The sequence below is a fragment of the Sinimarinibacterium flocculans genome, assembly GCF_003201205.1.
In the GTDB taxonomy this organism is placed as follows: Bacteria; Pseudomonadota; Gammaproteobacteria; order Nevskiales; family Nevskiaceae; genus Solimonas; species Solimonas flocculans.
Genome location: NZ_QICN01000009.1, coordinates 1 through 56,556, shown reverse-complemented (window position 1 = coordinate 56,556; position 56,556 = coordinate 1). Strand labels below are relative to the sequence as shown.

55 protein-coding genes and 2 pseudogenes (1 of these 57 only partly in view) are annotated in these 56,556 nt (G+C 67.7%); 30 read left to right on the top strand and 27 right to left on the bottom strand.

From position 1 onward, the window contains the following. The 27 genes and pseudogenes from C8D93_RS15195 to C8D93_RS15065 form a co-directional block, all read right to left on the bottom strand. Window positions 1-166 carry the 5' portion of a DUF4198 domain-containing protein gene (locus tag C8D93_RS15195; RefSeq protein ID WP_170124050.1) on the bottom strand. The gene continues 539 nt to the left of window position 1, outside the view, so 166 of the gene's 705 nt are visible here — the first part of the coding sequence; its start codon is at window positions 164-166; its stop codon lies beyond the left edge, outside the window. 14 nt (window positions 167-180) lie between these two features. Then, window positions 181-2,175: a TonB-dependent receptor gene (locus C8D93_RS15190; RefSeq protein ID WP_110266070.1), complete on the bottom strand. Its 1,995-nt coding sequence runs from the start codon at window positions 2,173-2,175 to the stop codon at window positions 181-183. Window positions 2,176-2,370: 195 nt separating this feature from the next. Continuing rightward, on the bottom strand, window positions 2,371-2,703 hold the full coding sequence (locus C8D93_RS15185; RefSeq protein WP_110266069.1) for a hypothetical protein: 333 nt from the start codon (window positions 2,701-2,703) through the stop codon (window positions 2,371-2,373). Then, window positions 2,690-3,163 carry a hydrogenase maturation protease gene (locus C8D93_RS15180; protein ID WP_110266068.1) on the bottom strand — a complete coding sequence of 158 codons (474 nt, stop codon included), beginning with the start codon at window positions 3,161-3,163 and terminating at the stop codon, window positions 2,690-2,692. Before C8D93_RS15180 ends, C8D93_RS15185 begins: the two co-directional genes overlap by 14 nt. Before the next feature lie 4 nt (window positions 3,164-3,167). After that, window positions 3,168-3,482 carry a hypothetical protein gene (locus tag C8D93_RS15175; RefSeq protein WP_110266214.1) on the bottom strand — a complete coding sequence of 105 codons (315 nt, stop codon included), beginning with the start codon at window positions 3,480-3,482 and terminating at the stop codon, window positions 3,168-3,170. Window positions 3,483-3,619: 137 nt separating this feature from the next. Beyond that, complete coding sequence (locus C8D93_RS15170; protein ID WP_110266067.1) at window positions 3,620-5,215, bottom strand: nickel-dependent hydrogenase large subunit; 1,596 nt, start codon at window positions 5,213-5,215, stop codon at window positions 3,620-3,622. Between the two features lie 31 nt (window positions 5,216-5,246). Next, a complete protein-coding gene (locus C8D93_RS15165; protein WP_110266066.1) occupies window positions 5,247-6,209 on the bottom strand; it encodes an NADH-quinone oxidoreductase subunit B family protein in 963 nt (320 codons plus the stop codon). A gap of 247 nt (window positions 6,210-6,456) precedes the next feature. Continuing rightward, window positions 6,457-6,702: a hypothetical protein gene (locus C8D93_RS15160; protein ID WP_110266065.1), complete on the bottom strand. Its 246-nt coding sequence runs from the start codon at window positions 6,700-6,702 to the stop codon at window positions 6,457-6,459. A gap of 5 nt (window positions 6,703-6,707) precedes the next feature. Beyond that, the gene (locus C8D93_RS15155) at window positions 6,708-8,291 is read right to left on the bottom strand and encodes a sigma-54-dependent transcriptional regulator (RefSeq protein ID WP_211307373.1); all 1,584 of its coding nucleotides are present in this window, start codon (window positions 8,289-8,291) and stop codon (window positions 6,708-6,710) included. Window positions 8,292-8,552: 261 nt separating this feature from the next. Beyond that, complete coding sequence (locus C8D93_RS15150; RefSeq protein WP_110266063.1) at window positions 8,553-10,004, bottom strand: nickel-dependent hydrogenase large subunit; 1,452 nt, start codon at window positions 10,002-10,004, stop codon at window positions 8,553-8,555. A 4-nt stretch (window positions 10,005-10,008) separates the two neighbouring features. Then, window positions 10,009-11,016, bottom strand: a complete 1,008-nt coding sequence (locus tag C8D93_RS15145) for an NADH-quinone oxidoreductase subunit B family protein (protein ID WP_110266062.1) — start codon at window positions 11,014-11,016, stop codon at window positions 10,009-10,011. Between the two features lie 105 nt (window positions 11,017-11,121). Beyond that, window positions 11,122-11,733, bottom strand: a complete 612-nt coding sequence (locus C8D93_RS15140; protein WP_170124049.1) for an OmpW/AlkL family protein — start codon at window positions 11,731-11,733, stop codon at window positions 11,122-11,124. Between the two features lie 207 nt (window positions 11,734-11,940). Next, window positions 11,941-13,422 (bottom strand): sigma-54-dependent transcriptional regulator, encoded by a 1,482-nt coding sequence (locus C8D93_RS15135; RefSeq protein WP_211307372.1) that lies wholly within the window; start codon window positions 13,420-13,422, stop codon window positions 11,941-11,943. Between the two features lie 103 nt (window positions 13,423-13,525). After that, window positions 13,526-14,455 carry a hydrogenase nickel incorporation protein HypB gene (gene hypB, locus C8D93_RS15130; RefSeq protein ID WP_110266059.1) on the bottom strand — a complete coding sequence of 310 codons (930 nt, stop codon included), beginning with the start codon at window positions 14,453-14,455 and terminating at the stop codon, window positions 13,526-13,528. A 3-nt stretch (window positions 14,456-14,458) separates the two neighbouring features. Continuing rightward, window positions 14,459-14,842 (bottom strand): annotated as a pseudogene (locus tag C8D93_RS21155) (hydrogenase maturation nickel metallochaperone HypA/HybF). After that, entirely contained in the window at window positions 14,830-15,906 is a 1,077-nt protein-coding gene (locus C8D93_RS20465) for a hypothetical protein (protein ID WP_146216625.1), read from the bottom strand. Before C8D93_RS20465 ends, C8D93_RS21155 begins: the two are co-directional and overlap by 13 nt. Beyond that, window positions 15,903-16,388, bottom strand: coding sequence for a [NiFe]-hydrogenase assembly chaperone HybE (gene hybE, locus C8D93_RS15115; protein ID WP_110266057.1), 486 nt, complete (start codon window positions 16,386-16,388; stop codon window positions 15,903-15,905). The genes C8D93_RS20465 and hybE overlap by 4 nt, the downstream gene beginning before the upstream one ends. Continuing rightward, window positions 16,385-16,642, bottom strand: coding sequence for a rubredoxin (locus C8D93_RS21390; RefSeq protein ID WP_339374060.1), 258 nt, complete (start codon window positions 16,640-16,642; stop codon window positions 16,385-16,387). The genes hybE and C8D93_RS21390 overlap by 4 nt, the downstream gene beginning before the upstream one ends. Window positions 16,643-16,658: 16 nt before the next feature. Next, the gene (locus C8D93_RS15105) at window positions 16,659-17,558 is read right to left on the bottom strand and encodes a hydrogenase expression/formation protein (protein WP_110266056.1); all 900 of its coding nucleotides are present in this window, start codon (window positions 17,556-17,558) and stop codon (window positions 16,659-16,661) included. Window positions 17,559-17,600: 42 nt separating this feature from the next. Next, window positions 17,601-18,068 (bottom strand): thioredoxin domain-containing protein, encoded by a 468-nt coding sequence (locus C8D93_RS15100; protein WP_110266055.1) that lies wholly within the window; start codon window positions 18,066-18,068, stop codon window positions 17,601-17,603. After that, window positions 18,065-18,394 (bottom strand): HypC/HybG/HupF family hydrogenase formation chaperone, encoded by a 330-nt coding sequence (locus tag C8D93_RS15095; protein WP_110266054.1) that lies wholly within the window; start codon window positions 18,392-18,394, stop codon window positions 18,065-18,067. Before C8D93_RS15095 ends, C8D93_RS15100 begins: the two co-directional genes overlap by 4 nt. Then, entirely contained in the window at window positions 18,394-19,074 is a 681-nt protein-coding gene (locus tag C8D93_RS15090) for a hydrogenase maturation protease HybD family protein (protein ID WP_110266053.1), read from the bottom strand. The genes C8D93_RS15095 and C8D93_RS15090 overlap by 1 nt, the downstream gene beginning before the upstream one ends. Before the next feature lie 26 nt (window positions 19,075-19,100). Further along, window positions 19,101-19,352: a HigA family addiction module antitoxin gene (locus C8D93_RS15085; protein ID WP_245903925.1), complete on the bottom strand. Its 252-nt coding sequence runs from the start codon at window positions 19,350-19,352 to the stop codon at window positions 19,101-19,103. 78 nt (window positions 19,353-19,430) lie between these two features. Further along, complete coding sequence (gene cybH / locus C8D93_RS15080) at window positions 19,431-20,162, bottom strand: Ni/Fe-hydrogenase, b-type cytochrome subunit (protein WP_110266051.1); 732 nt, start codon at window positions 20,160-20,162, stop codon at window positions 19,431-19,433. A 52-nt stretch (window positions 20,163-20,214) separates the two neighbouring features. Further along, complete coding sequence (locus C8D93_RS15075) at window positions 20,215-22,068, bottom strand: nickel-dependent hydrogenase large subunit (protein WP_110266050.1); 1,854 nt, start codon at window positions 22,066-22,068, stop codon at window positions 20,215-20,217. A gap of 26 nt (window positions 22,069-22,094) precedes the next feature. After that, window positions 22,095-23,177, bottom strand: a complete 1,083-nt coding sequence (locus tag C8D93_RS15070) for a hydrogenase small subunit (protein WP_110266049.1) — start codon at window positions 23,175-23,177, stop codon at window positions 22,095-22,097. A gap of 263 nt (window positions 23,178-23,440) precedes the next feature. Continuing rightward, on the bottom strand, window positions 23,441-24,370 hold the full coding sequence (locus tag C8D93_RS15065; RefSeq protein WP_110266048.1) for a LysR family transcriptional regulator: 930 nt from the start codon (window positions 24,368-24,370) through the stop codon (window positions 23,441-23,443). A 200-nt stretch (window positions 24,371-24,570) separates the two neighbouring features. Between C8D93_RS15065 and ndhC the strand changes: the two genes are divergently transcribed. The 30 genes and pseudogenes from ndhC to C8D93_RS14915 all read left to right on the top strand — a co-directional run bounded on the left by ndhC (window position 24,571) and on the right by C8D93_RS14915 (window position 56,483). Beyond that, a complete protein-coding gene (gene ndhC / locus C8D93_RS15060) occupies window positions 24,571-24,957 on the top strand; it encodes an NADH-quinone oxidoreductase subunit A (protein WP_110266047.1) in 387 nt (128 codons plus the stop codon). Beyond that, a complete protein-coding gene (locus tag C8D93_RS15055; RefSeq protein WP_110266212.1) occupies window positions 24,957-25,592 on the top strand; it encodes an NADH-quinone oxidoreductase subunit B in 636 nt (211 codons plus the stop codon). Before ndhC ends, C8D93_RS15055 begins: the two co-directional genes overlap by 1 nt. Then, window positions 25,589-27,352 carry an NADH-quinone oxidoreductase subunit C/D gene (gene nuoC / locus C8D93_RS15050; protein WP_110266046.1) on the top strand — a complete coding sequence of 588 codons (1,764 nt, stop codon included), beginning with the start codon at window positions 25,589-25,591 and terminating at the stop codon, window positions 27,350-27,352. The genes C8D93_RS15055 and nuoC overlap by 4 nt, the downstream gene beginning before the upstream one ends. Before the next feature lie 2 nt (window positions 27,353-27,354). Next, on the top strand, window positions 27,355-27,828 hold the full coding sequence (nuoE, locus tag C8D93_RS15045; protein WP_110266211.1) for an NADH-quinone oxidoreductase subunit NuoE: 474 nt from the start codon (window positions 27,355-27,357) through the stop codon (window positions 27,826-27,828). After that, window positions 27,825-29,105, top strand: a complete 1,281-nt coding sequence (gene nuoF, locus C8D93_RS15040) for an NADH-quinone oxidoreductase subunit NuoF (protein ID WP_211307368.1) — start codon at window positions 27,825-27,827, stop codon at window positions 29,103-29,105. The genes nuoE and nuoF overlap by 4 nt, the downstream gene beginning before the upstream one ends. After that, window positions 29,105-31,771, top strand: a complete 2,667-nt coding sequence (nuoG, locus tag C8D93_RS15035; protein WP_110266045.1) for an NADH-quinone oxidoreductase subunit NuoG — start codon at window positions 29,105-29,107, stop codon at window positions 31,769-31,771. The genes nuoF and nuoG overlap by 1 nt, the downstream gene beginning before the upstream one ends. Further along, window positions 31,768-32,727 (top strand): NADH-quinone oxidoreductase subunit NuoH, encoded by a 960-nt coding sequence (gene nuoH / locus C8D93_RS15030; RefSeq protein ID WP_110266044.1) that lies wholly within the window; start codon window positions 31,768-31,770, stop codon window positions 32,725-32,727. Before nuoG ends, nuoH begins: the two co-directional genes overlap by 4 nt. Beyond that, the gene (gene nuoI, locus C8D93_RS15025; protein ID WP_110266043.1) at window positions 32,727-33,284 is read left to right on the top strand and encodes an NADH-quinone oxidoreductase subunit NuoI; all 558 of its coding nucleotides are present in this window, start codon (window positions 32,727-32,729) and stop codon (window positions 33,282-33,284) included. Before nuoH ends, nuoI begins: the two co-directional genes overlap by 1 nt. 16 nt (window positions 33,285-33,300) lie before the next feature. Beyond that, window positions 33,301-33,801 carry an NADH-quinone oxidoreductase subunit J gene (gene nuoJ / locus C8D93_RS15020; protein ID WP_110266042.1) on the top strand — a complete coding sequence of 167 codons (501 nt, stop codon included), beginning with the start codon at window positions 33,301-33,303 and terminating at the stop codon, window positions 33,799-33,801. Further along, window positions 33,798-34,103: pseudogene (nuoK, locus tag C8D93_RS20750) on the top strand (NADH-quinone oxidoreductase subunit NuoK); the annotation flags it as partial. The gene nuoJ and the pseudogene nuoK, both read left to right, overlap by 4 nt. A 188-nt stretch (window positions 34,104-34,291) precedes the next feature. Then, window positions 34,292-36,115 (top strand): NADH-quinone oxidoreductase subunit L, encoded by a 1,824-nt coding sequence (gene nuoL / locus C8D93_RS15010; RefSeq protein ID WP_110266040.1) that lies wholly within the window; start codon window positions 34,292-34,294, stop codon window positions 36,113-36,115. A gap of 17 nt (window positions 36,116-36,132) precedes the next feature. Then, complete coding sequence (locus C8D93_RS15005) at window positions 36,133-37,626, top strand: complex I subunit 4 family protein (protein WP_110266209.1); 1,494 nt, start codon at window positions 36,133-36,135, stop codon at window positions 37,624-37,626. Beyond that, window positions 37,623-39,065, top strand: a complete 1,443-nt coding sequence (locus tag C8D93_RS15000; RefSeq protein ID WP_110266039.1) for an NADH-quinone oxidoreductase subunit N — start codon at window positions 37,623-37,625, stop codon at window positions 39,063-39,065. Before C8D93_RS15005 ends, C8D93_RS15000 begins: the two co-directional genes overlap by 4 nt. Before the next feature lie 154 nt (window positions 39,066-39,219). Beyond that, complete coding sequence (locus tag C8D93_RS14995) at window positions 39,220-40,260, top strand: class 1 fructose-bisphosphatase (RefSeq protein ID WP_110266038.1); 1,041 nt, start codon at window positions 39,220-39,222, stop codon at window positions 40,258-40,260. A gap of 17 nt (window positions 40,261-40,277) precedes the next feature. Beyond that, the gene (locus C8D93_RS14990; RefSeq protein ID WP_110266037.1) at window positions 40,278-41,153 is read left to right on the top strand and encodes a phosphoribulokinase; all 876 of its coding nucleotides are present in this window, start codon (window positions 40,278-40,280) and stop codon (window positions 41,151-41,153) included. A 47-nt stretch (window positions 41,154-41,200) separates the two neighbouring features. After that, window positions 41,201-43,186, top strand: coding sequence for a transketolase (gene tkt, locus C8D93_RS14985; protein WP_110266208.1), 1,986 nt, complete (start codon window positions 41,201-41,203; stop codon window positions 43,184-43,186). Between the two features lie 34 nt (window positions 43,187-43,220). Next, window positions 43,221-44,300: a class II fructose-bisphosphate aldolase gene (gene fba, locus C8D93_RS14980; RefSeq protein ID WP_110266036.1), complete on the top strand. Its 1,080-nt coding sequence runs from the start codon at window positions 43,221-43,223 to the stop codon at window positions 44,298-44,300. A gap of 37 nt (window positions 44,301-44,337) precedes the next feature. After that, a complete protein-coding gene (locus tag C8D93_RS14975) occupies window positions 44,338-45,816 on the top strand; it encodes a ribulose-bisphosphate carboxylase large subunit (RefSeq protein WP_110266207.1) in 1,479 nt (492 codons plus the stop codon). Window positions 45,817-45,827: 11 nt separating this feature from the next. Then, the gene (locus C8D93_RS14970; RefSeq protein ID WP_110266035.1) at window positions 45,828-46,265 is read left to right on the top strand and encodes a ribulose bisphosphate carboxylase small subunit; all 438 of its coding nucleotides are present in this window, start codon (window positions 45,828-45,830) and stop codon (window positions 46,263-46,265) included. Window positions 46,266-46,329: 64 nt separating this feature from the next. After that, window positions 46,330-47,226 (top strand): CbbX protein, encoded by an 897-nt coding sequence (gene cbbX / locus C8D93_RS14965; protein ID WP_110266034.1) that lies wholly within the window; start codon window positions 46,330-46,332, stop codon window positions 47,224-47,226. Next, the gene (gene rpe, locus C8D93_RS14960; protein WP_110266033.1) at window positions 47,223-47,882 is read left to right on the top strand and encodes a ribulose-phosphate 3-epimerase; all 660 of its coding nucleotides are present in this window, start codon (window positions 47,223-47,225) and stop codon (window positions 47,880-47,882) included. Before cbbX ends, rpe begins: the two co-directional genes overlap by 4 nt. Further along, complete coding sequence (gene gph, locus C8D93_RS14955; RefSeq protein WP_110266032.1) at window positions 47,879-48,577, top strand: phosphoglycolate phosphatase; 699 nt, start codon at window positions 47,879-47,881, stop codon at window positions 48,575-48,577. Before rpe ends, gph begins: the two co-directional genes overlap by 4 nt. Continuing rightward, complete coding sequence (locus C8D93_RS14950) at window positions 48,559-49,299, top strand: HAD-IA family hydrolase (RefSeq protein ID WP_211307366.1); 741 nt, start codon at window positions 48,559-48,561, stop codon at window positions 49,297-49,299. Before gph ends, C8D93_RS14950 begins: the two co-directional genes overlap by 19 nt. After that, window positions 49,296-50,297, top strand: a complete 1,002-nt coding sequence (gene gap / locus C8D93_RS14945) for a type I glyceraldehyde-3-phosphate dehydrogenase (protein WP_110266030.1) — start codon at window positions 49,296-49,298, stop codon at window positions 50,295-50,297. Before C8D93_RS14950 ends, gap begins: the two co-directional genes overlap by 4 nt. Before the next feature lie 131 nt (window positions 50,298-50,428). Then, window positions 50,429-51,607 (top strand): phosphoglycerate kinase, encoded by a 1,179-nt coding sequence (locus tag C8D93_RS14940; RefSeq protein WP_110266029.1) that lies wholly within the window; start codon window positions 50,429-50,431, stop codon window positions 51,605-51,607. Next, window positions 51,604-53,031 carry a pyruvate kinase gene (pyk, locus tag C8D93_RS14935; RefSeq protein WP_110266028.1) on the top strand — a complete coding sequence of 476 codons (1,428 nt, stop codon included), beginning with the start codon at window positions 51,604-51,606 and terminating at the stop codon, window positions 53,029-53,031. Before C8D93_RS14940 ends, pyk begins: the two co-directional genes overlap by 4 nt. A gap of 624 nt (window positions 53,032-53,655) precedes the next feature. Further along, window positions 53,656-53,868, top strand: coding sequence for an AlpA family transcriptional regulator (locus tag C8D93_RS14930; protein ID WP_110266206.1), 213 nt, complete (start codon window positions 53,656-53,658; stop codon window positions 53,866-53,868). A 30-nt stretch (window positions 53,869-53,898) separates the two neighbouring features. Further along, window positions 53,899-54,765, top strand: coding sequence for a ParA family protein (locus C8D93_RS14925; protein WP_110266027.1), 867 nt, complete (start codon window positions 53,899-53,901; stop codon window positions 54,763-54,765). After that, window positions 54,749-54,985, top strand: a complete 237-nt coding sequence (locus C8D93_RS14920; protein ID WP_110266026.1) for a type II toxin-antitoxin system HicA family toxin — start codon at window positions 54,749-54,751, stop codon at window positions 54,983-54,985. Before C8D93_RS14925 ends, C8D93_RS14920 begins: the two co-directional genes overlap by 17 nt. Continuing rightward, complete coding sequence (locus C8D93_RS14915; RefSeq protein WP_110266025.1) at window positions 54,978-56,483, top strand: ParB family protein; 1,506 nt, start codon at window positions 54,978-54,980, stop codon at window positions 56,481-56,483. Before C8D93_RS14920 ends, C8D93_RS14915 begins: the two co-directional genes overlap by 8 nt. Window positions 56,484-56,556 lie beyond the last annotated feature (73 nt).

The following is a 56,556-nucleotide window of genomic DNA, read 5'->3' as shown; positions in this document are numbered from 1 at the left end:
TCTTCGCCGGATCGTAAGGGTCGCCCGCCGCGGTATGGCCGTAGCGCACGGCATGCGCGGGGCCGTCGATCGCGATCCACGCGTCGTGTGCCCATGCCGATCCCGACGCCCCCCACAGCAGACACAGCGCCACGCCTGATTTCATGACATTCATGATGTTCATCATTCGGATTCCGCTCCTCATAGTCCCAGTTGCACGCCGACCTTGAACGTCCGCGGCGCGCCCGGCGCCACGCCCAGCGAAGATTGCGAGGTGGCGTACACCTCGTCCGTCAGGTTCTCCACCTGCAGGTAGAGCTTGAAGGGAATCCGCCCGGCGCTGCCCCAGGCGACGCCGGCGTCGAAGATGTCGTAGGGATCGGAATACGTCGCGTTGCTCGCGTCGATCGCGTATTCGCCGACCTTGCGCCAGATCAGGTCGAGCTTCCATGCCACGGCCGGCGACCAGCTGGCCGTCACCGTGACGGAATAGTCCGGCACGCCGCTGACCTTGTTGCCGATCAGCGCCGCGTCGGCATTGGCCTTCACTTCGGAATCGGCGCTGCCGTAGACCGCCGAGAATTCGAACCCCGCCTCGGGCAGCAGCCAGCGCAGGCTGGCCTCGACGCCCGTGCGCTCGGTCTCGCCGAAGTTCTCGTACTCACCCGGCGCGATCGTGCGGACTTCGTCGGTGGAAGTGAGGCGATAGGCCACCACGTCGAACTGCAGCGTGCGCAGGACATGGACATGCGCCCCCACCTCGCTCTGGCGGAAGATCACCGGATCGAGCGTATCCGCCGCCGCGGCGTACTTGATGAAGCCGTTGGGGAGCGCGAAGCCCTCCGACCAGCTCGCACGCAGGCGCACGTTTCGCGTCACATCGGCACTCAGGCCCAGTTTCGGACTGACGTTGTCCATGTCGGCGAGGTCAGCGCAGGGATCGCTGCCGGTCTCCGGCCCGTTGAGCGAGCAGCCGCCGCTGAAGCGGTCGTAGCGAAAGCCGACCGACGGCATGAACAGCGGATGCCATTCGGCCTGGATCTCGCCAAAGGCGGAGACGCTGTTCAGGCGCGCCTCGCGGTCGTTGATGGCCGGGGCGATGCGACGCCGATGGTCCAGTCCGTCGTAGTACACGAAGTCCGTGGATTCGCGGAAGGTTTCCAGGCCGGCCACCCAGTTCAGCGGCCTGCCCGCGAGTTCGCCGCGGCTGTTGAGGCTCAGGCCGGCGCCGAAGACGCTGCGGTCGTAGCTTTCCTCGCGCTGTCGCCATTCGCCGCCGACCGGGCGCGAGAACCAGCGCGTGAATTCCTGCTGCGTCGCATAGGCAAAGCCCAGGAGCTTCAGGTCCGCCGCCAGCGCGTATCCGAAATCGGCGCGCAGGTTGGCGAAGTCCTTTTCGGCGCCGTCGTTCTGCACGCCAGGGTCGATGCCGTAGGGGTCCTGCTCGAACAAGGCCTGCGGCAGGTAGGCGGCGGAATCACTGTCCGCCTTGTGCAATCGTGCCGACAGGGCGACTTCGGCCCGGGGGCTGAGCGAGATCCGCCAGCGGCCAGCGAAGCTGCCGCGATCGGACTGCGACTGCGGGCGGAAGCCGTCGGTATGGAAGAACTGCGCGGCGAGATTGAGCTGCTGGTGTTCGCCGATGGGCGTGCCCATCGCGGCCTGCAGATCCAGTGTTTTGTCGGAGCCCAGCGCGAGATCGAATTCGCGGTAGTCGCCGGTCTTGCGGGTGTCGATCCGGATCAAACCGCCGCGGTTGTAGTTGCCGTACAGCGCCGAAACCGGCCCGCGGAAGACATTCATCGTCGCGATTTCCAGCGGGATGACGACGTTGAGGTCCAGGTAACCGTCGGCGTGCGACATCGCTTCGTTCAGGGGTACGCCGTCGATCACCGCGCCCAGGTCGCCGCCATGCCCGCCTCCGCCGAAGCCGCGGATGACAATGCTGTCCGCCACCCCCGCGAGGCCGAAGTTGCGGATCGCCATGCCCGGCACGTAGCGGAACAGTTCCTGCGTCTGCCCCAGCCGGCGCTCCCGGATCTGTGCGCTTTCGAAATCCGTGCTGCTGTACGGCGATGCCCCGGATTCCAGGACCTGGCCCTTCACTTCGATGGGCCCGAGATCGACGGGACCCGCCTCGTCATCGTGATGGGGATGCGCACCGGCTCCCCCCGCGCCCAGCACCAGCGCCACCATCAGCGCGCCCCGAATGCCGCCGCGCCACGCTCCCCGGACATGCAAATCCGCCTTGCAACCCCCTGTCTCCACAGGCTGCTCTCCTCGCTGTGTCGCCGCTGGTTGCGGCGATCGTTATGGCTGGGTCGGCACTGCGAGCGGGAGCCTAGGAGGGCCTATATCATATTGTCAATATGAAAACTTAATTTACATCCTTCATACCCGTGTCCGGGCTGTAAGAAAAAGCGCCCCGACTTGAGGACGCCACTGCGCCAGCAGGCGCTGCTCGGTGAAGTCGTCGACGATGCCTTGCGCGCGCAGGAACTCGGCAGCGTGCACCACGCGATCTCCCTGCGCATTGCGATGCTTGAGCAGCAGGCCGCCGACCGAATCCGGCGCCAGCGGCAGGAGCAGGAGTTCGCCGTCCCGCGCGAGCAGCGCGACGGACCCCGCATGCGGAAAGCAGGCCTCGCAAAGCGCACGCGGCAGACGGATGCTGCCGCGCACGACGCTTAACTCGACGCCCGCCGCCAGTTCATCCGGTGACATGGGTGTCGATGTCCGCCGCGATCAGCTCGACCACGCGCAGCGCGGACGCCCGTACTGCGGGCGTCAGCTCCAGGCCCAGATCGAGGTTCGCCGCCTCGATCAGGTAGACCGTGACGTCGCCGGGGAAGTCGTCCCGGAAAATCCGCCGCCCCGCCGCGAGGGCGTGGTCCCAGCGGAAATCGTGCAGCGTCAGCGCCGGCGCGTGATCGACGGCGAGCTGTTCGCCGGGCACGCGATAGATGGCACCCGGCGCTTCACCGGGTTGCTGCGCATCAACGACGATGAGCCGGCTCGCACCGCGCGCCTGGAACATCACCTCCATGCCGCCGGTGCCGGCATCGAACACCCGCACATCCTCGCGCGGATGGTCGCGCAGCCGCCGCAGCAACGTCTGCGCGACGAAAACGCCGACGCCGTCGTCGCTGCGATTGGCGTTGCCGCAGCCGATAACCGTCAGCACGGCGTCAGATCCGCCAGAGACGGCACCACCAGTTCGACTCCACGGGCACGGCCAGTTCCGGCAGATCGCACCAGCGGCGATGCACGAGGTAATACATGCATTCCTGGCAGCGCATCTGGTCTTCGCCGTAGGGCTTGTCGGTGAAGCCGGACAACACGAGCTTGCCCTCGAGGTCGTCGGGCGCCAGCTCGCGCAACTCCACCAGCAGCCGGCTGAAGGCCGCGTCGTTCTCCGGGAACGGCTCGGTCTTCGTCTTCAAGCCCGAGCGCAGCATCTCGCCGATCTTCGTCCGCAGCTGATGTTCCTGTTCGCTTTGCATCGGTAGGTTCTCCGCCGTCCCGTTCTTCACGGGGGTGTTCACCTGCCTGAGCGATCCGGTGGCGCGACCGCGCCACCGGGCCGTTTGGCTTTGAGGAAACGCGACCCGGTGCAGACTGGCCGCACCGGGCGCCGCCATCATGCCGTACGGAAGCGCGCGAGCTCCTTGCCGGTTTTCTTGTCGTGGGCGTGCACGGTGCAGACCAGGCACGAGTCGAACGAGCGGGCCACGTGCCCGACCTCGACCGGATCGGTCGGGTCGGCGATGGGCGTGCCGACCAGTGCCTGCTCGATCGGCCCAAGCTTCTCGCCGCCGTCGCGCGGTCCGACGTTCCAGGTCGTCGGCGCGATGATCTGGTAGTTCTTGATCTTGCCGTCCTTGACCTCGATCCAGTGGCACAGCGCGCCGCGGATCGCCTCGGTCGCTCCCCAGCCGCGGCCGTCCTTCTCCTTCGGCTTGATGTACCAGGGATCGTTGAGGCGGAACTCGCGCAGGATGCGCTCGCACTCGCGGTAGAGCTTGATGGTCTCGTGCATGCGCGCGATCTGGCGCAGGTGCAGGCTCGGCCCGCCCATCTTCTTGTACATGTCGAGGATCAGGCCGTCATAGTGCTGCCAGGACTCGCCGTGACGACCGCCCGCGATCAGCTGCCGCGCGAACGGTCCCGCTTCGAGGCGGCCGGACTCGATGTGGCGGACGCTCGTGGCCCACGAGTACTTGCCGGCGTGGTCGAGGTCATTCTTCTGGATCGGCTTCGTCGTGCGATCGAACGGATGAATGTCCTGCCCGCCCTCGTCGTACCACGCGTGCGTGGTGTTCTCGCGCAGGAACTTCTGGTCCATCAGCATGTGCGTGTCGGATTCGCCGTCGTACACGCCGCTCTTCATGATCACCGCCGCGTTGCGGCCGTCGATCGTCGGCTTCTGGTACCTGTCCTCGTGCGGCAGATAGCCCCAGGACACGTACTTGCCGATGCCGCCGCCGTACTTGTCGAGGCCGATGTCGAGGCCCATGCGCCAGTAGAAGCCGAGGTCGGAGTTCGCGTGTTCCGGGCGCTCGTCCAGCCACGCCAGGAAGTCGTCGTGGGTCTTGATCTGTTCGTAGCGCTCCAGCGTGCAGCCGAGCCACAGCGATTCGAGCCAGTTCTTCTTGTAGTACTCGAGGATGGACCACGCGCGGGTGATGTCGGTCAGCGTCGGCGCACACATCACGCCGCCGGGCACCATGTACGAGGAGTGCGGCCACTGCCCGCCGAGCAGCGCGTAGATTTCCACCGGCTTGCCGGAGATCGTCACACCCTGCTCATAGGACGTGCCGGTGAACGGCGCGAAGCGCTTGACCGCCTCCTCGTAGAACGGGCTGTTGCGGTACTTCTTGTTGGTCATGTCGATCGCGTACAGGCCGTAGAAGTAGCGCGGCTGGCTCTGGATCGACTCGGTGAGCTGGCCGAGGTTGCGGGCCAGGATCGCGTTGCGCGGCACCTCCGTGCCCCAGGCGGTGTCCAGCGCCCACGCGGCGCAGGTCAGGTGCGAGGCGCCGCAGATGCCGCAGGCGCGGGGCGTGACGACGAGGCCGGCCTGCGGGTCCTTGTCGCGCAGGATGATCTCGAAACCGCGAAACAGTTCCGCCTGTGTCCAGGCATTGGTGACGACGCCGTTGTCGATATCGACGCGCACGTCGAGATCACCCTCGACGCGGCCGACCGGCGAGATGTCCAGAGTCTGCACTGCCATGTTCCGTTCTCCTCTTGTAGGTGTCGGCGCGTCAGACGACGAAGATGTCTTCTTCCGCCCACTTGGGCGCCGCGTTCTTGGCCGCGCCGGTCAGCGCGATGTAGCCCTTCTTGTCCACGCCCTTGGGCAGATCCTTGGGAACGCCCATGACGGTCTGGGTCTTGAAGACCGTGCCGGGCGCAAGATCGAAGAACGGGAACTCCGGCTCGGTGCAGCCCATGCAGGGCATGCCCGCGCGCGTCTTCGACGACTGGCGGTTCCAGAGGATGCGGTTGCACGGCGAGTGCGTCATCGGCCCGCGGCAGCCGAGGTCGTAGAACAGGCAGCCCTTGCGCTGGCCGAACTCGGTCGCCGAGACCTTGTAGGCGAAGTGCATGTTCCGCGTGCAGCCCGTCTGCGTGAAGCTCTGGAAGAAGGTCTTGGGCCGCTGCAGGTCGTCCAGCGCAAGATCGCCGGCACGGCCCGTCGCCACGGCGACGACGATCTGGCTGATCCAGTCCGGATGCGCCGGGCAGCCCGGCACGTTGATCACCGGCAGGCCCGCCTTGGACTTGTAGTTGATGCCGAGAAAGCCGCCGTGATCACGCTTGAGGAACTGCAGGCCCTGGGAGTCGCTCGGATTCGGCGCGGTGGCCGGGATGCCGCCCCAGGTCGCGCAGTCGCCGATCGCGACCGTGAACGAGGCGGCGTTGGCGAGCTCCTGCACCCATTGCTTCATCGGCCGGCCGGCGAAGCGGTTCCACTCGCCGGTGCCGTTGGGCGCGTTCACCACCGTGCCTTCGAACACGAAGATGTCCAGCGGAATCGCACCGGAGGCACAATCGCGCAGGATCTTCTGCAGGTTGTCGCCCAGCTCCACGCCCAGCGACGGATGCCACAGGATGTTGATGCCGAAATCAGTAACGAGGTCGCAAGCGCTGGGTTCTTCCGCATTCAGGAACGACATCGTGTTGCCTGAACACGCCCCACCCTGCAACCAGAGCAGATTGGCCATTGTTTTCTTCTCCTCTCGAGTCCGTGAAGCCGCAGACGTGCATTCCGGTTGCTCTGCCCGATTGCGACATCGCTGCGCACCGGTGCACCCGCGCAACTCACTGCAAAGGAGGTGCCAAACTATTTCTTAAAATTATTCTTTTTCTTTCAATGCTCTAGGATGATAATGAGAATACGTCACATGCCCTTGTGCCAAGCGACTTGGCAGAAGGCGTGAATCTGCAAAGCAGGCTTGCAGCAGTGGTCGCTCAGCCGTCGCGATTGCCGCAGACCGGACACTCAACTTCCAGCGTGTAGCCGAACCAGATTCCGCGACATCGCTTGCACCAGTGCCCGTTCATCTGTTCGGGCGTGAGCCCGAGCTGACGCGCGAGCGGCGTGATGCCCAGGTCGCGGAATCCTCCGGGCGTCCCGGACGGGCGGCTTCGCGAGTGGGGAAACGCGGTCACCTTCTCCGCGTCGCCGGAAGCATTGGAGGTTTTCCTGTCGCTCATCGGCGTCAGCGCCGGCTGGCCTGCGCCTGCTTCTGGTCAAGCTTGTAACGCTTGATCTTGTTGGCCAGGCCGACGCGCGACAGGCCCAGTTCCTTCGCCGCCCGGCTGTGGTTCCAGCGATGCCGCAGCAGCGACTGCATGACCAGCTCCGCTTCCAGTGCTTCCACCTTCTGCTTGAGTGTGCGACTGCCTTGCAGGAGGGCCGCCATCGCAGCATCCGCCTTGTCCGGCGACAGGCACGTGAATTCGGGCGACATGTGCTTGGCTGACAGAAACTCACCGTCTTCCGCCAGCGCCACCATGCGCCGGATCTCGTTTTCCAGCTCGCGCACGTTGCCCGGGAACGGGTGCGCGCGAAGCAGGCGCAGCGCCTCCGACGAGATTCCGGCGATCTTGCGGTTGATCGTTTCCCCATACTTGCGCGCCGCATGTTCGGCCAGCAGCGGGATATCGTCCGGCCGCTCGCGCAACGGCGGCATCTGCAGCTCGAAGCCGCGCAGCCGGAAGTAGAGATCCTGGCGAAACTTGCCCTGCTCGACGAGTTCCTTCAGCGGCCGGTTGGACGCGGCGATGATGCGCAGATTGCAGTGTCGCGTCTCGTCGGAGCCCAGCGGCTTGACCTCGCCCTCCTGCAGAAAGCGCAGCAGGCTCACCTGGAACGACTGCGAGACCTCCGAGATTTCATCGAGGAACACCGTGCCGCTGTCCGCAGCCGGAAACAGTCCCAGGCGATCGCTGATCGCACCGGTGAACGCGCCTCGCTTGTGACCGAACAACTCGGAATGCAGCATGTCGTCCGGCAGTGCGCCGCAGTTCTGCGCCATGAACGGGAACGTGTTCCGCCGGCTGAAAAAATGGATCGCGCGCGCCATCAATTCCTTGCCGGTGCCCGTCTCCCCCTGAATCAGCACCGGCAGATCGGTTGCCGCCGCCTTGCGCGCGAGGTTGCAGACCTGTGCCATCGCATCGCTGACGAATACCAAGCGATCGAAGTGGTAGACGTCCTGCAACTGCCTGACCAGAACGTCGTTCTCGCGGCGAAGCACGTCGTCGGCAAACTTCAGCTCGCGACTGAGGAAGCGATGCCGGCGTGCCAGCTCCCGGCTTTCCAGCGCGCGCTTGATCGTCAGCAGCAGATGGTCCGGCTGCCACGGCTTGGGAATGAACTGATACACCGCGGCTTCATTGATCGACCGGATCATGTCTTCCGGATCGGTGTACCCGGTGATCAGGATGCGGATCGCCTCGGGGTGCGTGACGCGTGTCCGGGCGAAAAACTCGACGCCGCTGGTCTCGGGCATCAACTGGTCGCAGAGAATCAGATCGACCGGTGACCTGTCGAGAATCTCGAAGGCCGCTGCGGCGGAGTCTGCCGCGAGCACCTGATAGTCCTCCCTGAGACAGCGCGTGAGCGAGGCCCGCACCTGGGGCTCGTCATCGACCACGAGCACGACTCTGCCATCATTCGGTCGCTCAGTCCGCATATGCTTTTCACAATGCAAATTATGTTTGCAAGTTAGCACATGCTTCATTGAAGTCAATGCAATTGACAGAGCACAGCTCGCCATCCAGTTCGGCGAACGTTTCACCCTCACCAATTGATTACATCAACCGACTCACACACAGAAGTTCTGACAGGCTCGCTCAACACAGAGCGCGACGCCGTCGTGCCGATTACACAGGCCACGCAGGCGGTGATTCAAACCGCAGCGTGAAATTTTTCGACTGAATTCACGTTCCGTGATTGACGGCGGAAGTCGTATCAATGCCTTGTCACCGCCACTGCTTGCAGCGCCGCCCGGCATGGCGAGATCCCGTCGGGAGTGTCCGTTCCCGACCAGCACGATGTCTCAATGCACGGTACAGACCATGCAGGGATCGAACGAACGCACGATGTGCTGTACCGAAACCGGATCATCCACCAGGGGATCGACCGGCGTTCCAACCAGCGCCTGTTCGAGCGCACCCGGCGTGCCGCCGCGGTCGCGAGGTGAAAAATTCCACGTGGTCGGCGCAATGATCTGATAGCTGGAGATCCGTCCCTTGTGCACGCGCAGCCAGTGCCCGAGACTGCCGCGCGCCGCCTCGATCAGTCCGGCCCCTTCGGCATCGGCAGGCATCCGCCCGAATACGCAGTAAGGTTCGCCGGCCCGAAGGCTGCGGAGCCAGCGCTCCATCGACATCAGCGTGCGTGCGATTTCCAGCAGCCGTGCGACCACCCGGTTGCGCACGTTGCCTCCACTGACGCGAACCAGGTCGACGATCAGCGGATGGCCGTCCACGAGCTGACGCGCAAGCGCGCCCACCTCGACGGTCCGGCCGGCGAGTCGCGGGGCCTTGCACCAGCTGTAGGCGTCGGCGCGATCCATGTCCGGCTGCGTGATACCCCGCGCCGGCGGCAGCGGTTCGCCCGGACCGGCCATCCAGGCATGGCTGAGGTCCTCGGCGATGCCATCGACATCCAGCACCCGGCGCGTGCCGTCGATCCACACGCCCTGCGCGAATGTCGGGCTTCCTTCACAAGGATAGGCGCCGTAGCTCATGAAGCGGTCGTCGGCACGCCCCAGCCGCTCCAGCCCCAGATCGTCGGCAACGTGCAGAAAGCCGCGCAGATCCGACGCGAACGGCGACGCCGCGTCGCGCCAGGCGTCCAGCGCCGCCGCGCTGTCCAGCGCGGCAATGCGCTCGAGGGTGTCGCCGAACAGGCGTTCTTCGAGAAAGCGGCGGAAGTGCGCGACGATGGCGAGCAGACGGACGCGCTCGCCCGTCTCGATCGCCCGCGACGAGCCGCCGGGCTGCAGCGTCAGCGTGTGCGGCCATTTGCCGGCCAGCGTGCCCAGCAGATGCAGGAATGCCGCGCGCGCGGGGATGACCTCGGCAGTGGCACGACCCGACAGCGCGCGGAAGCGCTCGGCCGCCGGCGCGTGCCAGCCGCGGCCCGCGTAAACGTCGCGCGCGAAGTCCGGCATGAAGAACAGATAGAAATGCGACAGATGGTCGGCCACGTTCTCGGCCGCGAGGATGAGGTTGGTGGCCAGCTCGCCATTGGGCGGTACGTCCAGCCCCATCGCATCGGCCAGCGCGCGGGCTGCCGCCATCGACTGCGCGACCGAGCAGATGCCGCAGATGCGCGGCGTGATCACCATCGCATCCGTCGGCGCCTTGCCTTCGAGAATCTGCTCGAACCCACGGAACAGCGGGGAGTTCACGCGCGCGGCGGCGACGCGTCCGTCCTCGACATCGAGGTGGACTTCCAGATCACCTTCGACGCGGTTGAACGGCCCCAGGGACAGCGTCGTCACCGCGTCAGTCCTCCGGCAGGCCGTGGATCGTCGGCGGGATCATCGTGCGCTCGTGGACGGCATTGACCTTCACGCGGCGCGGCGTCGCGGCCTTGGACAGCGAGGCCAGCGTGACGAACCACGCCTTGGGCATGTCGGTCGGCAGGCCGATGGGAATGCCGGCGATCTTCGGCGTTACCGCGAACGCGTGTCCCGGCTCCTCGAAGTTCGGCGCCGTGCAGTTGATGCAGGCGTAGCCGCCGCGCGTGCAGGAGCCCTCGCCATTCCACAGCCGTGTGTTGCAGTCGCCGTGCGCCTGGGTGCCCTTGCAGCCCAGGTGCTCCATCATGCAGCCCATGTCCGACGGTTTTTCGGCACTGGCCTTGAACTCGTAGTACTCGTTGCGCGTGCAGCCGTGGTGCACGAGATGGTCGGCATACATGCGCGGGCGGCGCAGCGCGTCGAGCGCGGTCTCGTCCATCTCGCCGAGCGCAAGCGTCATCAGCGTCTCGGTGACCCAGTTGGGATGCGTCGGGCAGCCGGCGATGTTGATCACCGGCAGACCGGCGCCGGAGCGGTAGTCGGCGCCCAGCAGGCCGCCCGGTTCGGCGCCGTCGTACTGCAGCCCGCAGGCGTCGGTCGGATTGTTGCCGGCGGCAGTGATGCCTCCGAAAGCCGCGCAGGTGCCGACGGCGACGGTGTAGCGCGCGCGGCCGGACAGTTCGCGCACCCAGTCGATCATGGGGCGGTTGGTGCCGCCCAGCATGTGGAAGCGGCCCGTCCCGTTCGGCCCGCGCAGCAGCGAGCCTTCAACGCAAAGCGCATCCAGGGGTTCCGTGCCGTCGCACAGGCGGCGCAGCAGGGTCGTCACGTCGCTGCACGAGGCTTCACTCAGCGACGGGTGCCAGAGCAGGTGGATGCCGAAGCCTGACAGCGTCGCGAGCAGATCGGGAGATTCCGCGTTCAGCAGAGACATCGTGCAACCGCCGCAACCGCCGGATTGCAGCCACAGCACGGAAAATGAGCGTCGCATGGGAACAGGCCTCCCGGCTTCGTCGGCGGGGACATGATACGCCCTCGCGCTGCGTTCGCTCCGAAGCGCGCCTGCCGCACGGCAGCGGCGGCAGGCGCTTTTTGCCTAGAGCCAGAAGCCCAGGCCGGCCCCCAGGATGAATCCTTCGAATTCCAGCTTGTCGTTCAGCGCGGGATTGGCGCCGACGGTGACGTCGGCGTTGAACCTCAGGTAGCGGATGTCCGCGTTGATCGATACGTTGTCGTTGATGTGGTAGTTGGCGCCGATCTGCAGCACGAAGCCGATGCTGTCGTCCACATCCACGTCCAGCGCTTCGAGCTGACCGCTGCCGCCGTGGAAGATGTTGTAGTTGAAGCCCGCGCCCACGTAAGGACGGAATGCGCTTTGCGCGCGTCCCAGGTGCAGCTGCGCGGTCACGATCGGCGGGACCAGCCCCACCGATCCGAGCGGCCCGGCAACGCCCGATTTCACCTCCGGTTGCATGAACGCGGCCAGCACGTTGATCCCCAGTGTCGGCGTGGCGAAGTAAGTTGCGTCGATCGCCAGCGTGGTCTGGTCGTCCACCGAAAGATCCAGGACGTCGGAACTGGCATCGGCCAGCACGGTGATCGCGGTGGTGCGCACGAGCCAACGGCTGTCTTCCTGGGCCTGGGCAATGCCGGGCTGAATGCCTGCCGCCAGCAGCGCGGCGGCTGCCAGCATGGACTGCATCTGCATGATTGCTCTCCTCGTGTGATTGTCGTAAGGGAACATCTAAGGTCCCCCCGGCAGATCAGGGCAAGACCGATGCCATCCTCACGTCCAGAACGAAAAGAGTTTCCGATTAGATACTTACAGAGTTGACCCGTCTTCCGGAACGGCTCCGGGCTGGAAAGCAGCTATGCAAAGCGGCGTCCGGGACGGCATTCCGCTTGCAGTTGTGCCTCAGGACCTGGGCTCGGCCTGCCTTTCAAGGCCGAGGCGCAGCAGCTTCTGCCGCAGGCCTACGCGCGACAGGCCCAGTTCCTTCGCCGCCCTGGTCTTGTTCCAGCGGCAGCGCAGCAGCGTTTCCTTGAGAATCGCCGCTTCCATCGCCTCCAGACGCGATTGCAGCGTGCCCGAACGCGGCAGCGATGCGGCATCGGCGGCGCCGTCCGCAAGCGCCAGTCCCGGCCGGCCGCGCAGAACGCGCGCTGACAGGAGATCCGCGCCGATATCGAGATCCTCGGACAGCGCGAGCGCCCGGTAGATCTCGTTGCGAAGCTCACGGATGTTGCCCGGCCACGGATACGTCATCAGGCAGGCCAGTGCTTCGTCGGTGAAACCGCGGACCGGCTTGGCGAGATCGTGCCCGGCCTGCAGCAGCAGGCCCTCGACCAGCACGCGCAGGTCCATCGTGCGCTCGCGCAGCGGCGGCAGCGTCAGCGGGAACACCGCGATGCGGTAGTACAGATCCTCGCGAAAGCGCCCTGCCCGCACCTCGCTTTCCAGGTCGCGATGCGTTGCGGCGATCACGCGTACGTCCACCGGCACCGCCTGGTTTGCGCCGACCGGACGCACTTCGCCTTCCTGCAGCACGCGCAGCAGCTTGACCTGGAAGGTCGGCGAGGTGTCGCCGATCTCGTCGAGGAAGATCGTGCCACCGCTGGCGCGCTGGAACAGGCCCACATGATCCTGGTACGCGCCGGTGAACGAGCCGCGCTTGTGACCGAACAGTTCGGACTCCAGCAGGTTGTCCGGCACCGCCGCGCAGTTCTCCATCACGAACGGGCCGGTGGTGCGCGGGCTCGCGTAGTGGATCGCGCGTGCCAGCAACTCCTTGCCGGTGCCCGACTCGCCCTGGATCAGCACCGCCAGGTCGTAGCGCGCGACCTGCTGCGCGAGCCGGCAGACCTCGTTGAGCGGACTGTCGGGCGCGCGCACGAGTCGCGAGAATTCGTGGTGCAGCTGCACCTGCTCCTGGCGGCTGCGCGCGCGCTGGCGCAGCACGCCGCCGTCGCTGCGCATCTCCAGTTCGATGCGGCGGACGTCGTTCTGCAGCGTGCGGGCCTCGACCGCCTCGCTGACCAGCGTCACCAGCTGCGCCGGCAGCCAGGGTTTGAGCACGTACTGGTAGATGCCCGCGTCGTTGATGCCGGCGATGATGTCGTCGGCATCGCTGTGCCCGGAGATGAGCACGCGCACGACCTCGGGCCAGCGCTGGCGCACGCGCTTGAGGAATTCCACGCCGGTGGCGCCGGGCATGCGCTGGTCGCAGAGGATGACGTCGACCGGCACGTCGGTGTTCAGCATCTCCTCGCGTGCACCGAGCAGGTCGAGCGCCTGCTCGGCGGAGCCCGCCGTCAGCACTTCGAAATCGTCCTCCAGCGTCCGCCGCAGGGCGTCCACCGAATTGCGTTCGTCATCCACCACCAGCACGCTGGGCATGCCTTCTCCGGAACAGGCCTCGGCGAGCGCATGCGGCTGCGGGATCGCAGCGTTCGCGGCACGCCGCCGCGGCATGATAGCCGGGCTGTCTCCCGCCGAACCCTCAGGCATGCTGCGCACGCAACCTGACCAGCTCCGCCTCGGCCTCGGCGAGGCGGCGGCGCAGCTCGGCGGTCTCGTCCGCCGCCGCATGCGCGTGAGGCCGGCCGCGCGCGTGATCGAGCGCATGCAGGACCCAGTCGAGCCAGGCATCCATGCCGGTGCCGGCCGTCGCCGATACCTGCAGGACCCGGATGCGCGGGTTCACTTCGCGCGCGTAGGCGATGCAGCGCTGCGTATCGAAATTCAGGTGCGGCAGCAGGTCCACCTTGTTCAGCAGCATGAGCGTTGCCGCGGCGAACATGTCGGGATACTTGAGCGGCTTGTCCTCGCCTTCCGTCACCGACAGGATCGCGACCTTGGCCGCCTCGCCCAGATCCCACATCGCCGGGCAGACGAGGTTTCCGACGTTCTCGATGAACAGCACCCCGCCCTGCGCGTCGAGCCCGTCGCAGGCGCGGCCGACCATCTCGGCGTCGAGATGGCAGCCCTTGCCGGTGTTGACCTGTACCGCAGGTGCGCCGGTCGCGCGGATGCGATCGGCGTCATGCGTGGTCTGCTGGTCGCCCTCGATCACCGCGACCGCCAGCGCGGGATCGCGCCGGCGCAGGGCCTCGATCGTCGCGCACAGCAGCGTGGTCTTGCCGGAACCCGGGCTGGAGACGAGATTCAGCGCGAGCCGGCCCTGCTGCGCGAAGCGCTCGCGGTTGCGCGCGGCGATGCGGTTGTTGGCGCCGAGCACGTCCTGCTCGATGCGGATCGCCCGCACCTGGCTCATGCCCGGCACGGAGACGCCGGCCGCGCCGGCACCGTAGTGCAGGTCGCCGCTGCCGGCATCGTGGCGGACATGCGCCGCCGCGTGTGCCGGATGCGCGTGCCCGTGGTCATGGTCATGACCATGATCGTGATCGTCGCAGCCGCAGATCGTGCACATCGTTCATTCCTCCAGGGGTGTTTCCAGCGACAGGGTTTGCGGCAGGTCGATCACGCGCAGCTCGCGCACGCGCAGCTCGGTGCCGCCGATGGGTTGCAGCTGCCGTCCGCGGCAGCGCGGGCAATCGTCCAGGCGCGAGTGGATCGGCACCGGCACCGCGCAGGCCATGCACCAGGCCCGCGCCGGCACTTCGTCGATCTCGATCGCAGCGTCCTACAGCACGCTGCCGGGCGCCAGCGATTCCAGTGCGAAACGCAGCGCCGCGATCTCCACGCCGGCGAGACTGCCAACCTCCAGCACCACGCGTTCGAGACGCACGCGCCCCTGCCCTCGCAGCGCGTCGTCGACCAGCGTCAGCACGCCGGACGCCAGGCTCAGTTCATGCATGCATCCGCCTCGACGACGGGCCGCGCCGCCGCCTCGACCGCGAAGGGCACGCAGGGATCGCCGGCGATCGCGAGCAGCGTCGGCGCCGGATCACCGGGGGCGCGCGCCGCCAGCGCGCGTGCGAGCACGCCGTCGGGATGGAAATTCCACTGCGTCGGCGCGACGACGCGGTACTGATCCACGTTTCCGCACGCGTCCACCGCCAGCAGGTGAACGAGTACGCCGCGCGCGGTTTCCACCCAGGCCAGTGCGTGCCGTGCGTCCACCGCGCAGGCGCCGCCGCGCAGGCCGTCGTCGTCCAGCGCGAGCGCCGCGAGATCGTCCAGCCGCCCCAGCAGGCGCCCGAGCGCATCGGCCGGCGGCAGGCCGCCGCGGCGCACGGCCCGTGCCCAGGCGCCGGTCTGCGCGACGCGGCCGGCAACCCGGGGGCATTCGGCGAAGCCGTCGTCCGCGAACGCCGCGCGGGCCAGCGCGGGCCACGCGTCCGGGGTGAGTGTTTCCAGGGTGTCATCGATACTCAGACGCAATCGCCGTGCGTCCTCCGCGACCCCGGCCAGTGCCTGTGCCGGCGCACCGGGAGCACGGCGCAGCGCCGCCAGCGCGACGGATGCATCCGCCTGCCGCCGCCAGCGCAGCCATTCACGCAGTGGCGCGCCAAGCAGCTGCACGCCCAGCGCAGCCGCAAAGCCTTCGTCGCGGTCGAGCGCTCGCCACAGGCCGCCCAGCGCCGCCAGCCCGTCGGCGTCGACCTGCCGGCCGGCCAGATGCTGCGGCCAGTCCAGCCACAGGTGACGCAGGTGTTCGCGCAGCGCAGTGTGACGAAGCGCGCTGCACTGCGCTGGCGTCGGGCTTGCTGCACCGTCGCGCAGTGCCGCCCACGCGAGCCGCGCTGCGACACGATGGGCCGGACCGCACAGCGACAGCAGGCGCTCCAGCATCGGGCCCGCCTGTGCTTCGCCCATGCCGCGCAGGAAACGCAGCGGCAATGCCCTCAGCGGTGCGACCGACGGCGACACCCCCGGCCGCAGCACGAGCACGCGATCCGCTGCCGCCGCGACGTTCACAGCGGCGTGCCCTCGCCGGCTGCGGCAAAGCCTGCGAACAGCCGGCGGCGCGACGGCTGTGCCGGCTCGTCGCGCCCGGTGCGCAACTGCGCGAGCACGGCCTGCGCGACGCAGCACGCCGAGTCCTGGTCGGCGAACTCGAACACCGGCGAGAACAGCGAGCACATCTCGAAGCGCCCCACGCCCGCTTCCTCCGCGCCGATGAAGCTGTAGCGTTCGCCGGCAAGGCGATGCGTCCGCGTATGCCCCGGCGCCGCGAGCCTGTCCGGCGACGCCGGCAGCCAGATCAGGTTCATGCACCAAGGGGTGAGCAGGATGCCGAGCCAGCCGCGCTCGCCCTCCGCCGGCCCGTCGGCGGGCGCGAAGCCGATGGTCTCGACCGCCAGCGCGGTATTGCAGACCGGCAGGTCCGCCATGCGCGTCGCGGCGATGCGCGCATAGGTCTCGCGCAGGACCTCGACGGCCGGCAGCGCCGCGTTCACGCGTCCAGCACCATGAACTGCTCGGCGTCGCCGTCGCACTGCGGACAGCGCCAGTGCGGCGGCAGGTCGGCGAAGGGTGTGCCCGGCGCAATCTGCCACACCGGATCGCCCTCGGCCGGATCGTAGACCCACCAGCAGATCTTGCATTCGAGGCGCGCGTCTGCCGGAAGGCGGTTGCGGTCGCCCAGATATGACCCCTCGAAGCGGGGTTGGTCGTGGAAGGCCATCACGCAGCGCTCGCGGGTGGCATCCATTGCCCTTCGGGCGCGCTCATGCGTCGGTGACGACCCATTCCAGCACCTCCTGGAAACGCGGTAGCGCGTCGGACATATCCTCGGCTGCCGCACAGACCGCCTCCGGCATGTCGGCGATCTCGAGCGTGTTGAGGATCACCGCATCCTGCGAGTTGTAGTAGACGACTCGCCAGCAGTTCGGCACGCGGGTGCTGCTGACGCGGCAGTTGCCGTAGCCGCGCGACAGGATGGTGGCGCGGCCGCTGCCGATGCGCTCGTCGAGATGGACGACGTCCTCCGGCGACAGCGGCAGCAGCGTCAGGTTGATGACGTGCGGCGGCTGGCCCGGCTGCCAGGTCGCGACCTGGTCGGCCAGCTCGGTGAGGATCGACGGCGCGTTCATCACCATCGGCGGCAGGCGGTCCGGAGCGTCGACGGCCAGCACGTCGCTCGCATCGAGCCGCGCCTGGGTGCGCAGCTCGAAAGGCACCATCGCCACTTCCACGTAGTCTTCGACCATGCACTCGCCCTCGAAGACGGCCACGCGCCAGATGCTGGCGAAGACCGACTCCTGGATGCGCACCGACCGCTGGCCGTCGATGCGCGCGCCGACCTCGCCTTCACCGAGGATCTGGTTGACGAAGCGGCGGTCCGCTTCATCCAGTGCGGTCAGATCCACACGCTCGCTGACCCGGGCCAGCCCGCCCGGCAGCGCCGCGACCGCACGCGCCAGCGCGGCGCCGATCTCGCGCAGCGCCTGCTGCCCGGCCTTGAACGCGGCGGCCTCGTCGCGCTCCGGCAGGATCGGCGGCCGGTAGGTCTCCATGCCGCGCGGCATCTGCATGTACTGGAGTTCTTCTTCCTCCACCGGCTGGCTGCCGGGGCCGATCACCTTGATGGGAATCGGAAAGGGTTTGCTGCCATCGGACAGGCTCATGGACATCCTCCGCAATCGAACATCGGGAGCATCCGCGCGTGCTCAGCGCAGGATGCGCAGCGGACGCGTCGGCGGCGCGACCAGCGCCGCGGCGGCGTCCCGCAGGAAATCGTCCCAGTCGCACATGCCGGGAATCGTCGCGACGTACTGGCCGTCGCGCAGGAACACCAGCGAGGGCCGGCGCATGACGCCGTACCGGTCGGCGATCTCGTTCTCCGCTTCCGCGGTGACGACGCCGATGCGAAAGCGCGGCGACGCGCCGCCGCCCAGCGCGCTGCGCAGCTCCGGCAGCACGACGGCGACGTCGGTGCACTCCGGATAGCGCGCGGGATTGGTCCAGACGAACAGCACGGCATCGCCGGGCTGCGCGAGAAACGCCGGCAGGCTGCCGGCGTCGACCCAGCCGGACTCGGGCAACGCGGTCAGCCGCTCGATCAGCACCGGCACCGCCGGTGCGGTGACGACGGCCGTGGAGGCGAACATCGCGGGTTCTTCGGCAACGGCACTCATGGTCCACTCCTGGTTACGGCCTGCGGCGTGCCTGTCAGCACGGCAAGCTGGTCTGAATCCATCCGCGACGGCAGCGCGAAACCGGGATCGGCATTCGTGCCTTCGCCGTGCATCGCGGCCTGCAGCAGGTCCAGCGCGGCATCGATCTCGGCGGCGCGCCCGGGCGGCAGGCGCTCGATCGCGGAATCGATGAACACCAGCAGTTGATCGCCCGCCTGCGGCTCGCCGACCAGCGCCGTGCGCACGCGGCGGCGTTCGCCGCGTCCCTCGCAGTCGGCCCAGCCGTCCGCGGCGGCGATCACGCGCATCGGGATGCCGATGCACATCAGCCGTGCTCCGGACCGGGGGTCACGAGAAAGCGCTCGTCGCCGACGCGGCAGGCCTGCTCCGGACCGGGGCGCTCGGCTTCGTAGCGCTGCATCGCCAGATGCGGCAGCGTCACCGCTTCGGCCGGGTCCAGCGGCTGCCGGCGCGGGCGCACGGCGCAGCCCCACTCGACCAGTGTTTCCACGCCCAGTCGCAGCGCTTCCGGCAAGACCGCGCGCACCGCGTCGCGCAGGCTGCCGCCGTAGTCCTCCAGTTCCTCCGGCTGGCAGCCGATCAGCACGACGCGCTCCGGGTAGTGGCCCGTGAGCCGCGCGAGCGACAGCACTTCCTGGAAGCCGGTCTGGTGCAGGCTCATCTTCCTGGCGCCGAGATACTGCGGCACCTCGTCGTCGCGGATCACGCGCAGCGTGCCGGGCGGCAGGCCGTAGTCGATGGCGTCGAAGATCAGCAGGCGGTCCGCGGACTGCACGTGCTGGATCAGGTACAGGCCCTGGGTGCCGCCGTCGACGATGCGCGGCCCGGGTTCGAACTCGTGGTCGCGTTGCAGCAGCTCGGCGCAGCGCACGCCGAAGCCTTCGTCGGCCCACAGCAGGTTGCCGATGCCGAGCACGACGATGGCGGGCGTGTCACGCCCGCCGTTACAGGGGGTATCGGTCGAAACGTGGCTCGCGGTGTTCACGCTGGCTCCTGGGGATGAGGGCGGGATCAGCGACGTGCGGTGTGCAGCCGTTGCCACGCGACGAAGCCGTCGTGCGCGGCCTGGAGTTGAAGCCAGAACTCGGCATCGCCGCCGAAGTGCATCGCGCAGCGCACCGCCGTATCCGGCGTCAGCCGGCGCCGGCCGTGCACCACTTCATGCAGCCGTCGACGGGAGATGCCGAGACGGCGCGCCGCCTCGGACTGGTTCACGCGCATCGGCGTCAGAAAGAGTTTCTGCAGCAGCCGGCCGGGGTGCACGGGTGGACGCGCCGGGGAAGCACGCCCAACCGATCTCACGGCCGGTGCCGCAGACAATGCCGGCAACATGTCCGGTCTTCAGTCCTTGAAGGTGCGGTAGCCGGAGACCATCGTGCTGACGATGCTCTGGCGGCCCATGATGTCTTCGCGCACCGCGGCATAGACGTGGAAGATGATGAAGCAGACCAGGAACCACATGCCGAGATGGTGGAAGGTGTGCACGTCCTGGGACTGGCCGAACAGCGGGATCACCCAGCCGAACAGCTTGTCCGCCCACGAGCCCATGCCGAGCCCTTCGCCGTACAGCGCGAAGCCGGTGACGATCATGAACAGCGAGGTCAGCACGAACACGAAGAACATCGCGAAGCGCGCCAGCGGGTTGTGCCCGACGTAGCGGTTCGGACGCGCGGAGAGGAAGCTGTACCACTTCACCATCGACCACACTTCGCGCCAGTACGCCGCCGTGAAGATCGGGACCGAGAACAGCTCGCGTGCGTGGTGGTTGCCGACGACGGCCCAGTAGATCCGCGCGATCATGCCGATCGCGAAGATGTAGCCGGCGGCAAAGTGCGCGAAGCGGATGTAGCCCATCAGGAAGTTCGCACTCGCCTCCCCCGGCTGCGTGGGCAAGGGCGAACCGATGAAGTAGCCGGTGACGCACAGCACCAGGATCGCCAGCATGTTGATCCAGTGCCAGATGCGCACCGGTGCCTCGTAGACGTAGACCGACTTGACGCTTTGGCCGTGATCGACCGCGGTTTCGTCGACGCCGGTGGCGTCGGCGGCCGCAACGGACAGTTCCGTGCTCATCGTAGAAGTCTCCTCTCGTACGGGACGGCGGCCCTGCGGCCGCCGACACCGGTCAACGCACTTTCACGCGGCTCAGTTCCTGGCCGTCCGGGCTCATGACGTGCGTCGAGCACGCCAGGCAGGGATCGAAGGAATGCAGCGTGCGCAGGATTTCCACCGGCTCCTCGGGATTGGCCATCGGCGTATTCATCAGCGAGGCCTCGAAGGCGCCGATCTGTCCCTTGGTGTCGCGCGGCGAGCCGTTCCAGGTCGTCGGCACGACGCACTGGTAGTTCTCGATGCGGCCGTCCTTGATCCGGATCCAGTGGCCGAGACCGCCGCGCGGTGCGGCGACGGTGCCGACGCCCTTGCACTCCTTGGGCCAGGTCCTGGGATCCCACTTGTCGACGTTGGCGGTGCTGCGGTCGCCGTTGCGGATGTTGTCCACCAGCTCGTGCCAGTCGTCGAGCATCATCTCGCCGCAGTACTGGCTTTCCAGCGCGCGCGCCAGCGTGCGGCCGATGGTCGTCGGCAGCAGCTGCTTGACGGTGTACTGCGTCTCCGGCAGGGCCAGCGCCTTGGGAATACCGCTGTTGATCATCATCGCGCTGTAGTCGACCTGCTCCTTCACGCGCTGGCAGTACTTGTGGCCCTTGAGCGCGTGCGAGTACGACAGGATGTAGCGCGCGAGCGGCCCCACTTCCATCGCATGGCCGCGCCAGCGCGGCGACTTGATCCACGAGTACTTGGCCGACTCGTCGATCTGCTCGATGTTCGTGCGCGTCCCCTTGGCCTTGGCGCCCAGCACGTAGTTCGGCTCGGTGACGCCGTCCCAGGGATGAAGGCCACGGTTCTCGTCGGCGTACTGGTACCAGGAGTGCGCCACGAACTCCTGCACCTGCTCCGGATCGCGCGGATCGACTTCGTGGATCTCGTCCCAGTTGCCGTTGATGATCGCGCCGCCGGGCAGTTGCTGGGTCGAGTGGTCGTAGGACACCTTTTCGTAGGTGCCGTAGTCGAGCACTTCCGTTCCGGAGATGCCGCCGCCGTAGAGCCAGCCGTGCGCCTTGTAGATGGTGCCGATCGCGAGCACGTCGGGGATGTAGACGTTCTTGTTGAACTCGATGATCTCGTCGATGCGCGCCTTGACGAAGTTCAGGCGCTCCATGTTGATCGGCGCACCCGCGGCGCCGTCGCCGTCGATGTTGATCGCGCAGGGCACGCCGCCGACGAGATAGTTCGGGTGCGGGTTCTTGCCACCGAAGATGGTGTGGATCTTCACCCACTCCTTCTGCAGGTCCAGCGCCTCGAGATAGTGGGTCACCGCCATCAGGTTGGCTTCGGGCGGCAGTACGTAGGCCTTGTTGCCCCAGTAGCCGTTCATGAACGGCCCGAGCTGGCCCGATTCGACGAACTTCTTCAGGCGGTTCTGGATGTCGCGGAAGTAACCCGGCGACGACATCGGATGGCTCGGCGAGACCAGATGCTGAAGATCGGACGTCGCCTTCGGGTCCGCCTTGAGCGCGGAGACCACGTCCACCCAGTCCAGCGCATGCAGGTGGTAGAAATGCACGGCGTGGTCGTGCACCTGCAGCACCTTGGCCATGATGTCGCGGATCAGGTGCGCGTTCTTCGGAATCTCGATGCCCAGCGCATCCTCCACCGCGCGCACCGAGGTCAGCGCGTGGCAGCCGGTGCAGACGCCGCAGATGCGCTCGACGAAGGCCCAGGCGTCGCGCGGATCGCGGCCCTTGAGGATGACTTCCAGACCGCGCCACATCGTGCCGGTGGACACCGCGTTGCGGATGACGTTGTTCTCATCGACGTTCACCTCGCAGCGCATGTGCCCTTCGATGCGGGTGACCGGATCCACGACGATGCGGCGGCCGCTGTCGTCGAGCTTGAAGCCCTGTGTTTCGTATCCCATGGTTCGTTCTGTTCCTGTTCAGTGGCTCAGGCGTCGGTCGTTTCGCTGGCCTTGCGGCTGTCGGCCGCGCGCTTGAGCGCGCTGGCCGCCGCATGCGCCACCACGGCCGCGCCGACGGCGCCGGCCGCCGTCGCACCCACCCTGTCGGCGTTGGCCTCGATGCCGAACTGGTGGATGTCGGTGAGCCGGTCGTAGAACGAACCCTTGTCCCAGAACCCATCCTCGGAGCAGCCGATGCAGCCGTGGCCGGCCTTGATCGGGAAGCTGGTGCCCTCGTTCCACTGCACGGTGGAGCAGGCGTTGTAGCTGGTCGGTCCCTTGCAGCCGACCTTGTAGAGGCAGTAGCCCTTGCGCGCGCCCTCGTCGTCCCAGCTCTCGACGAACTGGCCGGCGTCGAAATGCGGGCGGCGGTAGCACTTGTCGTGGATGCGCTGCGAATAGAACATCTTCGGCCGTCCCTGGCGGTCCAGCTCGGGGATGCGGTCGAAGGTCAGCATGTAGGTGATCACGCCGGTCATGACCTCGGCGATCGGCGGACAGCCCGGCACCTTGATGATCGGCTTGTCGGTGATGACCTTGTGCACCGGCGTCGCACGCGTCGGGTTCGGCTTGGCGGCCTGCACGCAGCCCCAGGATGCGCAGGAGCCCCAGGAGATGATCGCCTTGGCGTCCTTGGCGACGTGGCGCAGCTGATCGATGAACGGGCGTCCGCCGATGATGCAGCTCATGCCGTCCTGGTTCAGCGGCGGATTGCCTTCCACCGCGAGGATGTAGTTGCCCTTGTACTTGGTCATGATCTCTTCGAGGATCGCCTCGGCCTGGTGGCCGGCGGCGGCCATCAGCGTGTCGTCGTAGTCAAGCGAGATCATCGACAGCACCACGTCCTTGGCCAGCGGATGCGCCGAACGGATGAAGGACTCGGAACAGCAGGTGCATTCCAGTCCATGCAGCCACAGCACCGGCGTGCGCGGCTTGTTCTCCATCGCGCTGGCGATCTGCGGCACGAAGGCCGGACCGAGGCCCAGTGAAGTCGCCGTCAACGAACAGAACTTCATGAAACTGCGGCGCGTGATGCCCTGCCGCCGCATGACCTCGTAGAAGGTTTCCATACGAATCGATCTCCTCGGTTGTCGCCTTGGGGTGTTTTTTGTTTTACGGCCATCGCCGGCATGCACGTTGCCGGTTCCCCGACCTTCAACAAAAAGCGGGCCATTTCCGAGGAGATGGACAGGATAATTTCAGTTCATTGTTTTTATTTGATTTTTATTGAAGTTTCGGCGTGTGGCCTGAAAAATTCTCCGGCGTGCACCCCGGCTTTGCGGACAGCGTGTTTCCAGGTCGCCGCTGAACCGGAAAGCGAGCTTCCGCCCCGTCAGTGCACGGAGCGCAGCGACAGCCGGGGCAGCAGCCCCTGCCCCTCGCGCAGCATGAAATCCCAGAACGAGTGCGCACCCGGACCGAGGCTGTGGTCGGCGCGGCGGACCAGCAGCCAGTGCCGGCGGATCGGCAGGCCCTCGACGTTGAGCACGACCAGCCGCCTGGCCTTCAGCTCGGACTCGATGGTGTGCGCGGAGATCAGCGCGATGCCCAGACCGGCGATCACGGCCTGCTTGATCGTCTCGTTGCTGTCGATCTCCATCGCGATGCGCGGACGATCCGGGCTGATGCGATCCGCCAGCAGTTCGTAGACGGTACGGCTGCCGGAATCCGGCTCGCGCACCAGAAACCGTTCCGACGCCAGTTCCGCCAGCGCGATGCGTTCGCGCGACGCCAGCGGATGCTCCGGCGCCGCGGCGATCACCATCGGGTGCTCGCCCAGCGTGCGGTGCTCGGTCGGAAACTCGCTGCTCGGCCGCCCCATGATCGCGAGATCCACGCGGTACTCGCGCAGGGCCTCGATGATCTGCTTGCGGTTGCCGACGACGAGCCGGATCTCGATGCCCGGATACTCGCGGCCGAATGCCGCCACCGCCATCGGCGCGAAGTACTTGCCGGTGGACACCACGCCGACCGCCACGCGCCCGCCGCGCACGCCGCGCAGCACGTCGATCTGCTCCACGCAGCGCTCCAGCACCGTTTCCACCGCCTCGGCCGCGCCGAGCATCGTGCGCCCGGCCTCGGTGGAAATCAGGCCGCCGCTGGTGCGGCTGAACAGCAGGATGCCCAGTTCGTCCTCGATCTGTTTCAGCCGCGCGGTCAGCGCCGCGGGTGTGACATGCATCTCGGCCGCGGCGCGGGTCAGCGTGCCGCAGCGGGCGATCATCGCCACGGCGCGCAACTGCTTCAGGGTGAGGTTCGCCATGACAGCACCTTTAAAAAATATTTAACGATCAGTGAAATATTTTCAGTTTGTTTGAATAGCCGTGCGCACGATACGGTCTCGCCACCCCAGACGGCAAACGCCGCACCCGCGTCGCGAGGAGAACGCACGATGGCCCCGATTCAGATCCAGGCCCCAGTCCAGGCCCAGGCCGGCACCGGACACCCCGGCGGTCCGTCCGCATGAACATCGACCTGCTGCCGCTCGGCTTCTATGCCGCGCTGGTCGTCGGCCTGTGTGCGCTGATGCTCGGCCTGTCCGCCGTGCTCGGCGGCCGCACCCGCCTGACCGCGGCCGGCGCCGACACCTACGAGTCCGGCATCGTCTCGACCGGCGGCGCCCGGCTGCGGCTGTCGGCGCGCTTCTACCTGATGGCGATGTTCTTCGTGATCTTCGATCTCGAAGCCGCCTACGTCTTCGTCTGGGCCGTGGCCGCGCGCGAAGCCGGCTGGGCCGGTTATCTGGAACTGCTGGTGTTCCTCGGCCTGCTCGGTCTCGCCCTTGCGTGGCTGTGGCGCCGCGGCGCGCTGGACTGGAACCCGCCCCGACGCCGCACCGGAACCCGCTGATGGAATACACCCTGCAACCCTACAGCCGCGCCGCCGTGCCGGACGCCGCGCCCACGGACGAACAGGTGCAGCGCAGCGTGCTCACCGCGCGCCTGCACGATCTGGTCAACTGGGGCCGCAAGTATTCGCTGTGGCCGTTCAACTTCGGCCTGTCCTGCTGCTACGTGGAAATGGCCACGGCCTTCACCTCGCAGCACGACCTCGCGCGCTTCGGTTCCGAGGTCATCCGCGCCACGCCGCGCCAGTCCGACGTCATCGTCATTGCCGGCACGCCGTTCCTGAAGATGGCGCCGGTGATCAAGCGCCTCTACGAACAGATGCTGGAGCCCAAGTGGGTCATCAGCATGGGCTCCTGCGCCAACTCCGGCGGCATGTACGACATCTATTCCGTCGTCCAGGGCGTGGACAAGATCCTGCCGGTGGACGTGTACATCTCCGGGTGCCCTCCACGCCCGGAGGCATTCCTCGAAGCGCTGATCCTGCTGCAGGACTCGATCCAGCAGGAAAGCCGTCCGCTGTCGTGGGTGGTCGGCCCGCAGGGCGTCAGCCAGGTGCCGAAGACCTCGATCCGCGACCGCAAGCACGCGGAACGCGTGGCGATGACACGGCTGCACGATCCGGACACGCTGCCGTGAGCGCGGTGCTCGACGCCCCGGCGAGCGACATCGCCGCCGAACTGCGGCAGCGCTTCGCCGACGCAGCACCGCGGCCGCAGCCGACCTTCGACGGCATTCCCACGCTGTGGGTGGAGGCGTCGCAGTTGCTGGCCGTGCTGCGGCATCTCAAGCACGGCGTCGTCCAGCCCTACCTGCTGCTGTTCGACCTGACGGCCATCGACGAGCGCGTGCGCGTGCACCGCGACGGCCAGCCGGCGTCCGACTTCACCGTCGTCTATCACCTGATCTCGCTGGCGCGGAACAGCGACATCCGCATCAAGGTCGCGCTGCGCGGCCCGGCGCCGTCGCTGCCGTCGATCACCGCGCTGTGGCGCAACGCCGACTGGTACGAGCGCGAGGTCTGGGACCTGTTCGGCATCCGCTTCGACGGCCATCCGCATCTGGTGCGCATCATGATGCCGCGCACCTGGGAAGGGCATCCGCTGCGCAAGGACCACTACGCGCGCGCCACGGAAGCCGAACGCTTCGGCATGGACGAAGCGGGCATGGACCGCGAACAGGCGGCGCTGAAGATCGACCCCGCCGAATGGGGCATGCAGACCGACGGCGGGGATCACGATTTCATGATCCTCAACCTCGGCCCCAACCACCCCAGCGTGCACGGCGTGTTCCGCATCATGCTGCAGCTCGACGGCGAGGAAGTCGTCGAGGCGGTGCCGGACATCGGCTACCACCATCGCGGCGCCGAGAAGATGGGCGAGCGCCAGAGCTGGCATTCGTACATCCCGTACACCGATCGCATCGACTACCTCGGCGGGGTGATGAACAACCTGCCGTACCTGATGGCGATCGAGAAGATGGCCGGCATCACCGTGCCGGCGCGCGCGCAGACCATCCGCGTGATGCTCTGCGAGTTCTTCCGCATCACCTCGCACCTGCTGTTCTACGGCACCTACGCGCAGGACGTGGGCTCGATGAGCCCGGTGTTCTACATGTTCGTGGACCGGCAGAAGGCCTATGACGTCATCGAGGCGATCACCGGATTCCGCATGCACCCGGCGTGGTTCCGCATCGGCGGCGTCGCCGCCGACCTGCCGCAGGGATGGGAACGGCTCGTCCGCGAATTCCTCGACTGGATGCCGAAGCGCCTCAGGGACTACGAGAAGATGGCGTTGAAGAACACCATCCTCAGGAAGCGCAGCATCGGCATCGGCGCCTACGACGCCGACGAGGCCATCGAATGGGGCGTCACCGGCCCCAACCTGCGCGCCACCGGCCTGGCCTGGGACCTGCGCAAGGCGCGACCGTACTCCGGCTACGAGAACTTCGACTTCGAGATCCCCACCGGCAACAACGGCGACGTCTACGACCGCTGCCTCGTGCGCGTCGAGGAAATCCGCCAGAGCCTGCGCATCATCGAGCAGTGCCTGAAGCACATGCCGTCCGGCGACTACAAGGCGCGGCATCCGCTGACCACGCCGCCGGTGAAGGAACGCACGATGCAGGACATCGACACGCTGATCCATCACTTCCTCGGCGTGTCCTGGGGACCGGTGATGCCGCCGGGCGAGACCTTCGGCATGGTCGAGGGCACCAAGGGCCTCAACGGCTACTACCTGGTCAGCGACGGCGGCACCGGCAGCTACCGCACGCGCATCCGCACGCCCAGTTTTCCGCACCTGCAGCAGATCCCGGCGATGGCGCGCGGGTTCATGGTCGCCGACCTGATCGCGATCATCGCCAGCATCGACTTCGTCATGGCGGACGTGGACCGATGAAGATGCTCACCGAAGAAGAAAACCGCGAGATCGACCGCGAGCGGGCGCACTATGAACAGCCGCGCGCCGCGACCATCGAGGCTTTGAAGATCGTGCAGAAGCATCGCGGCTGGGTCAGCGACGACGCCGTCGCCGGCATCGCCGCACGCCTCGGCAGCTCGCCCGCCGCCGTCGATGCGGTCGCCACGTTCTACAACCTGATCTACCGCCGCCCGGTCGGCCGTCACGTGGTCCACGTCTGCGACTCGGTGTCGTGCTGGGTCATGGGGCAGACGAAGCTGTCCGACCTGTTGAAGGCGCGGCTGGGCATCGACTACGGCCAGACCACGCCGGACGGCCGCTTCACGCTGCTGCCGATCTGCTGCCTGGGCACCTGCGACCGCGCGCCGGCGATGCTGATCGGCGAGGACACGCACCGCGATCTCGAAACGCTCGACGCCGCCGCGCTCGACGCGCTGCTGGAGCGCTATCCGTGAGCGACGCACTGAATCAACGGCCGCTGACCGCGCGGCTGCTCGCCACCGACGGCGTGGTCACGCTGGATCGCTACCGCGAGGCCGGCGGCTATGAAGGACTGCGCGCGGCGCTGGCGATGTCGCCCGAGGCGATCATCGCCAGCGTGCGCGAGGCCGGCCTGCGCGGACGCGGCGGCGGCGGTTTTCCGACGGCGGTGAAATGGTCGCTGGTGCCGGACACGCCGGTACAGAAATACGTCATCGCCAACGGCGACGAGATGGAGCCCGGCACCTTCAAGGACCGGCTGCTGCTGGAACGCGATCCGCACCAGCTGATCGAGGGCATGGCCATCGCCGCGCGCGCGATCGGCGCGTCCGTCGGCTATGTCTTCCTGCGCGCCGAATACTTCGAGGCCGCGCGGCAGGTCAGCGCCGCCATCGCGGACGCGCAAGCCGCCGGCTGGCTCGGCGACGACCTCCAGGGCTCGGGCTTCTCGTTCCACCTGCACCTGCACACCAGCGCCGGCCGCTACATCTGCGGCGAGGAGACCGCGCTGATCTCGTCGCTCGAAGGCGGCCGGGCGATCCCGCGAGCCAAGCCGCCGTTCCCGGCCGTCGCCGGCCTGTTCGGCAAGCCGACCGTCGTCAACAACATCGAGACCCTGTGCAACGTGCCGCACATCCTGCGGCTCGGCGCCGACTGGTATCGCGGCCTGTCGCGCACCGACGAGGGCGGCACCAAGCTCTACGGCGTCTCCGGCAAGGTGCGGCGCCCCGGTTGCTGGGAACTGCCGATGGGCACGACCGCGCGCGAGATCATCGAGACGCACGCCGGCGGGATGCGCGACGGCCTCAAGCTGCGCGGCTTCCTGCCCGGCGGCGCGAGCACCGACTTTCTCACCGACGCGCAGCTCGACCTGCCGATGGATTACACGCACATCGCGAAGTCCGGTTCGCGTCTCGGCACCGGCACGATGATCCTGCTCGACGACCGGACCTCGCTGCTCGGGATGCTGCGCAATCTCGAAACCTTCTTCGCCCGCGAGTCCTGCGGCTGGTGCACGCCCTGCCGCGACGGCCTGCCGTGGACCGCAAAACTGCTCGGCGAACTCGAAGCCGGACGCGGCCGCCCCGAAGACCTGGAACTGCTCGCGCGGCAGACACGCCTGCTCGCGCCGGGCCGGACCTTCTGCGCGCACGCGCCGGGTGCGATGGAACCGCTGCAGTCGGCGCTGAAACATTTCCGCGAGGACTTCGAGCGCGCGCTCGCCCCCGCCGCCATCGGAGAGGCCGCCTGATGGGTCGCCCGCAGAACACGATCTGGATCGACGGCCAGCCGCAGGCCGCCGATCCGCGCCGCCACCTGCTCGAGGTCGCGCTCGAACTCGGCCTCGACCTGCCCTACTTCTGCTGGCATCCGGCGCTGGGCTGCGTCGGCGCCTGCCGGCAATGCGCCGTCACCCAGTACCGCGACGAGAACGACACGCAGGGCCGCATCGTCATGGCCTGCATGACGCCCTGCGCGGACGGCTCGCGCTTCTCGATCCACGCGCCGGCCGCGCAGGAGATGCGCCAGGGCGTCGTCGAGATGCTGATGACCAATCATCCGCACGACTGCCCGGTCTGCGAGGAAGGCGGCAACTGCCACCTGCAGGACGTCACGGTGATGACCGGCCAGGCCGAGCGCCGCTACCGTCACGCCAAGCGCACGCATCGCAACCAGGATCTCGGCCCGCTGGTCGCGCACGAGATGAACCGCTGCATCGCCTGCTACCGCTGCGTGCGCTTCTACCGCGACTACGCCGGCGGCACCGATCTCGATGCCTTCGGCGCGCACGACAACGTCTACTTCGGCCGCGCGCAGGACGGCACGCTGGAAAGCCCGTTCTCCGGCAATCTCGTCGAGGTCTGCCCCACCGGCGTGTTCACCGACAGACCCTACGGCGAGGACTACACGCGCAAGTGGGACCTGCAGAGCGCGCCCAGCGTCTGCGCGCACTGCTCGATCGGCTGCAACACCTTGCCGGGCGAGCGCTACGGCCGCATCAAGCGCATCGAGAACCGCTACCACGGCGAGATCAACGGCTATTTCCTCTGCGACCGCGGCCGTTACGGCCACGGCTACGCGCAGCGTGCGGATCGTCCGCGCGAACCGCGCTGGTGCGGCGAGACCGTCACGCGCAGCGCCGCCGCGAGCCGGCTCGACGCCGTCTGCGGCAGCGGGCGCGTGCTCGGCATCGGCTCGCCGCGCGCGTCGCTCGAAGCCAATTTCGCGCTGCGCCAGCGCGTCGGCGACGCCTGTTTCCATCGCGGCGAAAGCGCCGACGAGCAGGCCGCGACCGACGCCGCGCTGGCGCTGCTGCGCCATCCCGCCGTGCGCATCGCCGGCGTGCGCGACGCCGGGCGCAGCGACGCCGCCGTCGTGCTCGGCGAAGACGTCACGCAGACCGGTGCCCGGCTCTCGCTCGCGCTGCGCCAGATGGTCCGCCAGGACAGCTTCGAACAGGCCGATGCGATGCAGGTGCCGCGCTGGCAGGACGCATCGGTGCGCCTGATCGCGCAGGAAACACGCAGCCCGCTGTTCGTCGCCACGCCCGCGCCCAGCGACCTCGATGCACTCGCCAGAGCCAGCCTGCGTGCGGCACCGCCCGCGCTGGCCGCGCTGGCCGGCGAGATCGCGCAGCGCCTGTCGTCCCCGGAAGGCGACACCCTGGCCACCGGCATCGCTGCCGACATCGCCGCCGCACTGCTCGCGGCGAAGCGTCCGCTGCTCGTCACCGGCTGCGGCTGCCGCGATGCCGGGCTGCTGCGCGCCGCAACGCGGCTCGCCACCGCATTCCATGCCGCGACGGGCCGCCCGCTGGACGTCGCGGTGGTGTTCCCGGAAGCCAACAGCGCCGGCGCCGCACTGCTCGGCGGCCATGCCCTCGTCGATGCACTCGACGCGATGCGCGCCGGCCACGTGCAGACGCTGGTCGTGCTCGAGAACGACCTGTTCCGTCGCGTGCCCGCCGCCGAACTGGAGCCGGCGCTGGCACGCGTGCGCAATCTCGTCGTGCTCGATCACGTCGACTCGCCGACGGCGCAGGCCGCCGACCTGCTGCTGCCGGCCGCCAACGTCTTCGAGAGCGACGGCACCCTCGTCAACTTCGAGGGCCGCGCGCAGCGTCACTTCGCCGTGTTCCGTCCGCTCGAAGGCGCGCCGCGCCCGGCGTGGCGCTGGCTGCAGCACGGCGGCAGCTTCGACGGCCTGCACCAGCGCCTGGCGCAGCAGCTGCCCGCGCTCGCGCAGCCGGATCCGGCGACGCCCGGCAGCGATTTCCGCATCGCCGGCACGCGCATCCCGCGCCAGCCGCACCGCTACAGCGGACGCACGGCGATGCACGCCGCGCGCGACATCCACGAGCCGCGGCCGCCGCAGGACCACGCATCGCCGCTGGCCTTCAGCATGGAAGGCGCGCCGCCGACCGCCGCGCGACCGTCGGGACTCGCGCCCGTGGTCTGGGCGCCGAGCTGGAATTCCGGCCAGGCGCTGCACCGCTTCCAGCAGGAGATCGGCGGCGATCTGCGCGGCGGCAATCCCGGCATCCGCCTGATCGTGCCGCTGGACGTGACCGATGCCGGGAACGATGCCGAGGTCGCGGGCGCCACCGGACGCACCCCGCGCGCCGACGCGCTGGTGCCGCTGCACGATCTCTTCGCCGCCGAGGAGCTGTCCGCGCTCGCAGCTGTCATCACGCAGCGGCGCAGCGGACGCGACACCCTGCGCGTGCATCCCGACACCGCCGCGCGCCTGCGGCTGACCGGCGCGGAGATGGCGCGGCTGCGCATCGGCGCCACGACGCTGCGCCTGCCGCTGCACATCGACGCCGGATTCGCACGCAACGCCATCGGCGTGCCGCTCACGCTGCTCGCCGGCGCGCCGCTGTCCAGCGACTTCCAGCTCACCGGGGACGGCGCATGAACGGCAGCCCGCTGCTGACCGCCGCGCTGATTCTCGGCGGCCTCGTCACCGTCTCGGCGCTGCTGATCTGGGCCGAGCGGCGCCTGCTCGGGCTGTGGCAGGACCGCTACGGCCCGAACCGCGCCGGCCTGTTCGGCATCGGCCACGTGCTCGCCGACATGATCAAGATCTTCATGAAGGACGACTGGATTCCGCCGTTCGCCGACCGCGTGGTGTTCACCCTCGCGCCGGCGATCGTCATGGCGGCCGGCCTGCTCGCGTTCGCCGTCGTGCCGCTGTCGCCGCAGATCCACGTCGCCGCCGACTGGAACATCGCGCTGCTGTTCTTCCTCGCGGTGAGTTCGCTCGCGGTGTACTCGGTGCTGCTCGGCGGCTGGGCGTCCAACAGCAAGTACGCGCTGCTCGGCGCGTTGCGCGCCAGCGCGCAGACCATCGCCTACGAGGTGTTCATGGGCCTGGCGCTGATGGGCATCGTCGCGCAGGCCGGCACCTTCAGCCTCACCGGCATCGTCGAGGCGCAGCGCGACCTCTGGTTCATCGTGCCGCAGCTGCTCGGCTTCATGATCTTCCTCGTCGCCGCGCTGGCGGAAACCCACCGCGCGCCGCTGGACCTGCCGGAAGCCGAGCACGAACTGACGGCCGGCTTCCATACCGAATACTCCGGCATGAAGTTCGGCATGTTCTTCGTCGGCGAATACGCCGGCGTGGCGCTCGCGTCCGCAATGCTGACCACGCTGTTCTTCGGCGGATGGCTGGCGCCCTTCGGACTGCCGGAGGCGCCGCTGCTGTGGTTCGCGCTCAAGACCGCCTTCTTCATCGTCTGCTTCATCTGGCTGCGCGCCGCACTGCCGCGGCCGCGCTACGACCAGCTCATGAGCTTCGGCTGGAAGGTGCTGCTGCCGCTGTCGCTCGTCAACGTCGCCGTGACCGGCGCCGTCATTCTCTGGAGATCCTGATGCGCCTGCCGCACCTGATTCGCGACGTGCTCGAAGGCACGTGGACCCAATGGCTGTCGATGTGGCGTGTGATGCTGCACGCGTTCGCGCCGCGCGCCACGGTCCTCTACCCCGAGCAGAAGCCGGTGCTGCCGCCGCGCTACCGCGGCCGCATCGTGCTCACGCGCGATCCCGACGGCGAGGAGCGCTGCGTCGCCTGCAATCTCTGCGCGGTCGCCTGCCCGGTCGGCTGCATCGCGCTGCAGAAGGCCGAGCGCCCGGAGGACGGGCGCTGGTATCCCGAGTGGTTCCGCATCAATTTCTCGCGCTGCATCTACTGCGGCCTGTGCGAGGAAGCCTGCCCGACCTACGCGATCCAGCTGATCCCGGACTACGAGATGGCCGAGTACGACCGCCGCAACATGGTCTACGAGAAGGAGCATCTGCTGATCGCCGGCGAAGGCAAGCGCCACGGCTACAACTTCTACCGCGTCGCCGGCATCGGCATCGCCGGCAAGGACAAGGGCGAGGCGCTGAACGAAGCCGCGCCGGTCGACGTGAAGACCCTGCTGCCCTGATCGCCCGACGACCGCCATGGATCTCCTGTTCTCCACCTGCGCCGCCATCGCCGTGCTGGCCACCGCGCTGGCGATCTCCCGGCCCGATCCGGTGCATGCCCTGCTGAACCTCATCGTCTCGCTGCTGGCCACGGCCGGCGTGATGTTCTCGCTCGGCGCCGCGCTCGCGGCAGCCCTGCAGGTGCTGGTCTACGCCGGCGCGATCATGGTGCTGTTCGTCTTCGTGGTCATGCTGCTCAACGCCGGTCCCGAAGCGCGCGAGCGGGAGCGGCGCCTGCTGCGGCCGCGCTACTGGCTGTTGCCGTCGGCGATGTGCGCGGTGCTGCTGGCGCAACTGCTCTACGGCATGGCGACGCCGGCCGTGGCGCCCGCGGCCGGCATCGCCGTGGAAGCGAAGGCCGTCGGCATCCGCTTCTACGGTCCCTACCTGCTCGCGGTCGAGCTGGGCTCGTTCCTGCTGCTGGCCGGGCTGGTCGCGGCCTGGCGCATCGGCCGCATGCCGGAGCGCACGGCATGATCGCGGAGACCGCCGGGATCGATATCCCGACCCAGGCCGCGCTCGCGCTGTGCGCGACGCTGTTCGCGCTCGGCTGGGTGGCGCTGCTGCTGCGCCGCGGCCTGCTGTTCGTGCTGATGGCGCTGGAGATCATGCTCAACAGCGCCGGCCTCGCCTTCATCGTCGCCGGCGCGCGCTGGCAGCAGGCCGACGGACAGGTGCTCTACATCCTCGTGCTGACGCTCGCGGCGGCGGAGGTCGCCGTCGGTCTCGCGCTGGCGATGCAGCTCGCCCGCCACATCCGGACGCTGGAGCTGCCGGCGCTGAACCTGCTTGGACGGCCGAACCCTTTCCCCTCTCCCGCTGGCGGGAGAGGGTGGCCTGAAAGGCCGGGAGAGGGCGCGCCGCAGGCGCGTGCGGAACGGGCCGCACATTCCGGCGCCGCTTCGGGCGCCGCCCTCTCCCCTGCCCCTCTCCCGCAAGCGGGAGAGGGAATCGGATTCGAACGGTCATGACGTCAGAATCCCTGCTCCCCTGGATCGTCGCCGCGCCGCTGGCCGGCGCCGGCCTGCTGTTCACGTGGCGCGGCATCCCCGATCGCGCCGTGCCGTGGATCGGTGCCGGCTCGGTCGCCCTGGCCGCGCTGATCACCGCGCTGCTGTCGATCGCCTGGCTGCCGTCGCCGGAGCCGGTCACGCGCGTGCTGTGGACCTGGTTCTCGGTCGAAGGCTGGGCGCCGCGCATCGCGCTGCACCTCGACGGCCTCGCGCTGACGATGCTCTGGGTCATCACCGGCGTCGGCAGCCTGATCCACGTCTTCGCCGGCTGGTACCTGCACGGCGACGCCGGCATCCGCCGCTTCTTCGCGTACATGAACCTGTTCGTCGCCAGCATGCTGCTGCTGGTGCTCGCGGACGATCTGCTCGCGCTGTACTTCGGCTGGGAAGGCGTCGGCCTGTGCAGCTATTTGCTGATCGGCTACTACCGCGACGATCCGGCCAACGGCCATGCCGCGCGCAAGGCCTTCGTCATCACCCGCGTCGGCGACACGCTGATGGCATTGGGACTGTTCCTGCTCGTCCGCGAATTCGGCACGCTGGGCATCGCTGAGATCGTCGCGACGGCACCCGAACGGTTCGGCAGCGGCGATCCGGTCATCGCGCTGATCGCGCTGCTGCTGCTCGGCGGCGCCGCCGGAAAATCCGCGCAGATCCCGCTGCACACCTGGCTGCCGGACGCGATGGCCGGCCCGACGCCGGTGTCCGCGCTGATCCACGCGGCGACGATGGTCACGGCCGGCGTCTATCTCATCGCGCGCCTGCATCCCCTGTTCGAACTGGCGCCGGTCGTGCTGCAGGTCGTCGGCTGGATCGGCGCCATCGGCCTGCTGATGGCCGGCATCACCGCGCTGGCGCAGCGCGACATCAAGCGCATCCTCGCGTATTCGACGATGAGCCAGATCGCGTACATGTTCGTCGCCCTCGGCGCCGGCGCGTACACGGCGGCCGTGTTCCACCTGATGACGCATGCCTTCTTCAAGGCGCTGCTGTTCCTCGCGGCCGGTGCGGTGATCCACGCGCTGCACCACGAGCAGGACATCTTCCGCATGGGCGGACTGCGCCGCCGGCTGCCGCTGGCCTACGCCAGCTTCGTCGCCGGCTCCGGAGCGCTCGCCGCGCTGCCCTTCGTGACCGCCGGCTTCTACAGCAAGGACGCGATCCTGTTCGCGGCCTGGGGCGGCGGCCATTACGGCTGGTGGACCTTCGGCGCGCTCTGCGCGCTGCTGACCGGCGTCTATGCCTTCCGTCTCGTGTTCATCGTCTTCCACGGACCGGAGCGCAGGCACGGGCATCAAGCGCCGCACGAGGACCGCTCACTGCGGATGCGGCTGCCGCTGCTCGCACTGATCGGCCTGTCGCTGTTCGGCGCGCTGGTGCCGCTGACGGCGGCGCTGAGCCTGCCGGATGTGCACGTCGAGCATCCGCTGCCGGTGCTGCTGGCGCAGGTCGCACTGTCGCTGGGCGGCATCGGCATCGCCTGGCTGTTGTACGGCCGCGGCCGCGAGACGCCGGAGCCGCTGCGCGGCTGGCGCCGCATCGCCGCCGCGGCGTTCGGCTTCGATGCGCTGTTCGACCATCTCGTCGTGAACCCGTGGCTGGCGCTGTGCCGGCTGCTGCGCCGCGATCCCGCCGACGGCCTGTTCGCCGCCGGCATCGCCGCCCTCGCGCGCGGCCTGCACCACGGCGCACTGCTGCCGCAGACCGGGCAGCTGCGCAGCTACGCCGTGGCGATCGCGCTGGGCCTGATTCTGCTGCTGGGAGCCGCATTGTGGTGACGAGCCTGTTGCTGGACCTGCCTTTGTACGCGCTGATCGCGCTGCCCGTCGTCGGCGCGCTGCTCGCGTGGCCGGCCGCGCGCTGGCATGCCGACGCACCCCGCTGGGTCTCGCTGGCCACGCTCGCGGCGCTGACGCTGATGACGCTGCCGTGGCTGTTCGCATCGGCCGGCGACGCCTCGCCGTGGCTCGCCGAATTTCGCGCGCCGTGGATGCCGCGCTTCGGCATCGGCTTCAACCTCGCGATGGACGGCCTCGCCGCGCTGCTGATCCTGCTGACCGCCGTGCTCGGCCTCGCCGCGGTGCTGTGCTCGTGGCGCGAGATCCGCGAACAGACCGGCTTCTTCCACGCCAACCTGCTGCTGAACCTGGCCGGCGTCGCCGGCGTGTTCCTCGCCACCGACCTGATGCTGTTCTTCATCTGCTGGGAAGCGATGCTGGTGCCGATGTTCCTGCTGATCCTGCTGTGGGGTCACGGCGCCGGCCAGCCGCGCGGGCGCGTCTACGCGGCGATGAAGTTCTTCGTGTTCACGCAGGCTTCCGGCCTGCTGATGCTGGTCGCGATCCTGGCGATGGGCTGGTGGCACGCGGAACTGACCGGTCGTTGGTCGTTCGAGTACACGGACTGGCTCGCATTGTCGCTGCCCCACGACGTCGCGCAGTGGTTGATGCTTGGCTTCTTCGTCGCCTTCGCGGTCAAGCTGCCGGCGTTCCCGGTACATTCGTGGCTGCCGGATGCGCACTCGCAGGCGCCGACGGCCGGTTCGGTGATCCTCGCCGGCGTGCTGCTCAAGACCGGCGCGTTCGGCCTGATCCGCTACGGCATCAACCTGTTTCCGGAACCCGCCGCCGCATTCGCGCCCGTCGCGATGGCGCTCGGCGTCGCCGGCATCCTCTACGGCGCGGCGCTGGCGATGACGCAGACCGACATCAAGCGCTTCGTCGCCTACACCAGCGTCTCGCATATGGGCTTCGTGCTGCTCGGCGCCTACGCCGGCACCGAAACCGCATTGCAGGGCGTGATGGTGCTGCTGCTCGCGCACGGCCTGTCCACCGGCGCGCTGTTCATCCTCTGCGGCGCGCTGTACGAGCGTCTGCACACGCGCGAGTTCGGCCGCATGGGCGGCATCGCCGCGCGCGCGCCGCGCTACGCGACGGCGCTGGTGTTCTTCAGCGTCGCGTCGCTGGGCATGCCCGGCACCGGCAACTTCATCGCCGAGTTCCTGATCCTCGCGGGCAGCTTCCCGGTCGCGCCGTGGCCGACCGCCGTCGGCGCGACCGGCCTGATCGTGGCCGCGGTGTATTCGCTGATCGTCGTGCAGCGCGTGCTGCACGGACCACCGGCGGACGACGCCCCCGTGCAGGACCTGCTGCCGCGCGAGCGCGGCACGCTGGCCGCGGCGCTGCTGCTGCTGGTCGCGCTCGGGCTGTTTCCGCAGCCGCTGATCGACGCCGCGCGACCGGCGCTGGCGACGACCGCCGCACTGCTGCCGGCCGGGGACGCGCGATGATCCTCACCACCGCGCAATGGCTCGCCATCGCCCCGCTGCTGGTCGTCGGTGCCGGCGTCGCGGCCCTGTTGCTCCAGGGCTGCTTCGGCCGCAACCGCACGGCGGCCGCGACGATCGGCCTGGTCACGCTGGCGACGGCGGCGCTGCTGTCCGCGCCGACGGCCGACGGCGCAGTGGCGATTCCGGTCACGCCGCTGTTCATGGTCGACCACGGCGCCCGCCTGCTGTGGATGCTGTTCTGCGGCGCCGGCCTCGTCGTCGTCGCACTGCTGCGCGACTACGAGTGCGGCGCGCGCGATCCGGCGGACGAGGGCGTCCTGCTCGTGCTGCTGGCCGTGTTCGGCGCGCTGCTGCTCGCGGCCGCGAATCACGCCGCATCGCTGCTGCTCGGCCTCGAACTGATGGCCGTTGCGTTCTATGGCCTGATCGCGTGGCCGACGCACAGTCCGCAGCGGCTGGAGGCCGCGACCAAATACCTGATCCTCTCGGCGGCGGCTTCGGCGGCGCTGCTGTTCGGACTCGCCCTGCTCTATCTGCTCGCCGGCGACGCCGGCCTCGACGCGCTCGCGCCGCTGGCCGTCGCCGGATCGTCGCCGCTGGCGCTCGCCGGCGCGGCGCTGCTGTGGACCGGGCTCGCGTTCAAGCTGGCGCTGGCGCCGTTCCACCTGTGGACCGCGGACGTCTACCAGGGCGCACCGCTGCCAGTGACGGCGCTGCTGGCAACGCTGTCGAAGGCGGCCGTCGCCGCCGTGCTGCTGCGCCTGACCGCGGTCCTGCCGCCGCAGGGCGTGCTCTGGGGACTGCTCGCGCTGCTGGCGGCGGCGAGCATGCTCGTCGGCGCATCGGCCGCGCTGCTGACGCGATCGCTCAAGCGCATGCTCGCGTACTCGTCGATCGCCAATGCCGGCTACCTGATCGTGCCAGTGCTGATCGGCGGGCCGCTGGGTGCCGAGGCGGTGCTGTTCTTCCTGTTCGCCTATGTGCCTGCGGGCCTGATCGCCTTCGGCGCACTGTCGCAAATCTCCGCGCTCGAAGGCGCCGAGGCCGACGATCCGGCCGCGCTGCGCGGCCTCTGGCAGCGACGTCCCGCACTCGCGCTCGGGCTGATGCTGGCGCTGCTGTCGCTCGCGGGCGTGCCGTTGACGGCCGGTTTTCTCGGCAAGGTCTACATCGTCGCCACCGGCGTCGATGCCGGAACCTGGCTGCTGATCGGCGCACTCGTCATAAGTTCCGCGCTCGGCCTGTTCTATTACCTGCGCATCGCCGTGCTGCTGTTCCAGCCGCCCGACGACGCCGCTTCCGCACTTCCGCATCGCGGGGTCCGATGGTCGCCGATCCCGCTCGCACTCTCCTGTGGGCTGGTGTTGTGGTGGGGCATCCTGCCCGCGTCCCTGATGCAGGAGATCCGCACGACGACGCAGGCCGTCGCGCCTGGATGAATGCTGCTCCGGGTCTTTATCAAATTTTTATGAACGATTTATCAACAATATTTAGTTTGTTTTAAAGCCGAACGAGCTTTAGCTTTCATCACCAGACAGCAGCAGCGCCGGGTCGCGAACCACGGCGCCCAGCGCAACCGAGGAGAGCGCGCCCATGCATCCACCCGCCACCTTGCGGCAACACCTGCAGACGCTGGACCCGCTCCAGCAGTCGATGCACGCGGCCATCGCCGACACGGTTCTCGCGCTGGCCGACGGCGCGCGCGAACTCGCCGAGCTGATCTCGCTGGGCACGCTCGCCGGTACCCTGGGTGCGCTGCGCGGCGGCAGCAACGCCGACGGCGACGCGCAGAAGGAGCTGGACCTGCGCGCGCACGAGCTGTTCGTGGAACGCCTGCGCGGCGCGCCGGTCGCGGCGGTCGCGTCGGAGGAAGCCGAGGCGCCGCAGCGGCTCGATGCGAAGGCGCCGCTCGCCGTCGCGATCGATCCGCTGGACGGCTCGTCCAACATCGACACCAACGTCTCCATCGGCACGATCTTTTCGATCCTTCCCGCGATCGGCAACGCGGCGACGGATTTCCTGCAGCCCGGCCATGCTCAGCTGGCTGCAGGCTTTTTCATCTATGGCCCGCAGACCGCGCTGGTGCTGACGCTGGGCCGGGGCACGCAGGTGTTCATCCTCGATCGTCGCGACGGCGATTTCCGTCTCGCCCGGGCACAGTGCAAGCTGCCGGCCGGCACGCGCGAGTATGCGATCAACGCCTCCAACTACCGGCACTGGGAAGCGCCGATCCGCGCCTTCGTCGAGGACTGCGAGCGCGGCAGCGAGGGCCCGCGCGGCAGCGACTTCAACATGCGCTGGATCGCGTCGCTGGTCGCCGACGGCTACCGCATCCTCACGCGCGGCGGCGTGTTCCTCTACCCCGGCGACCGCCGCCGCGGCTATCGCCACGGCCGCCTGCGCCTGGTCTACGAGGCCAACCCGGTCGCGATGGTGATGGAACAGGCCGGCGGCGCGGCGACCGACGGCGTCCAGCGCATCCTCGACATCCAGCCGGCGACGCTGCACCAGCGGACGCCGCTGGTGTTCGGCGCGATCGACAAGGTCGAGCGCGTGCGCCGCTACCACGTCGAGTCCATCGCCGACAGCGCGCACTGGCCGCTGTTCGGCCGCCGCGGCCTGCTGCGCGGCTGAATCGCCGGAGTCCTTTCATGTCCGCACTGCATCCGATCATTTCCATCACCGGCTCCTCCGGCGCCGGCACCAGTTCGGTGAAGAACACCTTTGTCCAGATCTTCCGCCGCGAGAAGGTGCGCGCGGCGTACATCGAGGGAGATGCCTTCCATCGCTACGACCGCGCCGGCATGAAGCAGGCCATCGCCGAGGCCGCGGCGCGCGGCAACCATCACCTGAGCCATTTCGGCCCCGACGCGAACCTGCTGTCCGATCTCGAGGCCGTGTTCCACGAGTACGGCGAGAACGGCACCGGGCGCACGCGCCACTACGTGCACGACGAGGCCGAGGCGGAGCAGTACGGATCGCCGCCCGGCACGTTCACGCCCTGGGAGCCGCTGCCGGCGGACACCGACCTGCTGTTCTACGAGGGGCTGCACGGCGCGGTGGTCCACGACGGCGTCGATCTCGCGCGCCATGCCGACCTGAAGATCGGCATGGTGCCGACGATCAACCTCGAATGGATCCAGAAGCTGCACCGCGACCGTCACGAGCGCGGCTATTCCACCGAGGCGATCATGGACACGATGCTGCGGCGCATGCCGGACTACGTGCACTACATCTGCCCGCAGTTCACGAAGACGGACATCAACTTCCAGCGCGTACCGACGGTGGACACGTCGAATCCGTTCATCGCGCGCTGGATTCCAACGCCGGACGAGTCGATGGTCGTGATCCGCTTCCGCGATCCGCACGGCATCGACTTCCCGTACCTGCTGTCGATGATCCAGAACAGCTTCATGTCGCGTCCCAATTCCATCGTCATCCCCGGAGGCAAGCAGGCGCTGGCGATGCAACTGATCCTGACGCCGATGATCATGCGCCTCGTGGACCGGCGCCGGAGGATGCTGTGAGCGGCGCTGCGCCCAACGGCACCGCGCAGGCGGTGACGCACGCGCAGATGGCCGCCGCGCTGCGCGTGCTGGCGATGGATGCCGTCGAGCAGGCGCAGTCCGGCCATCCCGGCATGCCGATGGGCATGGCCGATGTCGCCACGGTGTTGTTCACGCGCTTCCTCAAGTACGACGCCGCCGCGCCCGACTGGCCGGATCGCGACCGCTTCGTGTTGTCCGCCGGTCACGGCTCGATGCTGCTGTACGCGCTGCTGCACCTGAGCGGCAACCCGGCGATGACGGTCGACGAGCTGCGCCGCTTCCGCCAGCTCGGGTCGCTTACGCCGGGTCATCCGGAATACGGCCACACGCCCGGCGTCGAGACCACGACCGGCCCGCTCGGCCAGGGGCTGGCGACGGCCGTGGGCATGGCCATTGCCGAACGCATGCTGTCCGCGCGCCACGGCCCCGGCCTGGTCGATCACCGCACCTGGGTCGTCGCCGGCGACGGCTGCCTGATGGAAGGCATCAGCCACGAGGCGATCTCGCTCGCGGGGCATCTGCGGCTGAACAAGCTCTGTGTGCTGTTCGACGACAACGGCATCACCATCGACGGCAGCACCGCGCTGAGCTGTTCCGACGACATGCTGCGCCGCTTCGAGGCCAGCGGCTGGGCCGCCTGCCGCATCGACGGTCACGACCCGGAACAGATCGCCGCGGCGCTCTCGGCCGCGCAGACCGGCGGCAAGCCGACGCTGATCGCCTGCCGCACGACCATCGGCTACGGTGCGCCGACCAAAGCCGGCACCGCCGGCGTGCACGGCGCACCGCTGGGCGCCGACGAGATCAGGGCCGCCCGCCGCGCCTTCGACTGGCCGCATCCGCCGTTCGAGATCCCCGGCGCCATCGCCGCCGCATGGCAGCGCGCGGGCGCGCGCGGTGCCGCGCTGCGCGAGCGCTGGCAGCAGCGGCTGGAACAGGCGCCGGCCGAACAACGCCGCGCCTTCGCCGAAGCGCTCGCCGGCGGGATCGCCCCCGGCGTCGGCGACGCGGTGCGGACGTTCAAGCGCGCCGCGCGCGAGGCCGGCAAGCCGGAGGCGACGCGCGTGTCCTCGCAGAAGGTGCTGGACCTGCTGGGCCGGGCGCAGCCGAACCTGGTCGGCGGCTCCGCCGACCTCACGCACTCGAACAACACCATCGCGGCCGGCATGCGTGCCGTCGCGCCCGGCGACTTCTCTGGCCGCTACCTGCACTACGGCATCCGCGAACACGCCATGGCCGCGGCGATGAACGGCATCGCGCTGCACGGCGGTTTCATTCCCTACGGCGGCACCTTCCTGGTGTTCTCCGACTATTGCCGGCCGTCGATGCGCCTGTCGGCGCTGATGAACCAGCGCGTGATCTACGTGATGACGCACGACTCGATCGGCCTGGGCGAGGACGGCCCCACGCATCAGCCGGTCGAGCACCTCGCGTCGCTGCGGGTGATTCCGAACCTGCAGGTCATGCGCCCGGCCGACGCGGTCGAAACCGCCGAATGCTGGCAGCTCGCGCTGCAGTCGGCGCAGACGCCGTCGGTGCTGTGCCTGTCGCGGCAGAACCTGCCGATCCTGCGCACCGCGCACGACGACGACAACCGCTGTGCGCGCGGCGCTTACGTGCTGCGTGAAGCGCAGGGCAGACGCGACGCCACGCTGCTGGCGACCGGCTCCGAGGTGGCGCTGGCGCTCGACGCCGCGCTGCAGCTGGCCACGCAGGGCATCGACGCCGCAGTCGTGTCGATGCCGTGCTGGGAGCGCTTCGAGCAGCAGCCGGCCGACTATCGCAAGGCGGTCCTCGGAACCGCGCCGCGCTTCGGCGTCGAGGCCGCGCTGCGCCAGGGCTGGGACCGCTGGCTCGGCGACGACGGCGGGTTCATCGGCATGACCGGCTTCGGCGCCAGCGCGCCGGCCAAGGATCTGTATCCGCACTTCGGCCTGACCGTGGAGCGCATTACAGAAATCGTGCGCACGGCAGTTCAGGCCTCCTCGCCGGCACGTCGGGAAGAAGCTTGAGCCACGCGTCACACAACGATCAGGAGACCTTTCGATGGCACGCATCACCCTGCGACAACTGCTGGACCACGCCGCCGAGCACGGCTACGGCGTGCCGGCATTCAACATCAACAACATGGAACAGGTGCTCGCGATCATGGACGCCGCACGCGCGGCCGATGCCCCGGTGATCCTGCAGGCCAGCCGCGGCGCCCGCAGCTACGCCAACGACACGATGCTGGCGAAGATGGTCGAAGCGGTCGAACTGATCTATCCGGAGATCCCCGTGTGCCTGCACCAGGACCACGGCAACGACGAGGCGACCTGCTTCTCGGCGATCCAGAACGGCTTCACCAGCGTGATGATGGACGGCTCGCTGGAAGCCGACGCCAAGACGCCGGCCAGCTACGACTACAACGTCGCGATCACACGCAAGGTCACGGAGACCGCGCATGCGGTCGGCGTCTCGGTCGAAGGCGAGCTCGGCTGCCTGGGCTCGCTGGAAACCGGTGAAGGCGACAAGGAGGACGGCCACGGCGCCGAGGGCAAGCTCTCGCACGACCAGCTGCTGACCGATCCGGATCAGGCCGTGGCCTTCGTGCAGGCGACCCAGGTGGACGCGCTGGCGATCGCGATGGGCACCTCGCACGGCGCCTACAAGTTCTCGCGCAAGCCCGACGGCGCGATCCTGGCGATGAACGTCGTGCGCAGCATCCACGAGAAGCTGCCGAACCTGCACATGGTCATGCACGGCTCCTCGTCGGTGCCGCAGGAGCTGCAGGAGGAGTTCAACCGCTGGGGCGGCGCGATGCCGCAGACCTGGGGCGTGCCGGTGGCCGAGATCCAGGAGGGCATCAAGTACGGCGTGCGCAAGGTCAACATCGACACCGACTGCCGCCTCGCGATGGCCGCCCAGTTCCGCAAGGTCGCACAGAACAGCAAGGCGGAGTTCGATCCGCGCAAGTTCCTCAAGCCGGCGATGGAGGCGATGCGCGATCTGTGCCGCCAGCGCTACGAGGAGTTCGGCACCGCCGGACAGGCCTCGAAGATCAAGGTCGTCGGTCTCGCGCAGATGGCCAAACGTTACCGCAGCGGCGTGCTCGCGCCACGAACGGCGATGACCGCTGCCGCCTGAACGCAATACCCGATTCGCATTGACGCAGGAGACGAAGATGAATGACGCAAACACTGCACTGACCGGAAAGGAACGCTACAAGTCCGGCGTGATCCCCTACAAGCAGATGGGCTACTGGCAGCCGGACTACCAGCCGCTCGACACCGACGTGATCGCCATGTTCCGCATCACGCCGCAGGCCGGTGTCGACGCCGAGGAAGCCGCCGCGGCGGTGGCCGGCGAATCGTCGACCGCGACATGGACCGTGGTCTGGACCGACCGCCTGACCGACTGCGAGCTGTACCGCGCCAAGGCCTACCGCGTCGACCCGGTGCCGAACACCGGCGAGGGCACCAGTACCGAAGCGCAGTACTTCGCCTACATCGCCTATGACCTCGACCTGTTCGAGCCCGGCTCGATCGCCAACCTGACGGCGTCGATTATCGGCAACGTGTTCGGCTTCAAGGCGGTCAAGGCGCTGCGCCTGGAAGACATGCGCATCCCGGTGGCCTACCTGAAGACCTTCCAGGGTCCGGCGACCGGCATCGTCGTGGAGCGCGAGCGCCTGGACAAGTTCGGCCGCCCGCTGCTCGGCGCGACGACCAAGCCGAAACTGGGACTGTCCGGCCGCAACTACGGCCGCGTGGTCTACGAGGCACTGAAAGGTGGACTCGATTTCGTCAAGGACGACGAGAACATCAACAGCCAGCCGTTCATGCACTGGCGCGACCGCTTCCTGTACTGCATGGAAGCGGTGAACCGCGCGCAGGCCGCCACCGGCGAGGTCAAGGGCCACTACCTCAACATCACCGCCGGCACGATGGAGGAGATGTACGAGCGCGCCGAGTTCGCCAAGGAGCTGGGCTCGTGCATCGTCATGATCGACCTCGTGATCGGCTACACGGCGATCCAGTCGATGGCCAAGTGGGCGCGCAGGAACGACATGATCCTGCACCTGCACCGTGCCGGAAACTCCACGTACTCGCGCCAGAAGAATCACGGCATGAACTTCCGCGTGATCTGCAAGTGGATGCGCATGGCCGGCGTCGACCACATCCACGCGGGCACCGTGGTCGGCAAGCTCGAAGGCGATCCGCTGATGATCAAGGGCTTCTACGACACCTTGCGCGAGACGCGCACCGAGCAGAGCCTGGAGCACGGCCTGTTCTTCGACCAGGACTGGGCGTCGCTGAACCGCGTGATGCCGGTGGCCTCCGGCGGCATCCACGCCGGGCAGATGCACCAGCTGCTGACCTATCTGGGCGAGGACGTGGTGCTGCAGTTCGGCGGCGGCACGATCGGTCATCCGATGGGCATCCAGGCCGGCGCCACCGCCAACCGCGTCGCGCTGGAAGCGATGGTGCTGGCGCGCAACGAGGGCCGCGACATCTGGAACGAGGGTCCGCAGATCCTCGAGAACGCGGCGAAGAGCTGCACGCCGCTGAAGGCTGCTCTCGACACCTGGAAGGACGTGAGCTTCAACTACGAATCCACCGATACCGCCGACTTCGTGCCGACGACGACGGTGAGCGCCTAGGAGATACGACGATGATGACCAACTACGGCAACCGCCTCACTCAGGGCCAGTTCTCGTTCCTGCCCGACCTGACCGACGAGCAGATCAAGGCGCAGGTGCAGTACGCGCTCGATCACGGCTGGGCGCTGGGCGTCGAGTACACCGACGATCCGCATCCGCGCAACACCTACTGGGAAATGTACGGCATGCCGATGTTCGATCTCGCCGACGCCGCCGGCGTGCTGATGGAGATCAACAACTGCCGCAAGACCTTTCCTAACCACTACGTGCGCGTGACCGCGTTCGACAGCACGCGCGGCGTCGAGTCGCTGCGCATGTCGTTCATCGTCAACCGTCCGGACGACGAGCCCGGCTTCAAGCTGGAGCGCCAGGAGCTGGCCGGCCGCCGCATCGCCTACACGACGCGCTCGTACGCGGCGCAGAAGCCGGAGGGCGAGCGGTACAGTTGATCCGCGCAGCCGTTCCCACGTCCCCTCTTCCTTCGCGGGGAGAGGGGACCGCATCGAGACCACCATGACCGACACCACCGATACCACCGTCGACCTGCAACGCGAGTTCGCCGAGACCGGCATCGGCGAAGTGCTCGACGAGCTCGACCGCGAGCTCGTCGGCCTGAAGCCGGTCAAGACGCGCATCCGCGAGATCGCCGCCCTGCTGCTGGTCGACCGCGTGCGCCAGCGCCTCGGTCTGGCGACGCAGCCGCCGACCCTGCACATGAGCTTTACCGGCAACCCCGGCACCGGCAAGACCACCGTGGCGCTGCGCATGGCCAACCTGCTGCACCGCCTCGGCCACATCCGCAAGGGCCATCTGGTATCCGTAACGCGCGACGATCTCGTCGGCCAGTACATCGGTCACACCGCGCCGAAGACGCGCGAGGTGCTGAAGAAGGCGATGGGCGGCGTGCTGTTCATCGACGAGGCCTACTATCTGTATCGCCCCGAGAACGAGCGCGACTACGGCCAGGAGGCGATCGAGATCCTGCTGCAGGTGATGGAGAACCAGCGCGACGACCTCGTCGTGATCCTCGCCGGCTACGCCGACCGCATGGACACGTTCTTCAAGGCCAATCCGGGCTTCCACTCGCGCATCGCGCATCACGTGGACTTTCCGGACTACGCGGACGAGGAACTGCTGGACATCGCCGACGTACTGCTCGGCGCACAGAACTACCGCTTCAGCGACGAGGCGCGCAAGGCGTTCTCCGATTACCTCGTCGCGCGCCGCCGCCAGCCGCACTTCGCCAATGCGCGTTCGGTGCGCAACGCACTCGACCGCGCGCGTCTGCGTCAGGCCAACCGCCTGTTCGAATCCGGCATGCCGCTCGACGCCGACCGGTTGATGACGCTGGAAGCGCCGGACATTCTCGCCAGCCGCGTATTCGCCGCGGCGGAAGGCTCGCCCGCATGAGCGGCGTCCTGATCGCCCCGTCGATCCTGTCCGCGGACTTCTCGCGCCTCGGCGAGGAAGTGCGCGACATCGACGCCGCCGGCGCCGACTGGATTCACGTCGACGTGATGGACGGCCACTTCGTGCCGAACCTGACGATCGGTCCCGACGTCGTGCGCGCGCTGCGCCCGCACAGCGCGAAGCCTTTCGACGTGCACCTGATGGTCGCGCCGGTCGACCCCTGGATCGAAGCCTTCGCCAAGGCGGGCGCCGACTGGATTTCCGTCCACACCGAGGCAGGCCCGCACGTCCACCGCAGCCTGCAGACCATCCGCGCGCTCGGCCGGAAGGCCGGACTCGTGCTCAACCCCGGCACACCGGCCGCAGCCGTCGAACCGTTGCTGGACGACATCGACCTCGTGCTGCTGATGTCGGTGAACCCCGGCTTCGGCGGCCAGTCCTTCATCCCGGCAACGCTTCACAAGATCGCCGCCGTGCGCCGCCTGATCGGCGACCGTGACATCCGCCTGCAGGTGGACGGCGGCGTCGGCCCGCAGAACATCGGCGCCGTCGTCGCCGCGGGTGCCGACGTGCTCGTCGCCGGCTCCGCGGCGTTCCGCAACGGCCGCGACGCCTATGCAGACAACATCTCAGCACTGCGCGCGGGGGTGCGATGAATCCCGGCTCCGGCGCCGTTGTTTTCGATCTCGACGGCACGCTGGTCGACAGCGTGGCCGACCTGCGCCTGTGCCTGAACCGCGCGCTCGCCGAGCTGCGGCTGCCGCCGCTGGGGCGCGCGCAGGTGACCGCGATGGTCGGCGACGGCGTGCGTACGCTGATGCAACGCGCGCTCGAAGCCCTCGGCGTTCCCACGCAGGGCGACTTTGGCGCGGCGGTGATCGACCGCCTGCTCGGACGCTTCATGCCGCTGTACGCCGCCGCGCCCTCCGTGCACACGCGTGCCTACGACGGCGTGCCGGAGACGCTGCGGCAGCTGGTCGCCGACGGCTGGTCATTGGCGGTCTGCACCAACAAGCCGCTGGCCCCGAGCCTCACGATCCTGCATGCGCTGGGACTGGACATCTTTTTTGATACGGTCGTCGGCGGCGATTCCACGCCGGCGCGCAAACCCGACCCGCGGCCGCTGCGCGCCGCCCTGGCGACGCTCGGCATCGACGCGGCGAACGCGGTGATGGTCGGCGACGGCCCGCACGACGCGCAGGCCGCCGGCGCCGCAGGCACCGCCTTCATCGGCGTGCGCTACGGCTACGGCTCCGACGCGCTCGCGGCAATGACGCTCGCGACACCGCCAGTCTCGCGCTTCGATGAAATTCCCGAACGCGTGAGGACACTGTGCGCCGTACCCGCATGACGCTGCGCGCGCTGATCTTCGACGTGGACGGCACCCTCGCGGAAACCGAGGAGGCGCATCGCAGCGCGTTCAATGCGGCGTTCGTCCAGGCCGGGCTCGACTGGTTCTGGAGCGTCTCGCTCTACACCGAACTGTTGCGCGTGACCGGCGGCAAGGAGCGCATCCGCGAGTACGCCCGACGCTGCGTGCCCGAATGGCTGCAACTGCCCGACGTGGACGCACGCATCCGCGCACTGCACGCGCGCAAGACCGCGCTCTATGCCGCCGCGGTCCGCGCCGGCGCCGTGCAGCTGCGTCCCGGTGTCCGCCGCCTGATCGACGAATGCCACGCGCGACGCGTGCGTATGGCCATCGCGACGACGACCAGCGAGGCCAACGTGCGCGAGCTGCTGGACGGCTGTCTCGGTGCCGATCCGTTCGACTGCATCGTCGCCGGCGACGCCGTTGCCGCGAAGAAGCCGGCGCCGGACGTCTACGTCGCCGTACTCAAGCGGCTCGACCTGAGCGCGAGCGCCTGCCTTGCCATCGAGGACAGTGCCGCCGGGCTCGCGGCGGCGCGCGGCGCGGGCATTGCCACGCTCGTCACACCCAGCGCCTACACGCGCGACCACGACTTCAATGGCGCCCTCGCCGTCGTGCCGTCGCTGGAACCCGACATCCATTTCGACGTCCTCGCCCGCTGGCACGCCGGCGGCACCTCTCCAGGAGCATTTCCCTCATGACCATCAAGGTCGGCATCAACGGATTCGGACGCATTGGACGCAACGTGCTGCGCGCGGCGGTGCAGAACTTCGGTCAGGACATCGAGATCGTGGGCATCAACGATCTGCTGGAGCCGGACTATCTGGCGTACATGCTCAAGTACGACTCCGTGCATGGCCGCTTCAAGGGTGACGTCTCGGTCGATGGCGGTACGCTGATCATCAACGGCAAGAAGATTCGCCTGACTCAGGAACGCGATCCGGCCAACCTGAAGTGGGACGCCGTGGGTGCCGACATCGTCATCGAATCCACCGGCCTGTTCCTCGACAAGGCGTCGGCCGAGAAGCACCTGGCCGCCGGCGCCAAGAAAGTCATCATGTCGGCGCCGTCGAAGGACGACACGCCGATGTTCGTCTACGGCGTCAACCACCAGACCTATGCCGGCCAGGCGATCGTCTCCAACGCCTCGTGCACGACCAACTGCCTCGCACCGCTGGCCAAGGTGCTGCACGACAAATGGGGCATCAAGCGTGGCCTGATGACCACCGTGCATGCCGCCACGGCGACGCAGAAGACCGTCGACGGTCCCAGCGCGAAGGACTGGCGCGGCGGCCGCGGCATCCTCGAAAACATCATCCCGTCGTCGACCGGTGCGGCCAAGGCTGTCGGCGTCGTGATTCCCGAGCTGAACAAGAAGCTCACCGGCATGTCGTTCCGCGTGCCGACGTCCGACGTCTCCGTCGTCGACCTGACCGCCGAACTCGAAAAGCCGGCGACCTACGACGAGATCAAGGCGGAAATGAAGGCGCAATCGGAAGGCGCGCTCAAGGGCATCCTCGGCTACACCGAGGACGCCGTCGTCGCCACCGACTTCATCGGCGACGCACGCACCTCGATCTTCGACGCCAACGCCGGCATCCAGCTCGACCCGACCTTCGTCAAGCTCGTGAGCTGGTACGACAACGAGTGGGGCTACTCCAACAAGTGCCTGGAGATGGTGCGGGTCGTTGCTCGCTGACGCGAACGCCACGGGAGTGGGGAATCGGGAATCGTAAAGGCGATGCCGATCCCCTGCCGGTCTCCGCTTTCGCCGTACCTTTGCTGCAACGATTCCCGATTCCCCATTCTCGATTCCCGGAGCGAACGACCGTGAGCATCCTCCGCATGTCCGACCTCGACCTCGCCGGCAAGCGCGTGTTGATCCGGCAGGACCTGAACGTGCCGATCGCGGGCGGCCGCATCACCTCGGATGCGCGCCTGCGCGCGTCGCTGCCGACGCTCAAGCTCGCATTGGAAAAGGGCGCGTCGGTGCTGGTCGTCTCGCACCTGGGCCGGCCCAAGGCCGGCAAGTTCGATCCCGGCCACTCGCTGACGCCGGTCGCCGGCTGGCTGTGCGAGCACCTGGGCCAGACCGTGCCGCTGATCAGCAACTGGATCGATGGCGTGCAGCTCGAACCGGGCCAGATCGCCCTCGGTGAAAACACCCGCTTTCTCAAGGGTGAGAAGGAAGACGACGAGGCGCTGGCGAAGAAGATGGCGGCGCTGTGCGACGTCTACGTGATGGACGCCTTCGGCACCGCGCACCGTGCCGAGTGCACCACCCATGGTGTCGGCAAGTACGCGCCGGTGGCCTGCGCCGGCCCGCTGCTCGCGGCGGAACTGGATGCGCTGGGCAAGGCGCTGGCGACGCCGAAGAAGCCGCTGGCCGTCATCGTCGGCGGCAGCAAGGTCTCGACCAAGCTCGATCTGCTGAACAACCTCGCCGACGTCGCCGACCTGCTGATCGTCGGCGGCGGCATCGCCAACACCTTCCTTGCCGCGACCGGCAAGCCGGTCGGCAAGTCGCTCTACGAGAAGGACATGCTCGATACGGCGCGCAACATCCTCGACAAGATCCGTGCGCGCGGCGGCGACATCCCGCTGCCGGTCGACGTGGTCGTGGCGCCGGAATTCTCAGCCGAGGCGCACGCGGAAACGCGCAAGGTCGACGAAGTCGAAGCCGACGAAATGATCCTCGACATCGGCCCGAAGACCGCCGCCATGCTCGCAGCCAGACTCAGGGACTGCGGCACCATCGTCTGGAACGGGCCCGTCGGGGTGTTCGAGTTCGACAGCTTTGCCCACGGGACGCGCGCGCTGGCGCAGGCCATCGCCGGAAGTCCCGCCTACTCCCTGGCCGGCGGCGGCGATACCCTCGCCGCCATCGACACGTTCGGCGTCGGCAGCCGTATCGGCTACATCTCCACCGGCGGCGGCGCCTTCCTCGAATTCCTCGAAGGCAGGACGCTGCCGGCCGTGGACATCCTCCAGCACCGCGCCGCCGCATGACCCGCCAGACCAAGATCGTCGCCACGCTGGGACCGGCTAGTGACGACCCCGCCGTCCTGCGGCGCATGCTGCTCGCCGGCGTCGATGTCGTGCGCCTGAACTTCTCGCACGGCCACGCCGACGACCACCATCGCCGTGCAGGCGCGGTACGTGCCGCCGCGGCAGAGATCGGACGCGACATCGGCATTCTCTGCGACCTGCAGGGACCGAAGATCCGCATCGCCGGCTTTGCCGACGGCGCGGTAGACCTCGCGGACGGCACGTCCTTCGCACTCGATCCGGCGTACGACGCACAGTCCGGCACGGCCTCCATCGTCGGCTGCGCCTATGCCGGACTGCCCGGCGATGTCGAGCGCGACGACACGCTGCTGCTCGACGATGGTGCGATCACCCTGCGTGTGGAACGCGTCGATGGCACGCGCATCCAGACCCGCGTGCTCAGTGGCGGCCGGCTGTCCAGCAACAAGGGCATCAACAAGCTCGGCGGCGGCCTGTCCGCGCCCGCACTGACGGACAAGGATCTCGCCGACATCCGCCATGCCGTGCGCATGGATGCCGATTTTCTCGCGGTCTCGTTCCCGCGCAGCGCCGACGACCTGCACGAAGTCCGGCGCCATATCGAGGCCGCCGGCGGACGCATGGCCATCGTCGCCAAGATCGAGCGCAGCGAAGCGCTGGCCGCGCTGCCCTCGATCATCGAGGCCAGCGACGCGGTGATGGTCGCACGCGGCGATCTCGGTGTGGAGATCGGCGACGCCGAACTGCCCGGCTGGCAGAAGCGCATCATCGCCGCCGCGCGCGAGCAGAACCGCATGGTCATCACCGCGACGCAGATGATGGAGTCGATGATCCAGCACCCGGCGCCGACGCGCGCGGAGGTGCTGGACGTGGCCAATGCGGTCATGGACGGGACGGACGCGGTGATGCTGTCCGCCGAGACCGCGACGGGACGCCATCCGGTCAAGGTCATCGAAGCGGTGTCCCGCGTCTGCACCGGCGCGGAGCGCAGCGCGCCGCCCACGCCGGCCGGCGGCGCGCGCCTTGCCGATGCGCATCACTTCCACCGCAGCGACGAGGCGATCGCCCGCGCCGCGGCATGGACGGCAACGCACATGCAGGCAGCCGCCATCATTGCGATCACCGAGTCCGGGCACACCGCATTGCTGATGTCGCGCGGCGATACCCGCATTCCGATTTTCGCACTGACGCCGCATGAACGGACGCGGCGCCGCATGACCCTGTGCCGAGGCGTCTGCCCGCTGGCCTTCGATCCGCCGCGGGACGGATCGCTGCGCCCGTCACAGGCGGCAGTGGATCAGTTGCGTCGCCTCGGACGACTGCAGTCCGGTCAGCGCGTCCTCGTCACGCATGGCGACCTTTCGTCACCGGGGGGCACCAACACGATGAAGATTCTTGACGGATGAAGATCAATTCCGCCATTTCGGCGTCTCTGAATCCATCGCGAAGACGCGATGGATTCAGACCCAAGGGGATCGATAAGAAGTCTGCCGGATTTTTATGATAATTATTGCCAGTTTTTTATTTATTAGTTTAAGCATCTATTGTTTAAAAATTTTTCATAAGCTTTTAGCCGCATTAATCGGAAAAACTAAATAGCATTGGAAACCATTTTTCAGCTTCTCATGGAGTTTTATTTTAACAATTCAAGTAAACGCATCCATTTATAGCTTGACAATAGGCGACACAATCCGCTGAAGCATAAGGATATGCACTTCCGGGATGAAATCGCCACTGGAGAGTATGCGCATGGATGCGGAAGTAAGTAGCAATAGCGACGACTCAGACTCGATGACACGTGAGGTCTCCAACGAAGCTCTCGCCTCGCCGGACCGCTTCCCTTCTACGCGGTTTCTCTGCGCACCGGTACCGCAATGCCGCGGACCGACCTACATCGACTCAGATCAACCTGATGGCAATCCTATAAATCCGGCAAGTGGTCGGCCGGATTGTTCAATGCGCTCCCGCGGCAACGCTCATCTACTACACGCCCCTCTACGAGCGCTGCCGAGCATCCAGGAGTGACCATCATGTCCAATCAGCATTCCGTTTCCGCTACTGAGCGACGCATCCTACGGCGCGCCGAAGTCGAAGCCAAGACGGGTTTCAAACGCGCACATATCTACAACCTCATGCAGCAGGGCAGGTTCCCCAAGGCACTTCGCCTCGGCGTGCGTGCCGTCGGCTGGGACTCCGCCGAGGTCGACCACTGGATCACCGAGCGCCTCAAAGAGCGTGCTTAACACCGCTCCACCACGAAGAAGGAGCGAGCCATGCAAGTCATTTCCGTCATTTCGACCAAGGGAGGCGTCGGTAAAACAACCATTGCCACCAACCTGGGCGGTTTCATCGCCGACGCGGGTCTACGCGTGCTGCTGCTAGACCTGGATACGCAGCCAACGCTGTCGTCGTACTACGAGATTGCCGACCGTGCCGCTGGTGGCATCTACGAGCTGTTGGCCTTCAACGAATCCGACTTGTCGCGGCTGGCCTCGCACACGGTCGTCGACGGCCTCGACGTCGTCTTGTCCAACGACGAGCACCGGCAACTGGGAACACTGCTGCTGCACGCTGCAGACGGACGTCTCCGGCTCCGCAACCTGTTGTCCATCTTTCGGCCGCACTACGACCTGGTGCTAATCGACACTCAGGGGGCTCGCAGCGTGCTGCTGGAGATGGCCATCCTTGCTTCTGATCAGGCCGTATCGCCGATCACTCCGGAGATCTTGGCCGCCCGCGAGCTGCGGCGCGGCACACTGCAGCTTGTAGACGACATCGCGCCCTACCGGCAACTGGGCATCCAGCCGCCGCCACTGCACCTGCTGATTAATCGTGTGCCCGCCATCTCCTCCAACGCCCGACTGATCCAGAAAACGCTGCGCCTGATCTTCCGTGACCACGCCCAGGTTCAGGTGTTGAGTTGCGAGGTTCCCGCGATCGAGGCTTTTCCACGAGCGGCGACACAGGGCCTGCCAGCCCATCGGGTCGAACATCGGCGCCCAACGGGTCGGCAGGCACCGTCTGCGCTGGAAATCGTGCGCGATCTCGCCATCGAACTCTGCCCCGAATGGCGGGAACAGCTTGCCCACGTCACCGGCAAGGCCTCTGGCTGGAGGCGGATCAATGTCGATCTCCCATGAGCTGTACCGTGGCCACAAGCGGCTGCTGCCGCTGATCGAGTTTGCCTTGTGCGATGGCTGTAAAGTCAGCCGTACGCGAGGAGGGCACCTGAAGTTCGCCAAGCCCGGCCTGCCGCCGATTTTCACCAGTTCAACGGCAAGCGATCATCACGCCAGCTTGAATGCCAAGGCGCAGTTGCGGCGAGCAGGAAGAAAGCGCACGGGAGGGCCGGATGGCTGACCTTACACCCGAGGACATAGCCGGCAAACTGATGGCCGGCAGATTCTTCCGCTCAGGTCCGATCGCTCAGGCGCTCAGCGACCCCATTGCTGACACTCCGATGGTGGTTACGCTCGATGAACTACGCCCATACGAGCTGGATCCTCGCCTGACGCGCAACCCCCTGTTCGACGATATCAAGGCGTCGATCCGCGAACGCGGCCTAGACGCACCGCCACCGATCACGCGGAGACCAGGGGCCGACCACTACATCATCCGCAACGGTGGCAATACGCGCCTGGCTATCCTGCGCGAGCTCTGGTCCGAAACGAAGGACGCACGCTTCTTCCGTATTCCCTGTCTATTCCGGCCCTGGCCCGAACGCGGAGAGATCATCGCGCTGACAGGCCATCTGGCGGAGAACGAACTGCACGGCGGGTTGACCTTCATCGAGCGTGCGCTCGGGGTCGAGAAGGCGCGTGAGCTGTACGAGCAGGAAACCGGAAGGTCCTTGTCTCAGTCCGAGCTGTCGCGTCGTCTCTCAGCCGATGGTTACCCGGTCCAGCAATCTCACATCAGCAGGATGCAGGACACTGTGCGTTACCTGCTACCGGCGATCCCGAGCGTACTCTACGGCGGCCTCGGCCGACACCAAGTCGAACGACTCTCCGTACTAAGGAAATCCAGCGAACTCGCATGGGAGAAGCGTACCGAGGGAAAGCAGGTCGGCGTCGACTTCGAAACGCTGTTCCACGACACCCTCGCCTCGTTCGATGCTCAACCCGAAACATTCTCCATCAGACGTGTCCAGGATGAGCTGATTGGCCAGATGTCAGAACTGTTGGACGCCGACTACAACACGCTCGAACTGGATATCGACAACATCGAACATCGCCAGCGCGTAGTCACCAGCCCGCCGCAGACGCCAGCCGAAATCCCGACGTCCAATGCTGCACCGGGGAGTGGCGCTACCAACCCCATCCCATTGGATCTGAAAGATGCTACCCCGTTGCATCCAGCTACCATCGGGACTGGCCCCGCGCACGCAACGGAATGGACGCCTCTTCCTGCTGAGCAGACTCGCAAACCGACTACGTCCGCGACTACCCTCACTGCTCCATCCATAACAACAGCTTCGGCCCACGATCACGACAAAGACCACCGTTTGCGGGGCCATGTCGTCTCGCCAGCAGCCAGCACTGATCGGCTGCAGGCCATCCAGCAGCTGGTCGCGGAGCATGTTGGAGAATCGTTGCCGGACTTCGCAGACAACGCGCTCCGTGCCATACCTGTTCAAGCTGGCGGCCTGTTTCCGATCACTGACGTCTGGTACATCGAACCCAGCCTGGATTCGCCTGACCGGCTGCGCATCCACATTGCACAGTTCGCTCGCGAAATCGCAGAGGAAGCCCAATTGGCCGACTGTGTCGAGCCGATCGAAACCGGCGTCGGCTTCGTCTGCACTACCCCACTGCAGCGTCCTGAACCAGCGTTCAGCAGAAGTGGACCCGCTTCGTGAGACAGCTTTCCCGGATTTATAAGTGATGCTCTGCCGGGTTATGCCGCCAGCTGTGCTGGCAGTGCGTTGAAGT

What these genes read in the sequence shown, in the direction of transcription:
- C8D93_RS15190 (WP_110266070.1), bottom strand. Translation starts at nt 2,175, where the DNA reads ATGGTGGCGCTGGTGCTGGGCGCGGGGGGAGCCGGTGCGCATCCCCAT.
- C8D93_RS15185 (WP_110266069.1), bottom strand. Translation starts at nt 2,703, where the DNA reads ATGTCACCGGATGAACTGGCGGCGGGCGTCGAGTTAAGCGTCGTGCGC.
- C8D93_RS15175 (WP_110266214.1), bottom strand. Translation starts at nt 3,482, where the DNA reads ATGCAAAGCGAACAGGAACATCAGCTGCGGACGAAGATCGGCGAGATG.
- C8D93_RS15170 (WP_110266067.1), bottom strand. Translation starts at nt 5,215, where the DNA reads ATGGCAGTGCAGACTCTGGACATCTCGCCGGTCGGCCGCGTCGAGGGT.
- C8D93_RS15165 (WP_110266066.1), bottom strand. Translation starts at nt 6,209, where the DNA reads ATGGCCAATCTGCTCTGGTTGCAGGGTGGGGCGTGTTCAGGCAACACG.
- C8D93_RS15160 (WP_110266065.1), bottom strand. Translation starts at nt 6,702, where the DNA reads ATGAGCGACAGGAAAACCTCCAATGCTTCCGGCGACGCGGAGAAGGTG.
- C8D93_RS15145 (WP_110266062.1), bottom strand. Translation starts at nt 11,016, where the DNA reads ATGCGACGCTCATTTTCCGTGCTGTGGCTGCAATCCGGCGGTTGCGGC.
- C8D93_RS15140 (WP_170124049.1), bottom strand. Translation starts at nt 11,733, where the DNA reads ATGCAGATGCAGTCCATGCTGGCAGCCGCCGCGCTGCTGGCGGCAGGC.
- C8D93_RS15135 (WP_211307372.1), bottom strand. Translation starts at nt 13,422, where the DNA reads ATGCCCAGCGTGCTGGTGGTGGATGACGAACGCAATTCGGTGGACGCC.
- hypB (WP_110266059.1), bottom strand. Translation starts at nt 14,455, where the DNA reads ATGTGCACGATCTGCGGCTGCGACGATCACGATCATGGTCATGACCAT.
- C8D93_RS21390 (WP_339374060.1), bottom strand. Translation starts at nt 16,642, where the DNA reads ATGGATGCCACCCGCGAGCGCTGCGTGATGGCCTTCCACGACCAACCC.
- C8D93_RS15105 (WP_110266056.1), bottom strand. Translation starts at nt 17,558, where the DNA reads ATGAGCCTGTCCGATGGCAGCAAACCCTTTCCGATTCCCATCAAGGTG.
- C8D93_RS15100 (WP_110266055.1), bottom strand. Translation starts at nt 18,068, where the DNA reads ATGAGTGCCGTTGCCGAAGAACCCGCGATGTTCGCCTCCACGGCCGTC.
- C8D93_RS15095 (WP_110266054.1), bottom strand. Translation starts at nt 18,394, where the DNA reads ATGTGCATCGGCATCCCGATGCGCGTGATCGCCGCCGCGGACGGCTGG.
- cybH (WP_110266051.1), bottom strand. Translation starts at nt 20,162, where the DNA reads ATGAGCACGGAACTGTCCGTTGCGGCCGCCGACGCCACCGGCGTCGAC.
- C8D93_RS15075 (WP_110266050.1), bottom strand. Translation starts at nt 22,068, where the DNA reads ATGGGATACGAAACACAGGGCTTCAAGCTCGACGACAGCGGCCGCCGC.
- C8D93_RS15070 (WP_110266049.1), bottom strand. Translation starts at nt 23,177, where the DNA reads ATGGAAACCTTCTACGAGGTCATGCGGCGGCAGGGCATCACGCGCCGC.
- C8D93_RS15065 (WP_110266048.1), bottom strand. Translation starts at nt 24,370, where the DNA reads ATGGCGAACCTCACCCTGAAGCAGTTGCGCGCCGTGGCGATGATCGCC.
- ndhC (WP_110266047.1), top strand. Translation starts at nt 24,571, where the DNA reads ATGAACATCGACCTGCTGCCGCTCGGCTTCTATGCCGCGCTGGTCGTC.
- C8D93_RS15055 (WP_110266212.1), top strand. Translation starts at nt 24,957, where the DNA reads ATGGAATACACCCTGCAACCCTACAGCCGCGCCGCCGTGCCGGACGCC.
- nuoE (WP_110266211.1), top strand. Translation starts at nt 27,355, where the DNA reads ATGCTCACCGAAGAAGAAAACCGCGAGATCGACCGCGAGCGGGCGCAC.
- nuoG (WP_110266045.1), top strand. Translation starts at nt 29,105, where the DNA reads ATGGGTCGCCCGCAGAACACGATCTGGATCGACGGCCAGCCGCAGGCC.
- nuoH (WP_110266044.1), top strand. Translation starts at nt 31,768, where the DNA reads ATGAACGGCAGCCCGCTGCTGACCGCCGCGCTGATTCTCGGCGGCCTC.
- nuoI (WP_110266043.1), top strand. Translation starts at nt 32,727, where the DNA reads ATGCGCCTGCCGCACCTGATTCGCGACGTGCTCGAAGGCACGTGGACC.
- nuoJ (WP_110266042.1), top strand. Translation starts at nt 33,301, where the DNA reads ATGGATCTCCTGTTCTCCACCTGCGCCGCCATCGCCGTGCTGGCCACC.
- nuoL (WP_110266040.1), top strand. Translation starts at nt 34,292, where the DNA reads ATGACGTCAGAATCCCTGCTCCCCTGGATCGTCGCCGCGCCGCTGGCC.
- C8D93_RS15000 (WP_110266039.1), top strand. Translation starts at nt 37,623, where the DNA reads ATGATCCTCACCACCGCGCAATGGCTCGCCATCGCCCCGCTGCTGGTC.
- C8D93_RS14995 (WP_110266038.1), top strand. Translation starts at nt 39,220, where the DNA reads ATGCATCCACCCGCCACCTTGCGGCAACACCTGCAGACGCTGGACCCG.
- C8D93_RS14990 (WP_110266037.1), top strand. Translation starts at nt 40,278, where the DNA reads ATGTCCGCACTGCATCCGATCATTTCCATCACCGGCTCCTCCGGCGCC.
- tkt (WP_110266208.1), top strand. Translation starts at nt 41,201, where the DNA reads ATGGCCGCCGCGCTGCGCGTGCTGGCGATGGATGCCGTCGAGCAGGCG.
- fba (WP_110266036.1), top strand. Translation starts at nt 43,221, where the DNA reads ATGGCACGCATCACCCTGCGACAACTGCTGGACCACGCCGCCGAGCAC.
- C8D93_RS14975 (WP_110266207.1), top strand. Translation starts at nt 44,338, where the DNA reads ATGAATGACGCAAACACTGCACTGACCGGAAAGGAACGCTACAAGTCC.
- C8D93_RS14970 (WP_110266035.1), top strand. Translation starts at nt 45,828, where the DNA reads ATGATGACCAACTACGGCAACCGCCTCACTCAGGGCCAGTTCTCGTTC.
- cbbX (WP_110266034.1), top strand. Translation starts at nt 46,330, where the DNA reads ATGACCGACACCACCGATACCACCGTCGACCTGCAACGCGAGTTCGCC.
- rpe (WP_110266033.1), top strand. Translation starts at nt 47,223, where the DNA reads ATGAGCGGCGTCCTGATCGCCCCGTCGATCCTGTCCGCGGACTTCTCG.
- gph (WP_110266032.1), top strand. Translation starts at nt 47,879, where the DNA reads ATGAATCCCGGCTCCGGCGCCGTTGTTTTCGATCTCGACGGCACGCTG.
- gap (WP_110266030.1), top strand. Translation starts at nt 49,296, where the DNA reads ATGACCATCAAGGTCGGCATCAACGGATTCGGACGCATTGGACGCAAC.
- pyk (WP_110266028.1), top strand. Translation starts at nt 51,604, where the DNA reads ATGACCCGCCAGACCAAGATCGTCGCCACGCTGGGACCGGCTAGTGAC.
- C8D93_RS14930 (WP_110266206.1), top strand. Translation starts at nt 53,656, where the DNA reads ATGTCCAATCAGCATTCCGTTTCCGCTACTGAGCGACGCATCCTACGG.
- C8D93_RS14925 (WP_110266027.1), top strand. Translation starts at nt 53,899, where the DNA reads ATGCAAGTCATTTCCGTCATTTCGACCAAGGGAGGCGTCGGTAAAACA.
- C8D93_RS14920 (WP_110266026.1), top strand. Translation starts at nt 54,749, where the DNA reads ATGTCGATCTCCCATGAGCTGTACCGTGGCCACAAGCGGCTGCTGCCG.
- C8D93_RS14915 (WP_110266025.1), top strand. Translation starts at nt 54,978, where the DNA reads ATGGCTGACCTTACACCCGAGGACATAGCCGGCAAACTGATGGCCGGC.